General features: G+C 68.6%; 49 protein-coding genes and 1 pseudogene (1 of these 50 running past the window's edge). 24 read left to right on the top strand and 26 right to left on the bottom strand.

Features of this window, described 5'->3' with window-relative positions:
- Positions 1-28: 28 nt before the first annotated feature.
- Complete coding sequence (locus ACRAQ3_RS18555; protein WP_432256933.1) at positions 29-910, top strand: MurR/RpiR family transcriptional regulator; 882 nt, start codon at positions 29-31, stop codon at positions 908-910.
- Positions 911-1,403: 493 nt separating this feature from the next.
- On the opposite strand, the gene ACRAQ3_RS18550 is transcribed toward ACRAQ3_RS18555, so the two are convergent.
- From ACRAQ3_RS18550 to ACRAQ3_RS18530, 5 genes are all read right to left on the bottom strand, one after another.
- On the bottom strand, positions 1,404-1,877 hold the full coding sequence (locus tag ACRAQ3_RS18550; protein ID WP_432256932.1) for a MarR family winged helix-turn-helix transcriptional regulator: 474 nt from the start codon (positions 1,875-1,877) through the stop codon (positions 1,404-1,406).
- A gap of 156 nt (positions 1,878-2,033) precedes the next feature.
- A complete protein-coding gene (locus tag ACRAQ3_RS18545) occupies positions 2,034-2,327 on the bottom strand; it encodes a CcdB family protein (RefSeq protein WP_432256931.1) in 294 nt (97 codons plus the stop codon).
- Between the two features lie 12 nt (positions 2,328-2,339).
- A complete protein-coding gene (locus ACRAQ3_RS18540) occupies positions 2,340-2,561 on the bottom strand; it encodes a type II toxin-antitoxin system CcdA family antitoxin (RefSeq protein WP_432256930.1) in 222 nt (73 codons plus the stop codon).
- A 125-nt stretch (positions 2,562-2,686) separates the two neighbouring features.
- A complete protein-coding gene (locus ACRAQ3_RS18535; RefSeq protein ID WP_432256929.1) occupies positions 2,687-3,982 on the bottom strand; it encodes an O-acetylhomoserine aminocarboxypropyltransferase/cysteine synthase family protein in 1,296 nt (431 codons plus the stop codon).
- 114 nt (positions 3,983-4,096) lie between these two features.
- On the bottom strand, positions 4,097-4,702 hold the full coding sequence (locus ACRAQ3_RS18530) for a TetR/AcrR family transcriptional regulator (protein WP_432256928.1): 606 nt from the start codon (positions 4,700-4,702) through the stop codon (positions 4,097-4,099).
- 160 nt (positions 4,703-4,862) lie between these two features.
- Here ACRAQ3_RS18530 and ACRAQ3_RS18525 point away from each other — a divergent pair, with 160 nt between their 5' ends.
- Positions 4,863-5,426: a carboxymuconolactone decarboxylase family protein gene (locus ACRAQ3_RS18525; RefSeq protein WP_432256927.1), complete on the top strand. Its 564-nt coding sequence runs from the start codon at positions 4,863-4,865 to the stop codon at positions 5,424-5,426.
- A gap of 85 nt (positions 5,427-5,511) precedes the next feature.
- Here the strand turns inward: ACRAQ3_RS18525 and ACRAQ3_RS18520 are convergent, their stop codons facing one another.
- From ACRAQ3_RS18520 to uxuA, 15 genes are all read right to left on the bottom strand, one after another.
- Positions 5,512-6,246: a sporulation protein gene (locus ACRAQ3_RS18520; RefSeq protein WP_432256926.1), complete on the bottom strand. Its 735-nt coding sequence runs from the start codon at positions 6,244-6,246 to the stop codon at positions 5,512-5,514.
- 149 nt (positions 6,247-6,395) lie between these two features.
- Positions 6,396-8,909 (bottom strand): DNA ligase D, encoded by a 2,514-nt coding sequence (ligD, locus tag ACRAQ3_RS18515; protein WP_432256925.1) that lies wholly within the window; start codon positions 8,907-8,909, stop codon positions 6,396-6,398.
- Positions 8,906-9,751, bottom strand: a complete 846-nt coding sequence (locus tag ACRAQ3_RS18510) for a Ku protein (protein ID WP_085896448.1) — start codon at positions 9,749-9,751, stop codon at positions 8,906-8,908. Before ACRAQ3_RS18510 ends, ligD begins: the two co-directional genes overlap by 4 nt.
- 138 nt (positions 9,752-9,889) lie before the next feature.
- A complete protein-coding gene (locus tag ACRAQ3_RS18505; RefSeq protein ID WP_432256924.1) occupies positions 9,890-12,967 on the bottom strand; it encodes an efflux RND transporter permease subunit in 3,078 nt (1,025 codons plus the stop codon).
- Positions 12,957-14,141: an efflux RND transporter periplasmic adaptor subunit gene (locus tag ACRAQ3_RS18500; protein ID WP_432256923.1), complete on the bottom strand. Its 1,185-nt coding sequence runs from the start codon at positions 14,139-14,141 to the stop codon at positions 12,957-12,959. Before ACRAQ3_RS18500 ends, ACRAQ3_RS18505 begins: the two co-directional genes overlap by 11 nt.
- Before the next feature lie 376 nt (positions 14,142-14,517).
- The gene (kduD, locus tag ACRAQ3_RS18495) at positions 14,518-15,261 is read right to left on the bottom strand and encodes a 2-dehydro-3-deoxy-D-gluconate 5-dehydrogenase KduD (RefSeq protein ID WP_432256922.1); all 744 of its coding nucleotides are present in this window, start codon (positions 15,259-15,261) and stop codon (positions 14,518-14,520) included.
- On the bottom strand, positions 15,261-16,085 hold the full coding sequence (kduI, locus tag ACRAQ3_RS18490; RefSeq protein WP_432256921.1) for a 5-dehydro-4-deoxy-D-glucuronate isomerase: 825 nt from the start codon (positions 16,083-16,085) through the stop codon (positions 15,261-15,263). Before kduI ends, kduD begins: the two co-directional genes overlap by 1 nt.
- A 44-nt stretch (positions 16,086-16,129) precedes the next feature.
- Entirely contained in the window at positions 16,130-17,524 is a 1,395-nt protein-coding gene (uxaC, locus tag ACRAQ3_RS18485; RefSeq protein ID WP_432256920.1) for a glucuronate isomerase, read from the bottom strand.
- A 4-nt stretch (positions 17,525-17,528) separates the two neighbouring features.
- On the bottom strand, positions 17,529-18,815 hold the full coding sequence (locus ACRAQ3_RS18480; protein ID WP_432256919.1) for a TRAP transporter large permease: 1,287 nt from the start codon (positions 18,813-18,815) through the stop codon (positions 17,529-17,531).
- The gene (locus ACRAQ3_RS18475; protein ID WP_432256918.1) at positions 18,812-19,372 is read right to left on the bottom strand and encodes a TRAP transporter small permease; all 561 of its coding nucleotides are present in this window, start codon (positions 19,370-19,372) and stop codon (positions 18,812-18,814) included. Before ACRAQ3_RS18475 ends, ACRAQ3_RS18480 begins: the two co-directional genes overlap by 4 nt.
- 63 nt (positions 19,373-19,435) lie before the next feature.
- A complete protein-coding gene (locus ACRAQ3_RS18470) occupies positions 19,436-20,413 on the bottom strand; it encodes a C4-dicarboxylate TRAP transporter substrate-binding protein (protein ID WP_432256917.1) in 978 nt (325 codons plus the stop codon).
- Entirely contained in the window at positions 20,410-21,678 is a 1,269-nt protein-coding gene (locus ACRAQ3_RS18465) for an AGE family epimerase/isomerase (protein ID WP_432256916.1), read from the bottom strand. Before ACRAQ3_RS18465 ends, ACRAQ3_RS18470 begins: the two co-directional genes overlap by 4 nt.
- Positions 21,668-22,615: a sugar kinase gene (locus tag ACRAQ3_RS18460; protein WP_432256974.1), complete on the bottom strand. Its 948-nt coding sequence runs from the start codon at positions 22,613-22,615 to the stop codon at positions 21,668-21,670. The genes ACRAQ3_RS18465 and ACRAQ3_RS18460 overlap by 11 nt, the downstream gene beginning before the upstream one ends.
- The gene (locus ACRAQ3_RS18455; protein WP_432256915.1) at positions 22,615-24,081 is read right to left on the bottom strand and encodes a mannitol dehydrogenase family protein; all 1,467 of its coding nucleotides are present in this window, start codon (positions 24,079-24,081) and stop codon (positions 22,615-22,617) included. The genes ACRAQ3_RS18460 and ACRAQ3_RS18455 overlap by 1 nt, the downstream gene beginning before the upstream one ends.
- A complete protein-coding gene (gene uxuA, locus ACRAQ3_RS18450) occupies positions 24,078-25,295 on the bottom strand; it encodes a mannonate dehydratase (RefSeq protein ID WP_432256914.1) in 1,218 nt (405 codons plus the stop codon). Before uxuA ends, ACRAQ3_RS18455 begins: the two co-directional genes overlap by 4 nt.
- A gap of 102 nt (positions 25,296-25,397) precedes the next feature.
- Between uxuA and ACRAQ3_RS18445 the strand changes: the two genes are divergently transcribed.
- On the top strand, positions 25,398-26,099 hold the full coding sequence (locus ACRAQ3_RS18445; protein ID WP_432256913.1) for a GntR family transcriptional regulator: 702 nt from the start codon (positions 25,398-25,400) through the stop codon (positions 26,097-26,099).
- A 69-nt stretch (positions 26,100-26,168) separates the two neighbouring features.
- On the opposite strand, the gene ACRAQ3_RS18440 is transcribed toward ACRAQ3_RS18445, so the two are convergent.
- From ACRAQ3_RS18440 to ACRAQ3_RS18430, 3 genes are read right to left on the bottom strand one after another with little or no spacing between them, the layout of a single operon-like run.
- Positions 26,169-27,551, bottom strand: coding sequence for an aspartate aminotransferase family protein (locus ACRAQ3_RS18440; protein ID WP_432256912.1), 1,383 nt, complete (start codon positions 27,549-27,551; stop codon positions 26,169-26,171).
- Positions 27,551-28,606 (bottom strand): histone deacetylase family protein, encoded by a 1,056-nt coding sequence (locus ACRAQ3_RS18435; protein WP_432256911.1) that lies wholly within the window; start codon positions 28,604-28,606, stop codon positions 27,551-27,553. Before ACRAQ3_RS18435 ends, ACRAQ3_RS18440 begins: the two co-directional genes overlap by 1 nt.
- Positions 28,603-29,304 (bottom strand): GntR family transcriptional regulator, encoded by a 702-nt coding sequence (locus tag ACRAQ3_RS18430; protein WP_432256910.1) that lies wholly within the window; start codon positions 29,302-29,304, stop codon positions 28,603-28,605. Before ACRAQ3_RS18430 ends, ACRAQ3_RS18435 begins: the two co-directional genes overlap by 4 nt.
- Before the next feature lie 106 nt (positions 29,305-29,410).
- Here ACRAQ3_RS18430 and ACRAQ3_RS18425 point away from each other — a divergent pair, with 106 nt between their 5' ends.
- The 7 genes from ACRAQ3_RS18425 (at position 29,411) to ACRAQ3_RS18395 (ending at position 37,333) form a co-directional block, all read left to right on the top strand.
- Positions 29,411-30,190, top strand: a complete 780-nt coding sequence (locus ACRAQ3_RS18425) for a class II aldolase/adducin family protein (protein WP_432256909.1) — start codon at positions 29,411-29,413, stop codon at positions 30,188-30,190.
- Positions 30,191-30,261: 71 nt separating this feature from the next.
- Positions 30,262-31,803, top strand: a complete 1,542-nt coding sequence (locus tag ACRAQ3_RS18420) for an ABC transporter substrate-binding protein (RefSeq protein ID WP_432256908.1) — start codon at positions 30,262-30,264, stop codon at positions 31,801-31,803.
- Positions 31,804-31,874: 71 nt separating this feature from the next.
- Positions 31,875-32,852, top strand: coding sequence for an ABC transporter permease (locus ACRAQ3_RS18415; RefSeq protein WP_432256907.1), 978 nt, complete (start codon positions 31,875-31,877; stop codon positions 32,850-32,852).
- The gene (locus tag ACRAQ3_RS18410) at positions 32,849-33,691 is read left to right on the top strand and encodes an ABC transporter permease (protein ID WP_432256906.1); all 843 of its coding nucleotides are present in this window, start codon (positions 32,849-32,851) and stop codon (positions 33,689-33,691) included. The genes ACRAQ3_RS18415 and ACRAQ3_RS18410 overlap by 4 nt, the downstream gene beginning before the upstream one ends.
- Positions 33,688-35,322 (top strand): ABC transporter ATP-binding protein, encoded by a 1,635-nt coding sequence (locus ACRAQ3_RS18405; RefSeq protein WP_432256905.1) that lies wholly within the window; start codon positions 33,688-33,690, stop codon positions 35,320-35,322. Before ACRAQ3_RS18410 ends, ACRAQ3_RS18405 begins: the two co-directional genes overlap by 4 nt.
- Entirely contained in the window at positions 35,322-36,224 is a 903-nt protein-coding gene (locus ACRAQ3_RS18400; RefSeq protein WP_432256904.1) for a 2-hydroxyacid dehydrogenase, read from the top strand. The genes ACRAQ3_RS18405 and ACRAQ3_RS18400 overlap by 1 nt, the downstream gene beginning before the upstream one ends.
- Positions 36,221-37,333 carry an NAD(P)/FAD-dependent oxidoreductase gene (locus ACRAQ3_RS18395; RefSeq protein WP_432256903.1) on the top strand — a complete coding sequence of 371 codons (1,113 nt, stop codon included), beginning with the start codon at positions 36,221-36,223 and terminating at the stop codon, positions 37,331-37,333. The genes ACRAQ3_RS18400 and ACRAQ3_RS18395 overlap by 4 nt, the downstream gene beginning before the upstream one ends.
- Positions 37,334-37,337: 4 nt before the next feature.
- Here ACRAQ3_RS18395 and ACRAQ3_RS18390 read toward each other — a convergent pair whose 3' ends face one another.
- Entirely contained in the window at positions 37,338-38,015 is a 678-nt protein-coding gene (locus ACRAQ3_RS18390; protein WP_085896423.1) for a GntR family transcriptional regulator, read from the bottom strand.
- Positions 38,016-38,147: 132 nt separating this feature from the next.
- On the opposite strand from ACRAQ3_RS18390, the gene ACRAQ3_RS18385 reads away from it, so the two are divergent.
- From ACRAQ3_RS18385 to ACRAQ3_RS18350, 8 genes and pseudogenes are all read left to right on the top strand, one after another.
- The gene (locus ACRAQ3_RS18385; protein WP_432256902.1) at positions 38,148-39,494 is read left to right on the top strand and encodes a glutamine synthetase family protein; all 1,347 of its coding nucleotides are present in this window, start codon (positions 38,148-38,150) and stop codon (positions 39,492-39,494) included.
- A complete protein-coding gene (locus ACRAQ3_RS18380; protein ID WP_432256901.1) occupies positions 39,494-40,795 on the top strand; it encodes an NAD(P)/FAD-dependent oxidoreductase in 1,302 nt (433 codons plus the stop codon). The genes ACRAQ3_RS18385 and ACRAQ3_RS18380 overlap by 1 nt, the downstream gene beginning before the upstream one ends.
- Before the next feature lie 14 nt (positions 40,796-40,809).
- Positions 40,810-41,772, top strand: a pseudogene (gene speB, locus ACRAQ3_RS18375) (agmatinase); the annotation flags it as partial.
- Positions 41,773-42,087: 315 nt separating this feature from the next.
- A complete protein-coding gene (locus ACRAQ3_RS18370) occupies positions 42,088-42,933 on the top strand; it encodes a cytochrome c oxidase subunit II (protein WP_432256900.1) in 846 nt (281 codons plus the stop codon).
- Positions 42,930-44,702: a cbb3-type cytochrome c oxidase subunit I gene (locus ACRAQ3_RS18365; protein ID WP_432256899.1), complete on the top strand. Its 1,773-nt coding sequence runs from the start codon at positions 42,930-42,932 to the stop codon at positions 44,700-44,702. Before ACRAQ3_RS18370 ends, ACRAQ3_RS18365 begins: the two co-directional genes overlap by 4 nt.
- On the top strand, positions 44,699-45,391 hold the full coding sequence (locus ACRAQ3_RS18360; RefSeq protein WP_432256898.1) for a hypothetical protein: 693 nt from the start codon (positions 44,699-44,701) through the stop codon (positions 45,389-45,391). Before ACRAQ3_RS18365 ends, ACRAQ3_RS18360 begins: the two co-directional genes overlap by 4 nt.
- A gap of 11 nt (positions 45,392-45,402) precedes the next feature.
- Positions 45,403-46,116 (top strand): heme-copper oxidase subunit III family protein, encoded by a 714-nt coding sequence (locus tag ACRAQ3_RS18355; protein ID WP_432256897.1) that lies wholly within the window; start codon positions 45,403-45,405, stop codon positions 46,114-46,116.
- A gap of 7 nt (positions 46,117-46,123) precedes the next feature.
- A complete protein-coding gene (locus ACRAQ3_RS18350) occupies positions 46,124-46,507 on the top strand; it encodes a cytochrome C oxidase subunit IV family protein (RefSeq protein ID WP_432256896.1) in 384 nt (127 codons plus the stop codon).
- Positions 46,508-46,605: 98 nt separating this feature from the next.
- Here ACRAQ3_RS18350 and ACRAQ3_RS18345 read toward each other — a convergent pair whose 3' ends face one another.
- Positions 46,606-47,172 (bottom strand): EF-hand domain-containing protein, encoded by a 567-nt coding sequence (locus ACRAQ3_RS18345; RefSeq protein WP_432256895.1) that lies wholly within the window; start codon positions 47,170-47,172, stop codon positions 46,606-46,608.
- Between the two features lie 405 nt (positions 47,173-47,577).
- Between ACRAQ3_RS18345 and ACRAQ3_RS18340 the strand changes: the two genes are divergently transcribed.
- Positions 47,578-49,242 (top strand): BCCT family transporter, encoded by a 1,665-nt coding sequence (locus ACRAQ3_RS18340; protein ID WP_432256894.1) that lies wholly within the window; start codon positions 47,578-47,580, stop codon positions 49,240-49,242.
- Positions 49,243-49,276: 34 nt separating this feature from the next.
- On the opposite strand, the gene ACRAQ3_RS18335 is transcribed toward ACRAQ3_RS18340, so the two are convergent.
- Positions 49,277-50,788 carry a PLP-dependent aminotransferase family protein gene (locus ACRAQ3_RS18335; protein WP_432256893.1) on the bottom strand — a complete coding sequence of 504 codons (1,512 nt, stop codon included), beginning with the start codon at positions 50,786-50,788 and terminating at the stop codon, positions 49,277-49,279.
- Positions 50,789-51,070: 282 nt separating this feature from the next.
- Between ACRAQ3_RS18335 and ACRAQ3_RS18330 the strand changes: the two genes are divergently transcribed.
- The 5 genes from ACRAQ3_RS18330 to pta form a co-directional block, all read left to right on the top strand.
- The gene (locus ACRAQ3_RS18330) at positions 51,071-51,472 is read left to right on the top strand and encodes a nuclear transport factor 2 family protein (RefSeq protein ID WP_432256892.1); all 402 of its coding nucleotides are present in this window, start codon (positions 51,071-51,073) and stop codon (positions 51,470-51,472) included.
- A 50-nt stretch (positions 51,473-51,522) separates the two neighbouring features.
- Complete coding sequence (locus tag ACRAQ3_RS18325) at positions 51,523-52,917, top strand: NAD(P)/FAD-dependent oxidoreductase (RefSeq protein ID WP_432256891.1); 1,395 nt, start codon at positions 51,523-51,525, stop codon at positions 52,915-52,917.
- 27 nt (positions 52,918-52,944) lie between these two features.
- Positions 52,945-54,726 carry a sulfoacetaldehyde acetyltransferase gene (xsc, locus tag ACRAQ3_RS18320; protein ID WP_432256890.1) on the top strand — a complete coding sequence of 594 codons (1,782 nt, stop codon included), beginning with the start codon at positions 52,945-52,947 and terminating at the stop codon, positions 54,724-54,726.
- Between the two features lie 145 nt (positions 54,727-54,871).
- Positions 54,872-55,252 (top strand): cupin domain-containing protein, encoded by a 381-nt coding sequence (locus tag ACRAQ3_RS18315; RefSeq protein WP_432256889.1) that lies wholly within the window; start codon positions 54,872-54,874, stop codon positions 55,250-55,252.
- Positions 55,249-55,938, top strand: partial view of a phosphate acetyltransferase gene (gene pta / locus ACRAQ3_RS18310; protein ID WP_432256888.1) — the 5' portion only. Its footprint extends 351 nt past the window's final position; only the first 690 of its 1,041 coding nucleotides appear in the window; it begins with the start codon at positions 55,249-55,251; its stop codon lies beyond the right edge, outside the window. Before ACRAQ3_RS18315 ends, pta begins: the two co-directional genes overlap by 4 nt.

Below are 55,938 nucleotides of genomic sequence, written 5' to 3'. Positions count from 1 at the left end.
TCTGTTCCGGCCCAGCATCGAAGACCTCATGGATCCGACATTGAAGAACAAGGTCACCGCGGCCCTCAAGGCGGAGATCCCCACCCTGCCCCGCGGCCTGCGCGTCGGGGCCAAATACGTCCTCGATCACCCGTCCGATTTCGGCCTCGACCCGATCCGCGAAACCGCGCGCAAGGCCGGAGTCAGCCCATATACGCTGGTGAGGCTCGCGGAACGGCTCGGTTTCGAGGGCTATGACGACCTGCGGGCGCCGTTTCGGCAAGCGCTGGTTTCGGCCGCGGTCGAAAAGCCGGCCTGGGTGGAGCGGCTTCGCGAGGAGGGCGAACCGGGTCGCATTCAGGCCGAGGCCGCGCTCAACGAGATGGCAATCGTGCAGCGCACGCTCGAAGGGGTGAAGGCCGGGCAGATCGAGCGCGTCGTCGCGATGCTGCTGGCCGCACCCAACGTCTATCTGACCGCGGCGCGGGCCAGCTACGCGCTGGCCTATTACCTGCATTACGTCGGTCGGATGGCGCTGCCATCGTTGCAGCTCATCCCGCGACACATGAACAGCCCGATCGACGACCTCGATACGGCCGGCAGGGATGACGTATTGATCGCCATCACCTTCACGCCCTATTCCCGCGACACCATCGAAGCCTGCCGATTTGCCGCTCGCAAGGGCATGAAGCTCGTCATGATCTCCGACAGCGAGATCGTTTCGCCGGAATTCGCCGCCGACGAGACGCTGGTCGCCTCGATGCTCTCGACCCATCATTTCGGCTGCTATGCCGGGGCGATGGCGCTGATCGAGACGCTGATCGCACAGCTCGTGACCCGGGGCGGTGAGGCCTCCCGCCTCAGAATCGCCTCCTATGAGAAGTTGCGGCGGGAGAGTCAGGCCTACTGGGCGGGGCAGAAAAAACGTTAGTTTTAGTTACTCCTGTCCCTATGGACCTTTGGCCCGAAGTCCGGCCGGGTCCAATCTGATCTGAACGGTTGCCTACGGTTTGGCGCGGCGGCGCGGTCGACCGGCGCATCGCTTCCTCCGGATCCGCTTCGGCTACGGGCCGGGCGGCCTCTGGCTTGCGTTGCAATCGGCATGCGACCGGGCTGATCTGCGCGCTACAATCGCCGAAGACTGCGATGGCATAGTCACCCAGAACCCTCTCAACCGGCACCGATCCTTCCAGCCTCAACCCCGTCGAGCGTGAGACCCGCGTCGCCGCGGCGGGTGTCGGGCCGGCGATCCGGGACCACAGGCTTGAGCGTGATGGTGTGGATCGGCACAAAGCCCTCTTCGATGTGATCGGGCAGGCATTGACCGCAGATCTACTGCAACCCCGGAACGACATCGCGCCGCCCCTTCGCATTCCGCCCGCGGCCGCGACAGGAAGCGACCTCGGCAAAAGGGAGAAGGCGGTTCATCTCGGGGTCCCATTGGGCAGCGGGCTTTCCTCATCCGCGCCCGGCGCGCGTCCCCCGAGGGAATCCCGCAATTGACGGGTCAGCTCGGCCAGATTGGCGGCCTTGTCGGCGCCCAGCTCGGTCTCGATCAGCCGGTCCATATCGGTCCAGGCGGCGTGGATCTCGGCCAGAAGATCGCGCCCCCGCGCCGTAAGCCGGAGCAGGTTGCTGCGCGCCGCCTCGGGATGGGTCTCGCGCGTGATCAGCTTTCGGTCGAGCAGCCGCGCGGTCATCGTGCTCATGCTGGCGGGGGTGACGTCGAAGGCGCGGGCCAAGGCGATCTGTGACGCGGGCTCCATCCGGTCGAGCGCGTCGAGCACCCGTGCCTGGCGCGGCTGGATATCGGCCTCTGCCAGCCGTCGGCGCAGACGGTCCTCCAGCAGATCGGCTGCATGCAGCAGGTAATGCATGGAATAGGCCTTCAGGCTCATTTCTTAGGTTAGAATGCTAATATTTCAGAATGTCAAGCTTGGCGAAGGAAAATGCGCGCCTCCGTCACGGAGGAGCGATGGTACCGCCGCTGATCACCCCGATCAAAGGCCAGCTTTTCCTGTTGGGCGCCATGCACTTACTGCCTCACAGCAGATTCAGATGCCGTCGATCAGGATATCCAGCGCCCGTTTCAGCGCGTCGCGTTCATCGGCCAGTGACCCGACATGGTTCTTCAATTCGTAGGCCGGGACCGCCGCGAGTTCCTGCACGCGCACGATCCAGAATTGGTCATCATGTTCGACCCGAGGCGTCAGGCCGGGCAGAGCGGCGTATTGCGCGGCCTCGCGCAGGGGTGCCACGACGCGGGTCGCGTCGAGGCCGATCAGGTCGGTCTGGAGATCGACGACGAGCGCTCCGGACACCAAGCGATACAAGTCGAACTGCGCCATCCCGGTCGGCGTTCAAAAGCTGCGATAGGAGGCGAGCGGCAGGCCCTCGCGGGCGACCTCTTCGGTATAGGCCGCCAGCGCCGCGCGGTTCTCCTCGCGCCAGCGGCGGTTGCGCTCGGCCTTCGCGGCCTCCGCGATCGCCGCCTCGGCCAGACGCGACATGTTGAGCCCGAGCGACCGAGCCGTTTCGGCCAGCTCGGCCTCCAGCGTCAAATTGACCTTGATCCGTCCCACAGCACCCTCCCGAGGCAGGCGTATAATCCAGGAGTATATGGTGCGCACCGGCTCCATTCAAGCGCGACGCATTCCGTGCGAGCTGTCCCGTCATGCGCGAAGCCGCATGACGGGGCGCATGCGGCTCAGCCCGCTGTCGCCATCGTCAGGGCCTGATCGAGATCGGCGATGAGATCCTCGGGATCCTCGATACCGATCGACAGCCGCACCAGATCCGCCTCGGCCCCCGCCGCCATCTGCTGATCTGCCGTGAGCTGGCGATGCGTGGTCGAGGCCGGATGGATGATCAGCGAGCGGGTATCACCTAGATTGGCGACATGGCTGAACAGCTTGAGGCTGTCGACCAGCTTCACGCAGGCGTCGTAGCCCCCCTTCACGCCGACGGTGAACAGCGCCCCCGCCCCTTTCGGCGTGACCTTCGCGACCCGGTGATGCCATGGCGAGGAGGGCAGGCCCGCCCAGGTGACCCGGTCGATGCGCGGATCGGCTTCGAGCCAGGTCGCGACCCTTTCGGCATTCGAGACATGCCGCGCCATGCGCAGGCTCAGCGTCTCGACCCCCATCAGGGTATAATGCGCGGCTTGCGGGTTCATCGTCATGCCGAGATCACGCAGCCCCACCGCGATCGAATGGAACGTGAAGGCCATCGGCCCAAGCGCATCGTAAAAGTTCAGCCCGTGATAGGCAGGCTCGGGGGCTGCGAGCGAGGGGAACTTGCCCGAGGCGGACCAGTCGAACGTCCCGCTGTCGATCACCGCGCCGCCGGTGACGGTGCCATTGCCGGTCAGGTACTTGGTCGTCGAATGCACCACCAGCGTCGCACCCTGCGCGATCGGGTTGCACAGATAGGGGGTGGCCAGCGTGTTGTCGACGATCAAGGGCAGGCCGACCCGCCCGGCCAGCTGGGCGACCTCCGGCAGGTCGGTGATATAGCCGCCGGGGTTCGAGATCGACTCGCAGAAGATGGCACGGGTGTCGTCGTCCACCGCCGCTTCGATGGCCTCCAGATCGTCGAAATCGACGAAGCGCGCCGACCAGCCGAAGCGCTTGATCGTCTGGCTGAACTGCGTGACCGAGCCGCCATAGAGCCGGGTCGAGACCACGACGTTGCAGCCCGGCCCCATCAGCGGGAACAGCGCCATGATCTGCGCCGCGTGCCCGGAGGAGCAGCAAACCGCCCCGGCACCGCCCTCGAGCGCGCAGAGCCGGTCGGCGAGGGCCGAGACGGTCGGGTTGGTCAGGCGCGAATAGATGTACCCCACCTCTTCGAGCCCGAAGAGCCGGGCGGCGTGATCGGCATCCTTGAAGACGTAGGAGGTCGATTGGTAGATCGGCACCTGCCGCGCACCGGTCGCCGGATCGGGCGCCGCGCCGGCATGGATCTGCAGCGTGTCGAAGCGAAGCTTGGGTTGATCGGACATGTGGCGGCCTCCCGGGAAGAATTCACCGCGAGGCTAGACGCAGCCCTACCCCACGGCAAGCATACGGTCGTCATGCCCTGCGGGCGCGCCAGTCCGATATGAATTTCTCGAGGCCTAGCCGCTCTCGGCCAGTCGCAACCGCTCCACGTCGCGCGCCATGTCATCGGCCAAGGCCGCGAGCGCGACCGGATCGCCGCCGCGATGTGCCTCGATCCGAAGCGCCGTCATGTCGGCCTGGTATCTGCGGGCCAGCCGTGCCGGATCGGCCCCTTCGGGAAGTTCGCCCGCATCCCGCGCCGCCTCGAAGATGGCGGTGATCTCGGCCGTCATCTCGTCGAGATAGTTGCGCGCGCGGAGACCGATCGCCCCGTCCTGCTCGGTCACGTCGAGCAGCGTCTTGACCAGCATGCAGGCCTGCCCGCCCGCCGCACCGGCTTCGGAGCGCCCGAAACCTCGCAGGAAATCGGCGAGCGCGGCGAGCGGCGAGCCGGTCGCCCCGCGCAGACGTGCGAGCTGGGCCCGGTTGCGTTGGAAGTACCTCTCGAGCGTGGAGAGGTAGAGTTCCTCCTTGCTCTTGAAGGCCGCGTAGATGCTGCCGGGCTTCATCGCCAAGGCGGCTTCGAGATCCTTCAGCGACGTGGCGTGATAGCCCTTCCGCCAGAAAAGGGTGAGCGCCGCGTCCAGCGCGGTCTCGCGATCATAGGGGCGTGCTCGTGTCATGTCCGAAAGATAGGGGCTCCTGCGGCGATTGTCCCGCCCCAGCGTCGAGACCCGCGCCTCAAGATTGAGTGATTGCTCAATTCAGTACTTGAGCGATCACTCAATAGCCTTATGTTCGCCCTCGTGACGGGCCCTCCCGGCCCGACCCAAGGAGACACGCATGACCGATTTCACGCTGCACGACGAAACCACCGCCCCCGACGCATCGAAGCCCCTGCTCGCCAAGTCGCAGGCCGCCTTCGGCATGGTGCCCGGGCTGCACGCCGTCATGGCCGAGGCCCCCGGCCTGCTCGACGCCTATCAGCGTGTTCACGAGCTCTTTCTGAATTCCAGCTTCGACAAGGACGAGCTGACCGTCGTCTGGCAGACCGTGAACGTCGAGAACGCCTGCCACTACTGCGTGCCCGCCCATACCGGCATCGCCAAGAGCATGGGCGTCGACGACGCGATCACGGATGCGCTTCGCGACGGCACGCCGCTGCCCGACACCCGGCTCGAAACGCTGCGCGATTTCACCCTGAAGCTGGTGCGCCAGCACGGCAACGTCGCCGAAGCCGACGTGCAGGCCTTCCTCGACGCCGGTTTCACCAAGCGCAACATCCTCGAGGTGATCCTCGGCTACAGCCAGAAGGTCATGTCGAACTACACCAACCACATCGCCGAAACGCCGGTCGACAAGCCGTTCCAGAAATTCGCCTGGAGCCCGGCCGACAAGGCGGCCTGAGCCGCACGAACCGATTGCCGCGCCCTCGGGGGCGCAAAAAGATAGCATGGCCGCCCCCCGAATCCGCCCGGGGGGCGGCAGGCTCTCAGCGCAGCCGCTCGATCGCCCGGCGCAACTCGCGCCCCATGTCGACCCGGGCGGCCTCGGCATGATCGACCCGGATACGCGCTGTCTTCTCGCGCCCGGCCAGAAAGAACCCGCCGCGATTATCGACCGTCAGCAGCACCTCGACGCCGCCCGAGACCGGCACGAAGGAAATCTCGACCTCCTCGATCCCGAAATCGCCCAAGCCCGTGGGCCTGAAATCGAACTCCTGCACGAAGGGCGGCACACGGCGGCGGTCATATTCGACCTCGGTCTCCACCAGCCGGAACCCGGCCTCCTGCACCCCTTGCAGCACCGCCGTCATGGTCGGGCTGGGCAGGATGTTGACGAGATCCTCGTCCTTGGGGTCGACCGCGCCGGGCACGTCGAGCCGGGTCCGCAGGAAGCTCCGGGTCGAGCCGATGCTGATCGGCGCCGAATCCGGAACGTGCATCTCGATCGGAAAGCTCAGCTCCTCTCCGGCATCCACCGCGCCGATCTCCACCCTGCCTGCGGCAAGGATGATGTCGCTGTGGATCTTGCGATCTCCGGGCCCCTCGACGAGGCAGCGGGTCGCAAGCTCCAGATCGACGCTGCGGATCTCCTGCCGCGCGGTGCCGCCCTCGATGCGGATTTCCGCCCTGAGGATGCGCCCCACTTCGACGTCGCTGCTCTCCAGCACCGCATCCACCGTCGCGCCGCCAATACCGAGGCTCGATAGAACCTTGCCGAACATACCGTTTCTCCTTCGTCCGCCGGGCGATCCGGGCCCGGCCATCCGCTCCGAACTGGGAATGACGGCGCCGAAGGACAAGCGGTCCGACCTCGGCAATCCGGAGGGGATCGCCGCCTGGATTCTCGAGCGATCTTGCGCAGTCGGAGCACTCAAGCGCTTTCTTCCAGCCAATCCTCCAGCGCGTCCAGCGTCGCCTCCGACAGCCCCGGCGCGCCTTTCGCCGCCGCCAGCAGCGGACACGGCTCCTGTGCGCGCGCGACCGCGGTCTCCACCGAGAAACCGTTGGCGCGGTCCAGATCGACGAGTTCGTCCCATGTCACCGGCACGGCCACCGGCGCGCCGGGTCGCGCGCACAGCGAATAGGGCGAGATCGCCGTGGCGGCGGTATCGTTGCGCAACCAGTCGATGAAGATGCGGCCCCTGCGGCGGGTCTTGGACATGGTGGCGGTGTAGCGATCCGGGGCGCGGCGTTCGAACCCCTGCGCCACGGCCTGCGCAAAGCCGCGCAGCGTCTCCCAGCCGGCGACGCGGCGCAGCGGAACGACGACATGGACGCCCTTGCCCCCGGTCACCATCGGCGCGCAAGCGAGGCCGAGCTTTCGCATCAGATCGCCGACCTCGCGAGCCGCGCGCCGGACCTCGCCGAAGCCCAGCCCCTCGTCGGGGTCGAGATCGAAGACCAGCCGGTCGGGCCGGTCGAGCCGATCGTTGCGCGCGCCGTGGATGTGGAACTCGAGGGTCCCCATCTGCACCGCGCCCAAGAGCGCCTGTGCGTTCGGCAAGGTGATGTAATCGGCTTCCTTGCCGCTGGCCTCGGTCAGGCGGACCGTGCCGATGGCGTCCGGGAATCCCTTGCCGACGTGGCGCTGGAAGAAGCGCTGCCCGTCCAGCCCGGAGGGCATCCGCACCAGCGCGACGGGACGATCCGCGGCATGTGCGAGCATCCGGTCCGCCACAGCGTCGTAGTAGCGCGCGACACCACCCTTGGTCAGGGCGGGGCCGGGATAGACGACGCGGTCGGCGCTGGAGATGTCGATGCCCCTCAGAGACAGCTCGGCCGACGACGCGTCGCCGCGTTCGACCGCCATCTCCTGCGCGGCGGAGACCTCATCCGGGGCCTTGTCCTCGCGCAGGCCCTGAAATACGCCGTGCCGGACCCGGCCTTCGCCGGTCAGCTCGGCATAGCGGATCTGGGCCACCAGCTCCGGCGTGATCCAACGCGCGCCGCGCGCCAGATCCTTGGGCACCTCGTCGAACGGCGAGGTCTTGCGCGCGAGCGGTTTCATCCGGGCGGCGAGGTCCCGCATCGTTTCGGCGTCGAAGCCGGTGCCGACCCGGCCGCGATAGACCAGATGCCCACCCTCGAAACTGCCCAGCAGCAGCGAGGCGAAGGGGCGTCCCGGCTTGTCGGAGGGGGACCAGCCGCCGATCACGAACTCGGCGCTCTTGACGCATTTGACCTTGATCCAGTCGGCACTGCGCCCCGAGCGATACGGCGCATCGGCCCGCTTGCAGATGATGCCCTCGGCCCCCGCGCCGCACAGATGCGTCAGCACCTCCTCGGCACTGCCCCTGATATAGGGCGAAAGCCGGATCGCGCCGTCGCCGGGCAGTTCGCCCAAGAGCGCGTCGAGCGCCTCGCGTCGCTGCTCCAAGGGCTGCGCCCGCAGATCCTCGCCATCCAGATGCAGAAGATCGAAGGCATAGAAGGACAGCGCTCCGCCTTCGCCAAGCGCCTTTTGCAGCGTCGAGAAATCGCCATTGCCGTCGCCCGCCGTCACCTCGCCATCGATCAACGCGGTGTCACAGGGAATGGCCCGCGCCGGACCGATCAACGGTGCGAAGCGGTCGGACCAGTCGTGACCGTTACGGCTGAAGGCACGCGGCCCGTCGGCGCCCAGCGACAGCAGACAGCGATAACCGTCGAACTTGGGCTCCTGCCACCAGTCGTCGCCCTCGGGCGCCTCCTCGCGCAGCGTCGCGAGCTGTGGCGCGACGAAGCCGGGCGCCGCCCCCTTTCGTTCCGGCGAGGCGCCGCCATCCCCATGCGGCGCGCTCCGCGCGTCATCTTCGGGGCACGTGGCCGCCTCTGCCCCTGCCGCGATCTCGTCGAGGTCGCGGCCGCTCTCGATGGAGGTGAGATGACGCCTGGTCAAACCCTCGGGATCGTCGCCCGCCTGATCGTCGCGCTCCTTGATCAGGAGCCAGTTCTCGCGCCCCCGGTCCCGAGCCCGGCCCTTCATGCGCACCAGCGTCCAGCCGCCCTGCATCCGCTCTCCCGAGAGCCGGAACTTGAGCTTGCCCGCCGCCAGCGCCGCGCCCGGATCCTCGTCCAGCGGCTCCCAACTACCGCGGTCCCACAGCATCACCGTGCCTGCGCCGTAATTGCCTTTCGGGATCACCCCTTCGAAACCGGCATAATCCAGCGGGTGATCCTCGGTCCTGACCGCGAGGCGCTTTTCGCGCGGATCGTCCGAGGGCCCACGCGTCACGGCCCAGGACCAGAGCGCGCCCTCATGCTCGAGCCGGAAGTCGTAATGCAGGCGCGTGGCATCGTGCTTCTGCACCACGAAGCTGCGCCCGTTACCGCCGCCCTCGCCCGCCTGCGGTTCCGGCGTGACGTCGAAGTCGCGCTTGTCGCGGTAGCGGTCGAGCCGACTCATGAGGCCTTCTTGCGGGAGGAGGACGATTTCCGCCCGCCCTTCTTGTCCTTCTCGAGGCTCTTCTTGAGCGCGGCCATGAGATCGACCACGTTGCCCTTGTCGTCGGTCTCGACCTCGGGCGCGTCCTCGCCGGGCCGGGCACGCGGTGCCTTCTTGGACCGGGATTTGCGCGCTACCAGCTCCTTGAGCGCCTGCGCGTAGTGGTCCTCATAGGCCGAGGCATCGAAAGGCGCGGTCTTGGCCTCGATGAGCTGCGTCGCGACCTCCAACAGCTCCTTGTCGGCGGGATCGTCCTCGATCTGGCTGAACAGCGGCTCCGCCTTTCGGATCTCGTCCTCGTAGCGCAGCGTCTCGAGCAGCAGCCCGTCGCCGCAGGGGCGGATCGCGCAGAGATATTCGCGCCCCCGCATCGCCAGCTGACCGAGGCCGACCTTGCCGCTCTGACGCAACGCGTCGCGCACCACGCGGTAGGCATCCTGCGCCAGCTCGTCGGCGGGCACCACGTAATAGGGGGCGTCGTAGTAGAGCGGCGCGATCTCCGCCGCTTCGACGAACTGCACCATCTCGAGCGTCTTGCGGGTTTCGAGCCGGATCTCCTCGATCTCCTCCGGCTCGATCAGGACGTATTCGTTCTTGGCGGTCTGGAACCCCTTCACGATCTCGGCGGTGTCGATCGGTCCAAGCCCCGCCACCACCTTCTGGTAACTCACCGGCTTGCCCGAGGGCTTGTGGATCTGTCGGAAACTCGTTTTCGAGCCGCTCTCGCGGGCCGAATGCAGCTCGATGGGAATGGCCACCAGCGACAGGCGCAGCTGGCCCTTCCAGACGGGGCGCGAGGCCATGGCATCCTCCCGTTGAACGGTGCGTCTCACCGCCAGAACCCGGCCCCCGGCATCGCGGTTCCGCGACGGCAGGAACACTCCCGGCATCCGGGGGTAGAGCGACGCGCGCCGGCCTCCCGGCGCGCCCTCGCACCGTCGTTACGAGAGCATCTCCTGCCGCGCGCGCGCTGCGGCGGCGCCGGGCTGGCCGCCCCAAGGCGCGATCAGCCTGTAGAAGACCGGCGTCAGCAGAAGGGTAAAGACCGAGGCAAAGCCCAGCCCACCGACCACGACCCAGCCCACCGCGATGCGCGCCTCGGCCCCTGCACCGGAGGACAGCACCAGCGGCAGCCCGCCCAGCACGGTCGAGGCCATGGTCATCAACACCGGCTGAAGCCGCAGTTCCGCCGCCTCGCGGATCGCCCGGTCGATCTCATGCCCGGCCTCGCGCAGCTGGTTGGCGAATTCGACGATCAGGATGCCGTTCTTGGCCATGATCCCGATCAGCATCACGAGACCGATCTGGCTGTAGTAGTTGAGCGAGCCGCCGGTAAGCGCGATCGCCATCACGGCGGCGCAAAGCCCGAACGGCACGGTCAGCATGATCACCAGCGCCGAGACGAAGCTTTCGAACTGCGCGGCGAGCACCAGCAGCACCACGAGGAAGGCCACGGCGAAGACCGCGATGGTGCCGGAACGGCTATCCTCCAGCGCGGCCGCCTCGCCCAGGAGCACCAGTTTGGCGCCGTCGGGGAGCAGCTCGGCCGCCAGCGCCTCGGCCCGCGCCGCCGCGACGCCGAGTTCGACGCCATTGGCGAGACCCGCGGTCGCGGGCACCGCCCGGTCGCCCCCCTCGCGCGACAATTGCGACGCGCCCGCCACCTGCTCGAAGCTGGCGATGGCCGAAAGCGGCACGTAGCCGCCGCCATCCGTGCGCAGGAAGGCGCGCTCGAGATCGCCCGGCCCCTCGATCGGCTTGCCGCCGGACTGCACCGTCACGTCGGTTTCGATGCCGTCGACGAAGACGCTCACCGGGGTGGTGCCGCCGGTCAGCATCTCGATCATCGCGCTCGCCTCGGCCGGCGTGACGCCCAGCTCCGCCGCCATGGCGGTGTCGATCTCGACCTCGATCATCGGCTGCGTCGTGTCGTAGTCGACCTGCGGCGAGGCGAAGATCTCGGGCTCCTGCCGCATCGCCGCCACGAGCGTCTCGGCCTCGGCCGCGAGCGTGTCGTAATCGTCGCCGGTGACTGCGAATTGCAGGCCCCGACCCGCGCCCCGGATGCCGAGGGAATTGCTCGACCGCGCCATCACCGTGAGCCCGGGCACCGATTGCAGCTGCCGGTTCAGATCGGCCACGAGATCCTGCTGCGCCACGTCGCGCGCCTCCCAATCGGCCAGCCGCACGATGACGAAGCCGCTGCCGGAGCCGCCGAAGCCTGAGATCGACAACACGGATTCGACCGCGCCGCTCTCGCGGTAGCTTTCGGCGATCGCCTCGACCTCGCGGATCTGCGTGTCGACATAGGTCGCGCTGGCCCCGGCGGGTCCGCGTCCCATGATCATGAAGAAGCCGCGATCCTCGTTCGGGGTCAGCGTCGAGTCGAGCGAGGCGAAGCTCGCCGCGGCGAAGATCGCGAAGGCCATGGCCGCCCCGAGAACGACGATCGGCGCGCGCAGGCAGCGATCGATCAGCCATGCATAGGCGCGGGTGACGAGGCCCGGAGCGGGCCTCGCGGCAACCCTCCCCGTGCGACCGGGATCGAGCGCCGCCGCCAGCATCGGCACCAGCGTCAGCGCCACGAAGGAGGACAGCATCACCGCAAAGGCAATCACATAGCCGAATTCCGAGAAGATGCCGCCCGCCTGCCCCGGCAGGAACGAGATCGGGATGAAGACCGCAGCCAGCGTCGCGGTGGTCGAGATCACCGCGAAGAACACCTCGCCGGTGCCCCGGATCGCGGCGGCGCGCGCGCCGGCCCCCATGCGGCGATGCCTGACGATGTTCTCGACCACGACGATCGCGTCGTCGACCACCATGCCGCTGGCCAGCACCAGCGCCAGAAGCGTGATCGTATTGACCGAAAAACCCGCAAGCCAGATCGCGGCAATGGTGCCGATGAGCGCGCCGGGGATCGCCAGCGCCGGGATCAGGGTCGCGCGCCAGGCCCGCAGGAACACGAAGATCACGGCGATCACGATCAGCACCGCCAGCCCGATCGAGCGCGCCACCTCGGTGATCGAACCCTCGATGAACACCCCGTCATCCGAGGTCACGACGAGATTGATGCCCTCGGGCAAAGTCTCGGACAGATCGGCCACCGCGGCGCGCACCTCGCGCGAGATGGTCAGCGTGTTGCCGTCGGATTGCCGCAGCACGTTCAGCCCGACCGCGCTCTGCCCGTTGAGCCGGGTGAAGACGTCGCGCTCCTGCGCGGTGAGTTGCACGAAGGCGACGTCGCCCAGGCGGGCCGTCGCGCCGACCCGCAGCTGCGAGATCGCCTCGGCCGTGGTCCCGGGGTTGGCGGTGCGCAGCGTGACGCTCTGACTGCCGCTCTCGATCTCGCCCAGCGGCGCGTCGTTGCGCAGCGTCGCCAGCGCGGTTTCGACGTCGCCGATCTCCAGCCCGCGCGCGACGAGGGCGGTCATGTTCACCCGTACCAGGAACTCGTTCTCCTGGGTGCCCGCGACCTCGACCTCGGAAATGCCGGGGATCATCTCCAGCCTCTCGGCCACATCCTCCTCGGCGATGCGCGACAGCTCGGCCAGCGTCGCGTCCCCGGCGATGGCGAGGCGGATGATCGGATCGGCATCGGCGTCGCTCTTGGTCACGCTCGGCGTGTCGATGCTGTCGGGAAGCTGGCGCTCCTGCTGCGCGACGATCTCGCGGGCGGATGTGGCGGCGGCATCGATATCGATGCCCGAGGCCAGTTCCACGGTGATCCGCGACGAGCCGAAGCCGGAACTCGACGAGATCGCGTTGATCCCGTCCAGCGCGCTCAGCGCCTCCTCGAGTACCGAGGTCACCTCGGTATCGACGGTCTGAGGGTCGGCGCCGTCATAGGAGGCGCGGATCGAGATCACCGGCTGATCGACATCGGGCATTTCGCGCACCTCGACATCCATGAAGGCCGCGATCCCCGCGACGGCGAGAAGCAGGTTGAGAACCAGCGCCAGCACCGGGCGCGACACGAACAGCGCGGCGAGGCTGCCGCCGGCGGAGGCTTCAGCCTTCATGGCCCTGCCCTCCTTCGTCCTGATCCGCCGCGCGCGCCGCGCCCATGCGCCGCCCGCCAGTCTCGCCCTCCTCCGGCGACGCCTGCCGCGTCGCCGTGGCGATCGCGCCCCCTTCGCGGATCTTCTGGGTGCCTTCGACCACCACCCGCGCGCCCGGTTCGAGCGGCGCGTCGAGCCAGACCGCGTCGCCCGCGCGATGCAGGATCTCGACCGGAACGCGGCGCGCGGTGCCATCCTCGTCGAGCCAGACCCCCGCCCCCTCGCGCGACCAGGTCACCGCGAGCGCCGCTACGCTCGCTGCCGGGTCGCTCGGTTGGGCCAGCACCACGTTGACCACCGATCCCGGCAGCACCGGCACCTGCGCGGCGTCGAGCCTGGCCTCGACCGCGATCTGCCGCGTCGAGGGGTCGATCTCGGTATCGACGGCGCTGATCACCGCCTCGTAGACCGTGCCGGGGCGGGTCGGCAGCGACATCGCCACCTCGACCCCGGGGGCAAGGCTGCCAAGCGCCCGGTCCGGCAGGCTGAATGAGACCCGCATCTCGTCGAGATCGCTGATCGTGACGATGTCGGTGCCGACCGAGATCGCGGTGCCGCGTTCGATTTCCGACATCCCCAGATGCCCGCCGATCGGCGCCACGATCACCCGCTCCGACAGGTCGTGCTCCGCGCCTTCCACCGCCGCGGCCGCGATTTCGACGGCCGTGCGCGCCTCCGCGATCTGCACCTCCGTCACGGCGACGTTGCCGCCACCGGCAAGCGCCTCGTAGCGCGACAGCGTGCTCTGCGCCTCGGCGAGTTCGGCCTTCGCGGTGCGCAGGGCGAGCTGCTGCACCCGGTCGTCGAGCCGCAGGAGCGGCGTGCCCGCCTCGACCTCGGCGCCGGTCTCGATCAGGCTCTCTGTCACCTGCCCCGATACTTGCGACTGGACCTGCACGCGGTGCCCGGCCCGCACCGTGCCGATGGCCTGATAGACGTCCTCGTAAGGAATGAACTCGACCGGCTGCGTGGTGACGAGGGCGGCGCGGCCGCCAACCCCCGCCCCGCCGGGGCCGCGCATCGGCGCCGCGCTTTCCGCGGGCGCCTGCCCCGCACCGGTTTCCGGCCCGAAGCCGATCCACCACGCCCCGCTCACCAGCAGGGCCGCCACGAGCAGGGATCCGAGCGTCTTCATCATGGGGCACCCTTTCCGGCGAGGGCCTGTCACATCGAGGGAGTCGCGCCCCGAGAGCCCGAGGCGACCGGGTTTGTCGTGCTACGACACGGATCCTCGCGCCAGTGGGCGGCACCTCCGGAATTGTCGCAGGTTGTAACGGGCACCGGACATGTGACACGGCGCGACAATTCCCCCTCGCTCCCCGCCGAAAGACCCCTGGTGGAGCGGTGCTCCGGGCCGGGTCCCAACGCTTCGGGGCATTCCGGTTCCATGATGATGGGCGCGCCGGTCATGAAGCGGCCGCCGGCCGGGAGGGTCCAGTTTGACCGCGATCCGGTCATGCATACCGCTCCCCGACGCCGCATTCGGGGCAGGATGTGGTACTGGCCAAGCCTCAGCGCGCCATCCAGCCGCCATCGACGTTGATCACCGCGCCGGTCAGATAGGTCGCCGCGGGCGAGCAGAGAAAGGCCACGGTGCCGCCGATATCCTCGGGCGCGCCCCAGCGTCCGGCGGGGATGCGGTCGAGGATGGCGCCCGCGCGTTCGGGGTCCTCGCGCAGCGCCTGCGTGTTCGCCGTGGCGATGTAGCCCGGCGCCACCGCGTTGACGGTGATCGCGTGCTTCGCCCATTCGTTGGCGAGAATCTTGGTCAACCCGGCCACCCCGTGCTTGGAGGCGGTATAGGACGGCACCCGGATCCCGCCCTGAAAAGACAGGAGCGAGGCGATCGAGACCACCGCGCCGGGGCGGCCCCGCGCGATCAGCTCCCGCCCGAAGGCCTGCGTGGTGAAAAACACCGCCTTCATGTTGATGTCGACGACATCATCCCAATCGGCCTCGGTGAAATCGACGCTGTCGGCGCGGCGGATGATGCCCGCATTGTTGACGAGGATGTCGAAGCCCGCCCCCTCGAACACGTCCCGCGCCGCCATCGGATCGGCGAAGTCGAGCTTGAGGCTTTCGGCCGCGCCGCCCGCCGCCGCGATCTCCGCCACCGACTCGTCGCAGCTGCGTCGTCCGGCGCAGACAACATGCGCGCCCTGCCCCGCGAGCGCCGTTGCGATGGCACGGCCGATCCCGGCATTGGCGCCGGTGACGAGCGCCTTGCGGCCATCGAGCGAAAACAGGCCGGCCATCAGCGCATCTCCCCCGGCTTGACGAAATCCATGTCGGTGAAGTCGATGTTGTCGCCCGCCATCGCCCAGATGAAGCTGTATCTGCCGATGCCGGCGCCGGAATGGATCGACCAGGGCGGCGAGATCGCGCCCTCCTCGTTCGCGACGAACAGGTGCCGCGTTTCCTGCGGCTCGCCCATCAGATGCAGCACGCGGGCCTCTTCCTCCATGTCCCAATAGAGATAGGCCTCCATGCGGCGGTCATGGAGATGGCTCGGCATAGTGTTCCAGACCGAACCCTCCGCGAGGCTGGTATAGCCGAGGATCAGCTGGCAGCTCTTCATCACCTGCGGGTGGACGAACTGCTTGATGACGCGCTGGTTGGAACTCGCCGGTTCGCCCAGTCGCACCTCCTTGCAATCGGCCGGCGTGATCAGGCGCGAGGGAAAGGCGGCATGGGCCGGGGCCGAGGTGATGTAGAAACGGCCCTCGCCCTCGAAGCTGACCGCGCCGCTGCCCTTGCCGAGATAGAGCACGTCGCCGCGCCCCATCTCGTAGCCTTCGCCGTCGCAGCGCACCGTGCCGGTGCCGCCGATATTGACGATGCCCATCTCGCGCCGGTCCAGAAACCGCTCGGTGCCGGTCTCGGCCACCGTCTCGAGGGTCAGGCTGCCACCGTCTGGCACCGCGCCACCCATCACGAAGCGGTCGTAGTGGGTATAGATCAGGCGGATCTCGCCGTCGCGGAACAAGTCCCGGGCCAGGAAGTGGGCGCGCAGTTCGGCGGTGCCCATCACCTTCGCCTGCGCCGGGTGCACGGCGTGGCGGGTCTCGACGCTCAACATAGGGTCTCCTTCACTCGGTATCGTCGGGGGTCGCGGACACGCGCTCAGCCGAGGCGGTAGGCCTGTCGGGCGAGATCGCCGGCCAGTAGCGGCGCGATCTCGAAGGCCTCCTCCTCGTCGAGGCGATGCGTCACCACCAACTCGGCCAGAAAGCCGCTATCGACCCGCCGCGCCACGTCGTGCCGCGCCGGGATCGAACACAGCGCGCGGGTGTCGTCGTTGAAGCCTGCGGTGTTGTGGAACCCGGCGGTCTCGGTGACCGCTTCGCGGTAGCGGCGCATTCCCTCGTAGCTGTCGTGGAACCACCAGGGCGGGCCAAGCCGCAGGCAGGGCCAGACCCCCGCCAGCGGCGCCAGTTCGCGCGCATAGGTGGTCTCGTCGAGGGTGAACAGGATCAAGCTCAGACGCGGATCGAGACCGACCGCGTTCAAGAGCGGCCGCAGCGCCTCGGTGTAGCTCGACGGCAGCGGGATGTCGAAGCCGCGGTCGGGGCCATAGGCGGCGCGGACCGCGTCGGAATGGCCGCGCGAGGAGCCGGCATGGAGCTGCATCACCAAGCCATCCTCGAGCGACATCCGCGCCATCTCGGTCAGCATCTGCGCCCGGAACAGCTCGGCATCGGCCACGCTCGCCCCGCCCCGGCGCACCCGATCGAAGAGGGCGCGCGCCTCGGCCTCGGGCAGGTCGGCGGTGCGCGGCGTCGGGTGGCCGTGATCGCTCGCCGTGGCGCCCATCGAGATGAAGAAGGCCCGCCGCGCGCGATGCGCGGCGAGATAGCCGTCCCAGCTGCCGGTGTCGCAGCCGGTCAACTCGCCCAGCCGGTCGAGCGCCGCCGCGAAGCCCGGTGCCTCTGGGTCGACCACCGCGTCGGGACGGTAGGTCGGCACCACCCGGCCGGACCAGTCCGAACCGCGCAGCGCCGCGTGCTGCGCAAGGTCGTCGAGCGCCCCGTCGGTGGTCGCGATCACCTCTATATTGAAGCGGTCATATAATTCACGCGGGCGGAATTCCGGCCGCGTGAGCCGCTCGGCGATGGCGTCATAGGCGCGATCCGCCGTGGCCTCGGACAGCCGCTCGGTCACGCCGAACAGGCTTTCCAGCGCGTGCTCGATCCACAGCCGCGAGGGCGTGCCCCGAAACAGGTGGAAGTTCTGCGCAAAGAGCCGCCAGATCGCCCGCGGATCGGTCTCTGCGCCTACGCCGATGCCCATCGCCTCGAAGGGCACGCCCTGGCTGGTGAGCATCCGGGTCACGTAATGATCCGGCGTCACGAAAAGCTGCGCGGGATCGGAAAAGCGCGGGTTTTCGCCCCACCAGCGCGGATCGGTATGGCCATGCGGCGAGACGATCGGCAGGTCGGCGACCGCATGGTACAGCTCGCGCGCCAGCTTGCGGGTCGCGGGATCGGGCGGCAGCAGCCGGTCGGGGTGCAGGGTCATCGGATCACATCAGCCAGTTGGGAAGGAACATCACGAGGCCGGGGAACAGGATCATCAGCGTCACCAGCCCCAGCACCGCCGCCACCAGCGGCAGCATCTGGATCGAATAGTCGCGGTAGCTGCAGCGCAGGATGCCGCAGACGGTGAACATCGATACGCCCACCGGCGGGGTCATGCCGCCGAAGGTCACCAGCGTCATCATCACCAGCCCGAAATGCACCGGATCGATGCCCGCCGCCGTCACCACCGGCACGAGGATCGGCGTCAGCAGCATCACCAGCACCGTGGCCTCGACCAGCATGCCCAGCACCATCAGGAAGCCCGCGATCACGAAGAGCAGCACGGTCGGGTCCGACAGCGCCGTCAGCGCCACCTCGGCGATGCTTTGGGGCACCCGCTCGAAGGTGATGACATAGCCGAAGGTGCCGGAGAACAGGATGATGAGCATGATCATCCCGATGTCGCGCAGGCTCTGGAGCATCGCATCGAGGATCTTGGCGGGCGTCAGTTCGCGGTAGATCAGCGTGCCGATGATCAGCGCATAGGCCACCGCGAAGGCGCCTGCCTCGGACGGGGTGAAAAAGCCGAAACGAATGCCGATCAGCAACCAGACCGGGAACAGCACCGCCCAGAAGCTGCGCCACAGCTCGTGGCCGACCTCGCGCAGCGTCGGCAGGCGCTCGGTCTCGGGCTTGTAGTCGCGCTGCCGCGCCACGCCCCAAGTGGCGATCATCAGCACCGTCAGCAACAGCATGCCCGGCACGATGCCGGCGATGAACAGCCGGCCGATCGAGACCTCGCCGAGATAGCCGTAAAGGATGAGCCCGAGGCTCGGCGGCAGCGTCGCGGTGATCAGACCGCCGATGGCGAGCAGCGCGGCGGTAAAGCCGCGATCATAGCCCTTCTCGACCATCGGCTCGCCGAGGATGCGCGCCTGCATCGCGGCATCCGCCACGGCCGAGCCCGAGACGCCGCCCATCAGCGCGCTGAGGATCAGCGTCGACTGCGCGAGACCGCCGCGCATCCAGCCCGCGATCACCGTAGCGAGCCCCACGAGGCGCGGCGTGATGCCCGAGCTGTTCATTAGGTTGCCGAGCAGGATGAACAGCGGCACCGCGAGGAGCGGGAAGGACTGGCTTGCCGCGACGATGCGCTGCACGGCGGTGCTGTCGGGCAGGAAGGTGCCGGGCAGCAGGAAATAGGCGGTGCCGGCGATGCCGATCGCGAAGGCCACGGGCATGCCGATCACGATCAGCGTCAGCGCGAGGGTCAGGATCAGGGCGGAAATCACAGCAGGTCCTCCGAGCTGTGCCCGGCGGCGAGGCCGGGCGCGTGACCGGGGGCCCGGTCGGTGCCGAGCGCGCCGAGATCGGGCAGCACCGGCTCGAACGCCGCGTTCAGCCCCAGCGAGAGCACGCGCCGCGTCAGCGTCAGTGCCAGCAGCACCGCCCCCACCGGCAGGGCCAGCGTGACCAGCCCGTAGGAGAGCCCCGAGCCGCCGAGCTCGCGCTGCCAGTTGCCGATCGCGAGGTCCCACCCGAGATAGGCGAGAAAGCCGAGGAACGGCATGATCAGAACGAGGCTCACCAATGACAGCAACCGGCGGCCGCCCGGCGGCAGCAGATCCGGCAGCGCCGAGACGCAGATCGCTTCGCCGCGCTTCATGGCAAGATCGGCGCCCAGCATGCAGGTCCAGATCAGGAAAAGCTGCGCGAATTGCGGCGCCGAGGTCACCGGCGCGCCGATGCTGCGGCCGATCCCGGCGGTCAGGACGGCGGCCACCGTGCCGATCAACGCGATCAGCGCCAGGGCCTGCTCGATACCGTCATAGAGTTTCCAGAAGATCATCCTCGCCCTCCCCGGCGCGGCTGGTATTCGACCCCCGGCACCGTGGCGCCGGGGGCCTCGGACTTAATCCGCCGAGGGCAGATAGGGGGCCAGCGCCTCGCGCGCCTCGACCAGGCCGACCTTCTCGTAGACCACGTCGACGCGGTCGCGGAACGGCGCGATATCGACCTCGTTGAACGCGACGCCGGCCGCCTCCATCTCGCCTTGCACCTCGGCCAGCTTCGCCACCGTTTCGCGCGTCGCTTCCTCGCCGGCAGCCTTCAGCTCCTCGGTGACGATCGCCTGCAGATCCTCGGGCAGCGCCGCGAACCAGCTCTCGGAGGTGGCGAGCCCGGTGAAGAGCTGGATGTGGTTGGTGAAGGCGACGTTGTTCGACACCTCGTGCAGCTTGATGCCATAGGCCCCGGTGAGCTGCGCCTCCGCCCCGTCCACCGCGCCGAGCTGCAGCGCCGAATAGACCTCGGACCATGCCATCGGCGCGGGCGTGGCACCCATCGCCTCGACCGTCGCGACCCAGCCCGGCGCGTCGATGGTGCGCACCCGGACGCCGTTCAGATCCTCGGGCGTCTCGACCTTGTCTTGGGTGAACATCTGCCGGGTGCCCTGGAACCAGTTGTAGTTCAGGAGCCGGATGCCGGATTGCTCGGCCAGCTCCTCGACCCATTCCTCGTAGACCGGGCTCTCGGTGATCGCGGCATATTCGGTGTAGTCATTGACCAGGTAGGGCGCGGCGAGAATGCCCAGCTCGGGCAGGAACGGCGCGAGCCGGCCGGCATCGACCAGCGCCGCGATCGGCGCGCCGGCACGGATCTGCTCGAGCACGTCATTGTCCTCGCCAAGCTGCGACGAAGGGTAGATCGTCACCTCCATCCGGCCCTCGGAGCGTTCCTCGATCCGCTCCTCAGCGCCCTGCATCGCGATGACCAGCGGGTCCTGCAGCGTCTGCGAGGTCGACAGGTTCAACGAGTAATCCTGCGCCGTGGCGGCGCCCGCCGACAGGGCGGCGATGGTGGCAAGCGCGGTGGTGATGCGGTGGTTCATGTAAGGTCCTCCTCCTTGTGAACATCTTGATCTCGCGGCGCGGCATCCCGCCCGAGCGGCCAGAGCCCGGCGCGACCGCCCTCGGTCAAGAACAGCGCGAGATGGTAAAGCAGCCGGCTCAGCGCCTCGGGCCAGAGCACCCGGCCCTTCCCGTCGAGGCGGTTGACCCAGAACGGGTCGGGCCCGGCCGCGACGTAGCGCACGAAGATCAGGTCGAGCAGCGCCAGCGCCCGCTCCGCATGGTCGGCACCGCCGGTTTCGGCATGCAGGTCGGCATAGAGCTTGCCCGCCTCGGTCAACGGCCAGAGCAGGTGATCGGGCTCGGTCACGGTGCCATCGGCCGAGACCGCGTCAAAAGGCGCCCCGGCCAGCAACCCATCCCGGCGCAGCCCGTGCGCCTCGACGAAGCGCTGCATCAACGCGGCCGTCTCGACCGCCGCCGGATCGCCGCCCATCGCCGCGAAGCGGCGCAGCAACCAGGCCCATTCATACTGGTGCCCCGGCTCGCGGCGCCGGCCATCGGCCGTGTCGATCGGGGCGAGATCGTGGCCGGTGAACTCGCGGATCGCGCCGGTGTCGGGATCGAGAAAATATCGCAGCCCGACCTCGACCAGACCGGCCGCGCGGTCGCGCCATACCGCCTCGCCGGTCATCTCGTGGGCCTGAAGCAGCGCCTCGATCATGTGCATATGCGGGTTCTGCGCCCGCAGATCGCCGGGCCGGGGCCCGCGCGCCGCCATCGCGTCATCTTCCCACAGCGCGCCGGTCGCGGGATCGGTGAGGCGCGTCGAAATGAAATCCCAGCACGCCTCGATCCGCCCCTCGGGCACCGCCCCGGGGGCCGCGCGGCGCAAGGTCACCAGCGCCAGCAGGGCAAAGGACTGGTCGTAGCTCCGGCGCAGCGCGTGTTCGGGGACGGCGCTCGGCGCGCCCGAGGCCAGCGCCGCTACGCGGTAACCGCCATCCTCGTCGCGCAGCGCCGTGTCGAGATAGCGATGAACCGCGATGGCGGCCTCGCGCATCCATGGCGCGCCGGTCGCCAGATGCAGATGCGCGAAAGTGAAGACGAGCCGCGCCTGGGTCAGCGTCGTGCGCTCGGCCGAGGGCAAGGGTTTGCCCGGCGCCTTGAGCCGTTCGGCCACCGCGCCGCTGTCGCCTTGCGCCAGTTCCAGCCACCTCGGCAGGGTATCGAAGAGGAAATTGCCGACACGCCGGGCTGCGACCGTGTCGTGGCGACCGGTATCGATGGTCCGATCAGCGGTCATCGCGGCCTCCCTCGGGTGCATCCCGGTGCCAGATCCGGGTTTCGGGCAGGTCGATGATCGCCCCATGCGCCGCGATCACCCGCGCGGCCATGGCGGTTCCGGCCCGCGCCGCCTCCACCGGCGCGACGCCGTTCAGCCGGGCCGCGAGATAGCCGCCGTTGAAGCTGTCGCCCGCGCCGGTGGCATCGACCACCTTGGGCGCCGGCGGCACCGGCATGATCGTCGTCCCGCCCTCCGAGAGAAGGGTGACCGGCCCCGCCCCGTCCTTGACCGCCACCTCGCCCGCCCCGGCGGCGGCATAGCGTCGGGCGCAGGCGGCGGGATCGGCATCGCCGAACCAGCGCGCCTCGTCATCGAAGCTCGGCAGCGCGATGTCCGAGATCGCCGCGGCGGAAGTGATCGCGTCGCGCATTACGGTCTCGTCGGACCACAGGGCAGGGCGAATGTTGGGGTCGAAAGCAATGCGGGCCCCGCGCTCCCGCGCGGTGCGCAGCGCATCGAGCAGCCGCACCCGGCCCTCGGCCGGCAGGATCGCCAGCGTGATCCCCGACAGGTAGATCATCCGCGCATTCCGCATCGCGGTCCGCAGCGCCGCTTCGTCATCGGCGAGGGCACGCGCCGCCGAGGTATCACGCCAGTAGGTGAAGGCCCGGTCCCCGTCCCGCTGCTCGATCATGTAGAGACCGGGACGCCGGTCGGGTATCCGCCGGATCGCGTCCGTGGCGATGCCCGCGCCGTCGAGGAAGGCCACGATCCGGTCCGAGAAGCCGTCGGTCCCGAGCGCGGTAAAATAGCCCACCGGCCCGTCGGCGGGGTCCAGCCCGGCGCGCGCGTACCACAGCGTGTTGAGCGTGTCCCCGGCGAACCCCATGCGCCAGCAACCATCCTGCCCGCCCGACATCTCGATCATGCATTCGCCGATCGCGAGAAGCTGCATCATGCCACCTCGCTCGCGATGGCGGCGGCCATGCCCTGCGCCAGCATATCGCTCAGGATCTCCGCCGCCTGCGCCTCGAACGCCCCGTCGAGGAGCTCGGCGGGGGTCAGACCCGGCAGCCGCAGCAGCCCGGCGATCAGCGCCCGCGCATCATCGCCCGCCGCCTCGACGACCGCCGCGATCTCGGCCTCGCGCGGGTCGCGCAGGGCGTAGCGTTTCCCTGTCTCGTCCCGGCCCAAGCAGTAGCGCGCCCAGGCCGCGGTGGCGAAGGCGAAGGGGCGCAGATCCTGTTCCGCGAGTTGCGCGTCGCAGGCCGGACCGAAGATGCGCTGCGGCAGCTTCTGGCTGCCATCCATCGCGATCTGGTAGGTCTCGTGCGCGATCGCCGGATTGGCGAAACGCGCGGCAAGCTCGTCGCCATAGGCCGCGAGATCGACGCCGGGCAGCGGATCGAGCGTCGCGGCCGCCGCCGTGATGTGGCGCCGTGCCAATGCCGCGAGGCCCCGGTCGGCCATCGCGTCGCGCACCAGCGCATGGCCCGAGACGAACCCGGCATAGGCGATCAGCGAATGCGCCCCGTTCAGCATCCTGAGCTTCATCCGCTCGTAGGGCGCGACGTCGCGGGCGAAGATCGCGCCGCCCGCCGCCCAGTCGGGGCGGCCCTGCGGAAAGCGATCCTCGATCACCCATTGGCAGAAGGGCTCGGTCTCGATCGCCGCGGCATCCTGGAAACCGGTCAGGCGGGCCGCGAGCGCGAGTGTCGCCCCGGTCGCCGCCGGGGTGATCCGGTCGACCATCGAGGACGGAAATGCCACCTCGCGCGCGATCCAGTCGGCGAGGTCGGGGTCGACCCGACGGGCAAAACCCACCACGCCGCCACGCAGCAGCGCACCGTTCTCCGGCAGGTTGTCGCAGCACAGCACGGTGAAGGGCGCGTGCCCCGCCGCGCGCCGCCGCCGCAGCCCCTCGACCAGCAACCCCAGCACGCCACGCGGCGCGGCCGGGCTTTCGAGATCGGCGGCGACATCCGGATGCGCCGGATCGGCGTCGGGACCGCCCCGGTCGATGCCATAGGCCTTTTCGGTGACGGTCAGCGTGACGATGCGGATCGCCGGATCCGACATCGGCCCGAGCACCGCCTCGGGCGCCCCGCGCGCCGCGATCACCCGGTCGATCGCACCGATCACCCGCGCCCGGTCACCCTGCGCGCCGCGCTCGATCAGCGTGAACAGCCCGTCCTGCGATGCCAGCGCCTCGGCCAGATCGGCCGAGCGCAGGCTGACACCCGCGATGCGCCAGTCGCCGCCGGAGGCCGCCAGCGCCGCGTCGGTGATCGCCGCCTGATGCGCGCGATGGAAGGCGCCCACCCCGAGATGCAGGATACCCACACCATGCGCCGCCGGGTCGTAATCGGGGGCCGCGCCTTCGGGCAGCTGTGCCAATACGCTACGCGACAGCCGGGTCATGGCCGCAGCCCGTGCTCTGCATGGCCGAGCGCGGTCATGATGCCGCGCAACTCCGCCAGCCCCTTGAGCCTCCCGATCGCCGGGTAGCCCGGCTGGGCCCGGCGCTTCAGGTCGTCGAGGATGTCCTGCCCGTGATCGGGGCGGAACGGGATCGAGACGTCGGCGCGGCCCTCTTCCCGGCGTCGCGCCTCCTCGCGCAGAACGGCGGCGATGAAATCCACCATGTCGGTGTCGCCGCCCAGATGCTCGGCCTCGTGGAACGAGCAGGGCGTGCCGTCGCCTTCGCGCGCGACGTTGCGCATGTGCAGGAAATGCACCCGGTCACCCAGCCGCGCCATCATGCCGGGGATGTCGTTGTCGGCCCGTGCCCCGAGCGAGCCGGAGCAGAGCGTGATGCCGTTCGCGCGCAGGTCCACCGCCTCCATCACGGCGCGGTAATCCGCCCCGGTCGACATGACGCGCGGCAGGCCCAGCAGCGAGAATGGCGGATCGTCGGGGTGACAGCAGAGCCGCAGCCCCAGCCTTTCGGCCTCGGGCGCCACCTCCGAGAGGAAATCGATCAAGTGGCCGCGCAGCGTCTCGGCGCGCATCCCCGCATATTCGGCCAGATGCGCGCGCACGTCCTCGAGGGTGAAATGCTCGGCGGCCCCCGGCAGGCCGAAGACGACATTGGTGGCCAGACGGCGGCGCGTGTCATCATCCATCCGCGCGAAACGCTCGGCCGCGATCTCGGCCACGCCTTCTGGAAAGCTCTCGGCCGCGCCCGGACGCTTGAGGATATGGATATCGAAGGCCGCGAAGTCGTGCAGGTCGAAGCGCATCGCCGTGCCGCCATGCGCGACGCGGTAGGCGAGATCGGTGCGGGTCCAGTCCAGAACCGGCATGAAGTTGTAGCAGATCACCTCGATGCCGGCTTTGGCGAGATTGGCCATGCTTTGCTTGTAGGCCGCAATATGGGCACGCCAGTCGCCGGACTGCTTCTTGATGTCCTCGGAAACGGGCAGGCTCTCGACCACCTCCCAGGCAAGACCGGAAGCGGTGCCGTCGGCTCGCGTGGCGATCTCGCGCTGCCGCTGCTCGATCTCTTCCAGAGGCCAGACCACGCCGGTGGGCATGTGGTGCAACGCCGAGACCACGCCCTCGACCCCGGCCTGCATCATGTCGTCGATGCCGACCCCGTCCTTCGGCCCGAACCAGCGCCATGTCTGCCGCATAACGGATCTCCCTCCCAATCACCGGCAAGACTAGACCGCGATTCGAAAGTTTACAAGTATGGTAGTATGGATTAGAGTGAGTACAGATCCATAGAGAGCGCCATGTCAGCTACGAACCCCGCATCTATTGCCCTCGACGCCTCCGCCCCGGTCGGCCTCCAGCTCATCGCCAGCCTGCGCGCGCGCATCGTCACCGGCGAACTGACGCCGGGCACCCGCCTGTCGGAGCAGGACATCGCCACCGGTTACGGCCTCTCGCGCCAGCCGGTGCGCGAGGCGTTCATCCGGCTCGCCGGAGAAAAGCTGCTGGAGGTGCGTCCGCAGCGCGGCACCTATGTGCGCAAGATCGACGTCGCCGAGGTCGAGGTCTCGCGCTTCGTGCGCGAGGCGGTCGAGGCCGATATCGCCCGGCTGGCGGCGCGCAGCGCCGATGCCGCCGCGCTGGCCGAGTTGCGTCGCCAGATGGCGGGTCAGGCCAAGGCCGCGCGGGATGGGGGGCGCAGCTTCGTAGAGCTGGACGAGCTGTTCCACCGCACGCTGGCCGAGATGGCCGGGCGCGCCGGCGCATGGACGCATCTGCAACCGATCAAGATGCACATGGACCGGGTGCGGCACCTCACGGCCGTGGAATTTCCGGTCGACCGGCTGGTCGGTCAGCACCAGGCCATCGTCGACGCGATCGCGGCAAAAGACCCGGATGCCGCCGAAGCGGCGGTCCGAACCCATCTGCGTGGCGTGCTCGACGACCTGCCCAAGGTCGCCGAGGCGCATCCGGATTTCTTCATCGCAGAGCCCGTGCCCTAGGGCAGGATAGACCGGCTGCGCGGCACCCTGCCCGATGCCCAAGACAGGGAGCGCCCGGCCCTCTTCGCCTCAGGCGAGGCCCTCCCTCGAGACGTGATCCTGCGTGCGGTCGAGGATGCGTCCCATCCGGGCGACGATCTCGTCGATGTCGCCCTCGGTCACGATCAGCGGCGGGCAGAGGGCCAGCGTGTCGCCGACATTGCGGATGATCATCCCTTCCTCATGGCCGATCTCGAAGGCGGCCAGACCGACCTTGCCGACCGGATCGAAGGCGCGCTTCGAGGCCTTGTCCACCACCAGTTCGAGGCCAGCGATCAGCCCGGCGCCGCGTACCTCTCCGACCAGCGGGTGATCGGCGTATTGCCGAAGCCCCTCTTGCAGCCTCGCCCCCATCCGGGTCGCGTTGCCCATCAGGTCGCGCTCCTCGATGATCTTCAGGTTCTCGAGCCCCACCGCCGTGGCGACCGGGTGACCTGAAGCGGTGAAGCCGTGACCAAAGGTGCCGATCCTGCCGGTGTTGTCGGCGATCGCATCGTAGACCTTCTCCGAGAACACCACCGCCGCGAGCGGCATGTAGGAGGAGGTGAGCTGCTTCGAGAGCACCATGATGTCCGGGGTGAAGCCGTAATGCACCGCGCCGAAGCTCGACCCCAGCCGCCCGAAGCCGTTGATCACCTCGTCGGCGATCAGCAGTATGTCGTGCTTGCGGCACAGCGCCTCGATGCCCTTCCAGTAGCCCTCCGGCGGTGGCATCACGCCCCCCGCCGCCATCAGCGGCTCGCCGATGAAGCCGGCGATGGTTTCGGGCCCCTCCCGCAGGATCACCTCCTCGGCCTCGGCCAGGAGCCGCTGCGTGAACTCGGCCTCGCTCTCGCCCTCATGCCCGAAGCGGTAGTGATGCGGGCAGGTCAGGTGATGCACCGGGATCGCCGGCAGGTCGAAATCCACGTGATTGTAGGGCAGCCCGGTGAGCGAGCCCGAGGCCACCGTGATCCCGTGATACCCCTTGGTGCGGGCCAGAAACTTTTTCTTTTCAGGACGTCCCAGCGCGTTGTTCATGTACCATGCCATCTTGACGACGGTGTCGTTGGCTTCCGACCCCGACGAGGTGAAGAACACCCGGTCAAGCCCTTGAGGAGTCATCTCGGCCAGCTTCTCCGCCAGCCGGATCGACGGCTCGTGCGCCTTGTGCGCGAAGCTGTGGTAATAGGGCAGCGCCTGCATCTGCTTGTGGGCCGCCTCGACGAGACGCGGCTCGTCGAAGCCCACTGCGACGGACCAGAGCCCGGCCAGCGCCTCGATGTATTCCTTGCCATGCTCGTCATAGACGTGGATGCCCTTGCCCCGCGAGATCACCAGCGGGCCCTTTTCCTCGTGCCGGCGGGCATTGGTATAGGGATGCAGGGACGTGGCGATATCGGCCTGCGCCAGCGAATTCGACAGCTTGTTCATCACCGCGCTCCATCGGTTGCGAATGTTTCAGGCGCCTTGCCCGTTGCGCCGCCCAGGAAGGCGGCAAGATTGTCGGTCAGATCCGCCGAGAGGTAACCACCCTCCTGCACCATCACGCAAGGCAGAGCTGCGGCGGCGATCATCTCACCGGCACCCCGGAAACCGTCGGTCGTCACCGCGAGGCCGCGCAGCGGATCGTTTTCATGCGCGTCGAGGCCGAGCGAGAGCACCAGCGCGCCGGGGGCGAACGCGGCGATCCGCGCGAGGGCCTGCCGGATCGCGTCGTGCCAGGCGCCGTCGCCGCTGTCGCGCGGCAGGGCGAGGTTGAGATTGCAGCCTTCGCCAGCGCCTTGGCCCGTTTCGTGCGCATGCCCGTTGAAGAACGGGTAGTAATCCATTGGATCGGCATGGATCGAGACGGTGAGCACGTCGGCGCGGTCGTAGAAGATCGCTTGCGTGCCGTTGCCGTGATGCACGTCGATGTCGAGGATCGCCACCCGCTCGTGGTGCCGGCGCAGATGCGCCGCGGCGATGGCGGCATTGTTCAGCAGGCAATGTCCCGAGGCGCTGTCCGCGTCCGAATGGTGGCCCGGCGGGCGGCACAGCGCATAGGCCAGGGCATCGCCGTCCAGCACCGCCCGCGCGGCGGCGACGGCGCAATCGGCGGCGCGACGGGTGGCGGTCCAGCTGTGCTCGCCGATCGGCGCCGACGGATCGGCGAGATGCCAGCCGGCCCGGCCGAGGATATGCCGGGGATAGGTCGAGCGGGCTTTTTGCGGATGCGTGTTCGGCACCACCTCGGCCCCGGCATTCGGCAGCTTCTGCCACTCGGTCCACGCGGTCTCCAGAAAGGCCACGAATTCTGGCGTGTGCACCGCCAGAAGATCGGCGTCGTCGCAGCGCGGCGGCGCCTCGGGAACCAGCCCCAGCCGATCGAGCCCGGCAAGCAGAAGCCGACCGCGCTCGGCGCGCTCGGCATTGCGCGTGACGCGACCGTTGGTGATGCGGAAATCCGGGTCGTGGGCCATGGATTCGGGGGCGTGGAAGCACCTCATGCGGAGCCGTCCTCCTTCAGCTTGCGAAAGATGTCGGTCACGACGCGCCGCGCCGTGCCGATGTGATATTCGAGCGCCGCGCGGGCGGCCTTCGCGTCCCGGGCGGCGATGGCGTCGAAGACCGGCTCGTGGGTCTCGGCCATGCGCATCGGATCGTCGTAGAGCCGCCCGATCAGCATCAGGCTGAGCTGGGTCTCGTCGGCGATCTGGTCGAACACGGTGACGAAGCGCTCATTGCCGCTATGCAGGCAGATCAGCCGGTGGAACGCCATGTCGGCCTCGATCTGGCTCAGCGGATCGTCGGCTTCGGCCAGATCACGCATCTCGTCGATCCGCTCGCGCAACCCCATGAGCGCCGGGGCCGGATCGCCCGCGACCAGCCGCTCCACCGCCGCGCATTCGATGCAGATCCGAAGCTCGTAGAGGCTGTCGATCGCCTCGACCGTGACCTCGCGCACGAAGAAGCCGCGATTGGGCTGCGACACGACGAGGCCGCGATTCTCCAGAAGCCGCGCCGCTTCGCGCACCGGCGCGCGGCTCAGACCCAACTCGCGGGCAATGCCGGATTCGGTCAGCCGGTCGCCCGGCTTCAGGCGCCCCTGCAAAATGGCGTCGGTGATCAGCCGGACCACGTGCTGCACCAGCCCGGCGCGATCGAGGCGGGCAAAGATCGGATCGGGGGCGGGGTCCATGCTCATGGATCGAAGCTAGACCCGGTTCTGTCGATTGTCGACAATCTTCTTGACTGAACGGCAAACGCCCGACAGGCTCGACCCCGACGGATCGTTGCAGAGGGGACGAAGCATGGCCGACGGACAGGGAGGCAGCACCACCGAAGACGTCGGCGCGCTCAAGCGCGACCTTGCCGCCGCCTACCGGCTGATCGCGCTCGAAGGCATGGATGACGGGATCTACACCCATATCTCGGCGCGGCTTCCCGACGGGCCGGGCGGCGAGAAGCGGTTCCTGCTCAACCCCTTCGGCCTGCGTTTCGACGAGGTGACGGCGTCGAGCCTCGTGACCGTCGACGAAAGCGGCGCCGTGATCGACGACCCTTACGGCGCGGGCGTCAACGCGGCGGGCTTCACCATCCATTCGGCGGTGCACATGGCGCGCCACGACGCGGTCTGCGTGCTGCACACCCACACGGTGGCGGGCGTCGCGGTCTCCTCGGTCGAGGAGGGCCTGCTGTCGCTGAACCAGTGGTCGGCGCAGTTCCACGGGCAGGTCGCCTATCATGATTACGAGGGCATCGCGCTCGACCTCGCGGAACGCGAACGGCTGATCGCCGATCTCGGCCCGAAGAACGTGATGGTGCTGCGCAACCACGGCATGCTCACCTGCGGCCGCTCGGTGGCCGAGGCGGTGAAACTGACGTTGAACCTCGAACGCTCCTGCAAGGCGCAGATCGCGGCGCTCGGCATGGGGCTGAGGCCGCGCCCGCTCTCCGACGAGATCGCCGCGCACACGGCGCGGCAGTACCAGCGCGGCTACGACCGCTACGAGATCGACGGCAAGCCCGACCCGGAATGGGCCGCCGAGCTGCGCCGTCTCGAACGGGCGGCGCCGGGCTTCGACGCCTGAACCGGGCGCAAGAGAATAAAAAGAAGGTCACTCAAAGCAGGACCACACCAACAGACCGACAGGGAAGACAGATGAAGCATTTGCTGACGACGAGTTTCCTCGTGGCCGCGGCCACCGGCGCCTTCGCGCAGGAGCAGGGCGGACGCCTCGACATCGTGGTGCAGCCCGAGCCGCCGAGCCTGATGCTCGGCCTCGTGCAGAACGGCCCCACGCAGATGGTCGCGGGCCATATCTACGAAAGCCTGCTGCGCTACGACACCGATCTCCAGCCGCAACCATCGCTCGCCAAGAGCTGGGAAATCTCCGAGGACGGCCTCACCTACACCTTCCACCTGCACGAAGACGTGGTCTGGCATGACGGCGAGCCCTTCTCGGCCGAGGACGTGGTCTTCTCCGCCGACGAGTTCCTGCGCGAGACCCATTCGCGGCTGCGCGTCAGCCTGAACTACGTCGAGAGCATCACCGCGCCGGACGAGAACACGGTGGTGTTCCAGCTCTCCGAGCCCTTCGGCCCCTTCATCAACAGCTTCGAGGCCGGCACCATGCCGATCGTGCCGAAGCATATCTACGAAGGCACGGATTACGCCAACAACGAGATGAACGCGACGCCGATCGGTACCGGCCCGTTCAAGTTCGAGGCCTGGGAAAAGGGAAGCCATATCCACCTCGTGAAGAACGAGAACTACTATCTCGACGGCAAGCCCTATCTCGACGAGGTGTTCTTCCGCGTCATCCCCGACGCCGCCTCGCGCGCCGTGGCCTTCGAGACCGGCGAGGTCGACGTGCTGCCCGGCGGCTCGATCGAGAACTGGGACGTGGCGCGGCTGATGGAGGACGAGGACACCTGCTCGACCGGCGAGGGCTGGGAGTTCCTCGCGCCGCACAGCTTCATGTGGATGAACAACCGCGAGGGGCCGACCTCGGACGAGCGCTTCCGGCAGGCGGTGATGTACGCGATGGACCGCGAATTCGTGCGCGACGTGGTCTGGAACGGCTTCGGCAAGGTCGCGACCGGCCCGGTCAGCTCGCGCACCAATTTCTACACCGACGACGTCACCGATTACAGCCACGACCCCGACAAGGCGCGCGCGCTCCTCGACGAGATGGGCTATGACGGCGAACCGGTACGGATCCTGCCCCTGCCCTATGGCGAGACCTGGCAGCGTTGGGCCGAGGCCGTGAAGCAGAACCTGCAGGAGGTCGGCATCGAGGTCGAGATCGACAGCGCCGACGTCGCGGGCTGGAACCAGAAGACCAGCGAATGGGACTACGATCTCGCCTTCACCTATCTCTACCAGTACGGCGACCCGGCACTCGGCACCGCGCGCAACTATCTCGAGGACCAGATCGAGAAGGGCAGCCCGTGGAACAATGTCGAGGGCTATCGCAACCCCGAACTCGACGCGAAATGGGCCGAGGCGGCGGTGACGCTGGGCAAGGAGGAGCGCCAGAAGCTCTATACCGAGATCCAGCAGGAAATCGTCGAGGACGCGCCCGTGGCCTGGCTGCTCGAGCTGGAATTCCCGACGCTTTACGACTGCAAGGTGCAGGATCTGGTCACCACCGCCATCGGCGTGAACGACGGCCTGCGCGACACCTGGATCAAGCAGTGATCCCGGCCTGATCCCGCCGGGGCGGCCCCGTCCGCCCCGGCACCTCGCCATCGCAACGGAGAGCCCCCGGCATGGCCATCGCCACCACCGTCCTCGGACGGCTCATCAAGGCCGCGATCACGCTTCTGGCGATCGTGGTGCTGAACTTCCTGCTGATCCACGCCGCGCCCGGCGATCCCGCCGCCGTCATGGCGGGCGAGGCCGGTGCCGCCGACGAGATCTTCATCGCCCAGCTGCGCGAGCGTTTCGGCCTCGACCAGCCGCTCTACGTGCAGCTGTGGAACTATGTCGGCAACATCATCCAGTTCGACCTCGGCTATTCCTACCGGCAGGGCGCGCCGGTCTTCGACCTGATCATGGAGCGGCTGCCCGCGACGTTGCTGCTGACCCTCACCGCCTTCGGCATCTCGCTCCTGTTCGGCGTCGCCATGGGCGTCGCCGCCTCGGCCCGGGTCGGGCGCGCCGGAGACAGCATCATCACCGGCATCGCGCTGCTGTTCTACGCCACCCCGCTCTACTGGGCGGCGCTGATGGCGGTGCTGGTCTTTTCGGTCTGGCTCGGCTGGCTGCCCGGCTTCGGCTACGAGACGGTGGGCGGCGGTTTCACCGGGCTTTCCCGTGCCCTCGACATTCTCAAGCACCTGATCCTGCCCGCCACCACGCTGGGGCTGTTCTTCATGGCGGTCTACACCCGCATGACCCGGGCCTCGATGCTGGAGGTGGTGCAGATGGACTTCGTGAAGACCGCGCGCGCCAAGGGCCTCCCCGACCGGGTGATCCGCCGCCGCCACATCCTGCGCAACGCGCTTCTGCCGGTCGTCACCCTCGCCGGTCTTCAGGCTGGCCAGCTGGTGGGCGGCGCGGTGCTGACCGAGACGGTCTTCGCTTGGCCCGGGATCGGGCGGCTGATGTTCGAAAGCCTGCAGGCGCGGGACTACAACACGCTTCTTGGCGTGTTCCTGATCTCGGCCGCGATGGTCATCCTGTTCAACATCGTCACCGATCTCGTCTATCGGCTGATCGATCCCCGCATCGGAGCCACGCGATGAGCGATTTCTGGTCCCGCTTCTCCCGCAATCGCGGCGCGATCCTCGGCCTCGTGCTGCTCGCCGCCGTGATCATCGTGGCGCTGATCGCGCCGCTGCTGTTCCCCAAGGGGCCGTGGCAGATGGTGCAGCGCCCCTTCCTCACCCCCTTCGCGACCGAAGGCCTGCCCCTGGGCACCGACACGCTGGGCCGCGACGTGGCGGCGGGCCTCGCCTATGGCGCGCGGGTCTCGCTGCTCGTGGGTCTCGTCTCGACGCTGGTGGCGCTGGCCATCGGCGTGCCGCTGGGGGCGGTCGCGGGCTATTACGGCGGCTGGGTCGACGAGGCGGCGATGCGCTTCACCGAGTTCTTCCAGACCATCCCCAACTTCGCGCTGGCCATCGTGCTGGTGGCGATCCTCGAGCCGACGCTGACCTCGATCACTCTGGCCATCGCCATCGTCTCGTGGCCGCCTGTCGCCCGCCTCGTGCGGGCCGAGGTGCTGTCGCTGTCGAAACGCGAATTCGTCGATGCGGCGCAGCTTGCGGGCCTGTCGAATCGGCGCATCCTGCTGGGCCAGATCCTGCCTAACGCGATGTCGCCGATCATCGTCATGGCCTCGTTGATGGTTGCCACCGCGATCCTCCTCGAAAGCTCGCTCGCCTTTCTCGGCCTCGGCGATCCCAACATCATGTCATGGGGCTACATGATCGGCGCCGCGCGCACCGTGATCCGCTCGGCCTGGTGGCTGAGCTTCTTTCCCGGGCTGGCCATCGTCATCACCGTGCTGGCGCTGAACCTGATCGGCGAGGGGCTGAACGACGCGATGAACCCGCATCTCAACCGGAAGGGCCGGGCATGAGCGACACCGTGCTGCGCATCGAGAAGCTGACCCTCGACCTGCCATCCGGCGCCGACCGCGCCCATGCCGTCCATGATCTGAGCTTCACGCTGGCGCGCGGCGAGGTGCTCTGCGTGGTGGGCGAGAGCGGCTCCGGCAAGTCGATGACCGCCAGCGCCCTGATGGGGCTGCTGCCGGGCGCGGTGAAGATCGGCGGCGGCCGCGCGATCTTCGGCGGTCGCGACGTGCTGACCCTGCCCGAGGCCGAGCGCCGCGCGCTCAGGGGCGCGAAGATCGGCATGATCTTTCAGGAGCCGATGACCGCGCTCAACCCGCTGATGCGGATCGGCGACCAGATTTCGGAGGTGTTCGAGGCGCATGGGCTGCTGACCCCGGCCGAACGGCGCGCCCGCGCGCTGGCGCTGATCGAGGAGGTGGGCCTGCCCGATCCCGAGAAGATCATCCGCGCCTACCCGTTCCAGCTCTCGGGCGGCCAGCGTCAGCGGGCGATGATCGCCATGGCGCTCGCGCTCGAACCCGAGATCCTGATCGCCGACGAGCCGACCACCGCGCTCGACGTCACCACGCAGGCGCAGATCCTCGACCTGATCGCGGAGATCCGGCAAAGGCACGGCATGGCGGTGATGTTCATCACCCATGATTTCGGCGTCGTCGCCGAGATCGCCGACCGGGTCATCGTCATGCGCCATGGCGAGATGGTCGAGACCGGCCCGGCCTCCGAGGTGCTCGCCGCGCCCCAGCACGACTACACCCGCCGCCTGCTCGACGCGATCCCCTCGAACGCGGTGCCGCGCCCCGAGCGCGTCACCGCCGCCCCCGCGCTGGAGATCCGCAACCTGTGCAAGACCTACCGCACCGGCGGCGGCTGGGGCCGGGCCGCGCGCGAGGTGCGCGCCATCGACGACGTCTCGCTCACCATCGCGCGCGGCGAGGTGCTGGGCCTCGTGGGCGAAAGCGGCTCGGGCAAGTCGACGCTCGGCCGCGCCGTGGTGCGTCTCGTCGATCCCGACGGCGGCCAGATCCTCGTCGGCGGCGACGACATGGCCGCGCTGAATGCGGACGCGCTGCGCCGCGCCCGGCGGCGGGTGCAGATGGTGTTCCAGGACCCCTACGCCTCGCTCAACCCGCGTGCGCGCATCCTGCGCTCGATCTCCGAGGGGCCGGTGGCGCAGGGCGTGCCGAAGCGCGACGCCGAGGCCCGCGCCCGCGAGCTTCTGGAGGTGGTCGGGCTGGGCGCGGACGCCGCCGACCGCTACCCGCACGAGTTTTCGGGCGGCCAGCGGCAGCGCATCGGCATCGCCCGTGCGCTGGCCATGGACCCCGACCTGATCATCGCCGACGAAGCGGTCTCGGCGCTCGACGTGTCGATCCAGGCGCAGGTGCTCGACCTGTTGCGCGATCTGCGCGCGCGGCTCGGCCTGTCGCTTCTCTTCATCACCCACGACCTGCGGGTCGCGGCGCAGCTCTGCGACAGGATCGCCGTGATGCAGAAGGGACGGCTGGTCGAGATCGGCCCGGTCGACGAAGTGTTCCTGCACCCGCGCGATCCCTATACCCGCAGCCTGCTCGACGCCGTGCCCGGCGCGAGCTGGGCCGATGGCGGATCGCCCGCGCGCGCCGAGGCGATCTGATGGGCCGCGTGCACAAGGGTGTCGCGCTCTGCGAGCGGCTCGACCTGATGCGCCTGTTCGGCCCGTATTTCGATGCCGAACCGACCCTCGACCTGCGCCCACCCGAGCGGATCGCGGATCCATCGGAGATCGAGTTCGCCCTCGCATGGCGGCCGGGCCAGGAGGCCTTCACCCCCTATCCCAACCTGCGCGCGGTGTTCTCCATCGCCGCGGGCACGGACGGCATCACGGCCAGCCGCTCCTTGCCCCGGGACATTCCGCTGATCCGGCTGCGTGATCCCGACCAGGCGCTGCAGATGGCGGGCTTCGCGGTGTTCCAGGTGCTCTGGCACCATCGCGGCATGGCCGATCTCATCGCGGCGCAGGCCCGGCACGAATGGGCCCGCCGCGCCGGCGGCGCCAGCCCGGCACGACGGCGCATCGGCATTCTCGGCCTCGGCTTCATGGGGCGGCAGATCGCCCGCAGCCTCGCGGTGCTCGGCTATCCCGTCACCAGCCTGACGCGCCACCCGCCCGACCCCGAACCGGGCGTCACGCATCTGACCCAAGACCGGCGCGCGGCGTTCCTCGCCGGGACCGACATCCTGATCAACGTGCTGCCGATGACGCCGGAGACGCGCGGCCTGCTCGACCGGGCGCTGTTCGACGCGCTGCCGCGCGGGGCGGCGCTGATCCAGATGGGCCGCGGCGGCCAGCTGGTCGAGGAGGACCTGCTTGCGGCGCTCGACAGCGGCCAGCTCTCGGGCGCGTCGCTTGACGTCTTCGCGACCGAGCCGCTGCCGCGCGGCCACCCGTTCTGGGACCATCCGAAGATCCTCGTGACTCCGCATATCGCGGGCGAGGCGGAGGCCGGGGCGGTGGTCGAGAACGTGCGACGCGGAATGGAGGCGCTTGGAGCATGAAGCAGAACGACGTCATCGTGCTGGGCGGCGGCATCGCCGGGGTCAGCGCCGCTGCCGAGATCGCCGCCGAGGCGCGCGTCACCGTGATCGAGGCCGAGCCCTCGATCGGCTACCACGCGACGGGGCGGTCCGCCGCGCTGTTCATCCGCAACTACGGCAACGCCACGCTGCGCGCGCTCAACGCCGCCTCGGCCCCGTTTCTCGACGCGCCCGACGGCGTGTCGGATCGCAGCCTGCTGTCACCGCGCGGCGAGCTGCTGGTCGCGAACGAGAGCGAGATGGATGCCCTCGAGGCCTATGCCGACGGCGCCTCCGGGCTCGAGCGGCTGAGCCCCGCAGAGGCCGTGGAGATCGTGCCGATCCTCAGGCAAGAGAGCATCGTGGCAGCCCTGCTCGAACGCGACGCGCAGGACATCGATGTCGACCGGATGCTTCAGGGCTACGCGCGGCTACTGCGCCACCGGGGCGGACGGATCGTGACCGGGCTGCGCGTCGGGGCGCTGCGGCACGAGGCCGGCCTGTGGCGGATCGAGACGGAGGGGGGCGAGATCACCGCGCCGGTGCTGATCAACGCGGCCGGGGCCTGGGCCGACATGGTGGCCCGCGCCGCCGGGGCCGCGCCGCTCGGCATCACGCCGTTGCGCCGCTCCGCCGCGATCCTGCCGATGCCCGAGGAGGTTGCGCTCGACGACTGGCCGATGTTCGCCTCGGCCGCAGAGAGCTGGTACGCCAAGCCCGAGGCCGGGAAACTGATGGTGTCGCCCGCAGACGAGGATCCCGTCGATCCGCATGACGCATGGCCCGATGACATGGTCCTGGCCGAGGGGCTGCACCGCTACGAGCAGGCGGTGACGGTCCCGGTCAGCCGGGTCGAACGCAGCTGGGCCGGCCTGCGCAGCTTCGCGCCCGACCGCAGCCCCGTCGTGGGCTTCGATCCGGCGCGGACCGGGCTGTTCTGGCTTGCCGGACAGGGCGGCTACGGCGTGCAGACCGCCCCGGCCCTGTCGCGACTCGCCGCGGATCTCTGCCTCGGCCGGGCTGCCGCCCTGCCGCCGCACGTCGTCTCGGCCCTCTCGCCGGGCCGGTTCGCCACGGCGGGATCGGCCTGACAAATCAGCCTCGATCCTCCGCAAGGACCAGCTGGCCCGCCTGCTGGATGCCGTCGCGGATGTCGTCCTCGATCGCGCGGACCAGCGCCCCGCAATCGCGCTCCCGCAGGGCGCGCAGGATCTCCTTGTGGCGGTCGACGAGATAGAACTGCCGCACGTCGCGGATCACCCGCCGCTGGAACGGGCCGAGCTGGAGCCAGACGCTTTCGATCGCGGGCATCGCCTGCTGATGCGGGTTGGCGGTGTAGAGCAGCCGGTGGAAGGCGTGGTTCGAGGTGGTCAGCGCATCGAAGTCGCCGGCGCGCACATGGCCGTCCATCCGGTCGTCGATGAGGGCCAACTCGTCGATCAGCACCTGAGACACATAGGGCAGCGCGCGCCGCGCCGCGTGCCCCTCGAGCGCGCGGCGCAGGCTCACGATCTCCTCGAACCGCTCCGGCGTCATCCCGGGAATGCTGATGCGGCGATTGCCCAGAAGCTCGATCGCCCGCTCCGAGCCGAGCCGCCGCAGCGCCTCGCGGATCGGGGTCGGGCTGATCCCCATGCAATCGGCGAGGCCGCGGATCGTCAGCGTGCTTTCGGGCTGTACCGCCCCTACCATGATGGCGTTGCGCAGCCTCGCATAGACATAGTCCTGCGCGGTCACGAAGCCCTCGCGCGGGAGGTCGGGCAGATCCAGCATGACATCCCCTGTTCCGGTCGGGTCAACGCGGCAGGCGCGATGGCGGACGCGATCGCGATTGACACAGCCATATCGGACTGTCATGCAAAAAGGTATCACAAATCTGAAAATTGTATCTCGATTGGCCCCGGCATGAACGAAGACGAACCGATCTCGGCCCCCGCGCCGCAGGAGCTCGAAAACATCTTCGGCTGCGTCTGCGACCTGAACGGCGTGCTGCGCGGCAAGCGGATGCCGGCGGACCAGCTCGACAAGGTGATGGCCGGCACGGTGCGGATGCCGCTGTCGATCTGCGGCCTCGACATCTGGGGCGAGGATATCGAAGGCGGCGCCATGGTGTTCGAGACCGGCGACGCCGACGGGGTCTGCGTTCCCACCGGCCGCGGCGCCATGCCGATGAGCTGGACCCGCAAGCCGACCGCGCTGATCCCCCTGTGGATGAACGAGGAGAGCGGCGCGCCCTTCCTTGGCGATCCGCGCCGCGCCCTCGCCAACGTGGTCGAACGCTTCAAGACACACGGGCTGACGCCGGTGGTGGCGACCGAGTTGGAGTTCTACCTGATCGACCCCTCGGGCGATCACCCCGCCCCGCCCTGTTCGCCGATCACCGGCAAGCGGCTGACCTCGGACGGCGCGCTCTGCCTCGACGAGCTGGAGCATTTCGACGCCTTCCTCAACGACGTCTACGCCGCCTGCCACAGCCAGGGCATCCCCGCCGACAGCGCCATCTCAGAGAACGGCGCCGGGCAGTTCGAGATCAACATGCGCCACGTCGCCGACCCGCTGCGGGCCGCCGATGACGCGCTGCTGTTCAAGCGGGTGGTGCGCGGCATCGCCCGGCAGCACGGCTTCGCCGCGACCTTCATGGCCAAGCCCTATGGCGACCGCGCCGGCTCGGGCTTCCACGTGCACATGTCGATCACCGACGACGAGGGCCGCAACCTCTTCGACGATGGCGGCGAGGACGGCACGCCGATGATGCTGAACGCGGTGGCGGGGCTTCTGGAGACGATCCAGCAGAACGCGCTCATCTTCGCGCCGCACGAGAACAGCTTCCGCCGGCTGCTGCCCGGCGCGCACGCGCCCTCGAACGTCGCATGGGGCTACGAGAACCGCACCGTGGCGATCCGCATTCCCGGCGGCGATCACAAGGCGCGAAGGATCGAGCACCGGGTCGCGGGCGCCGACGCCAACCCCTATCTGGTGCTGGCGAGCGTTCTGGGCGGCGCGCTCCTGGGGATCGAGCGCGAGTTGACGCCACCGCCGGCGATCACCGGCGACGCCTACAGCCTCGACCTGCCACACCTGCCGCTGGACTGGGCCACCGCGATCCGCGCCTTCCAGAACGGCACCCTGGTGACCGAGATCTATTCGCGGCGGCTGCAGAAGATGTTCGTCGAATGCAAGAAGCAGGAGCAGGCCCGCTTCAATCGGCACGTCACCGAACTGGAATTCCACAGCTATCTGGAGATCGTCTGATGGCCGCATCCTACGCGGGCGACGGAAGCCACACCGGCTCCTACTACGCCGCCTCGGCCAACCCCTCGCCCGAGCGTCCGGCGCTGACGGGCGAACACGACACCGAGATCTGCGTCGTCGGCGCGGGCTATAGCGGGCTGTCCACGGCGCTGCATCTCGCCGAGAAGGGCCACAAGGTCACGATGCTCGAAGGCGCGCGCGTCGGCTGGGGCGCTTCGGGCCGCAATGGCGGGCAGATCGTCAACGGGCTGAACGCCTCTCTTTCGACCATCGAAAAGCGCTACGGCCGAGACACCGCGACATTCGTGGCGTCTCTGGTGCAGGAGGGCGGCGAGATCATCCGCGAGCGGGTCGCGCGCTACGACATCAAGTGCGACCTGAAGCAGGGCAACATCTTCACCGCCATCACCGGCGCGCATATGCGCGAGCTCGAGGCGCGCCAGAAGCTCTGGCAGGGCTACGGCATCGACAACCAGGTGATGCTCGACAAGTCTCGGCTGCGCGAGCATATCGGCTCGGACTTCTACGCGGGCGGGCTGCTCGACACCACCGGCGGTCATATCCACCCGCTCAACCTCGCGCTCGGCGAGGCCGAGGCGGTGGAACGCAATGGCGGCGTGATCCACGAGATGTCGCCCGTCATCTCGGTCGATACCCAGGCCGCGCGACCCGTCGTGAAAACCGAGAAGGGCACGATCCGCTGCGACCGGCTGGTGCTGTGCGGCAATGCCTATCTCGGCCACGTGGTGCCGGAACTCGCGCCGCGCGTGATGCCGGTCTCGACCCAGATCATGGCGACGGAGCCGCTCTCCGAGGAGCTGGCCGCCGAGCTTCTCCCCAAGGATGAATGCGTCGAGGACGTACGCTACATCCTCGACTACTACCGGCTCTCGGCCGACAAGCGGATGCTGTTCGGCGGTGGCACCGTCTATGGCGGCACCGACCCCAAGGACATCAAGGCCAAGCTCAAGCGCAACATGGACAAGGTGTTCCCGCAGCTGAAATCGGCGCGGATCGACTATGCGTGGTCGGGCAATTTCGCGCTGTCCTTCAGCCGGGTGCCGCAGATGGGCCGGATCGGCGCCAACACCTATTTCGCGCATGGCTATTCCGGCCACGGCGTCACCGGATCGCACACCTTCGGACGCATCCTGGCCGAGGCGATCCACGGCGACGCCTCGCGCTTCGACGTCTTCGCGGCGCTGCCCTGGATACCCTTCCCCGGCGGCCGGGCGCTGCGCGTGCCCTATTCGGTGATGGGCAGCTGGTATTACGGCCTGCGCGACAGGCTCGGAATCTGAAGGTGACGCAGGACATGCAGCAGGGCGATCAGGCGTTCCGGCGCGGCGAGACGCGGGGCCGCTGGCCCGAGATGACCTATGGCGGCGCGCTGAGCTTCCTGCGCCGCAGCTATACCCGCGATCTCGCGGGCGTCGACGTGGTGGTGTCCGGCGTGCCCTTCGACGCCAGCGTCACCAACCGCCCCGGCTGCCGCTTCGGCCCGGCGGCGATCCGCGCCGCCTCGACCCAGCTCGCCGAGCTCAAGGCCTTTCCATTCGGTTTCGACCCGTTCGAGACGCTCTCGGTGATCGACTGGGGCGACTGCATGATCGATCCGCATCACCCGATGAGCGTGGCGCCCGCCATCGAGGCCCATGCCGACGCGATCCTCGCCTCCGGCGCACGGATGCTGACGCTGGGCGGCGACCATTCGATCTCCTACCCGCTCCTGAAGGCGCATGCGAAGAAGCACGGGCCCATCGCGCTGCTGCAGTTCGACGCGCATTGCGACACCTGGGAGGACGACGGCAAACGGCTCGACCACGGCACCATGTTCGCCCGGGCCGCGGCCGAGGGCGTGATCGACGTGTCCCGCTCGACGCAGCTGGGGCTGCGGACCTTTAACGACCATGACCACGGCTTCGAGATCCTCACCGCGCCCTGGCTGCACCGCAATGGCATCGACGCCGCGCTCGATCTGCTGCGCGACCGGGCCGGCGACGCGCCGGTCTATCTGAGCTTCGACATCGACGGGCTCGACCCGGCCTTCGCGCCGGGCACCGGCACGCCGGTCGCGGGCGGGCTGGCCTCGTGGCAGGCGCTGGAGCTGGTGCGCGGCTTGGGCGGGCTGAACCTCGTCGGCATGGATGTGGTCGAGGTCTCGCCCCCCTACGACCATGCCGAGATCACCGCCATCGCCGCCGCCACCGTGGCGCATGACTGGCTCTGCCTGCTGGCGCGCGACGCGGGCGCCGTGCCGCGCGAGGTGGGTCGCCTCGGACCGGCGCGGGGCCCTGGAACCGGGCCCTGCCACGTCACCCACCCGCTCTCTGGAAGAGCACCGGACCCAGCGCCCGGGTCCGCCCCCCGGCCTGCGAAGGGTCGGGCGGGCCCGTGCAGCGCGTTTCGGACCACCCGGGCCGCGCCCTCATGACGCTGGGGCAGTCATCCGCCCGGGCGCAGGGTGCCCTTTCGGGGTGCCATCGCATGCCGCTGGAAAATTTCCCGAAATTCGGCTATGGTCGCTTCACTTCGCAAGATTGCCACGCGCCTGCACCCGAGACCTGCGCCCCCGCGTGGAAGGGACATCGCCATGATCGTTGCGGCTAGTCTGGTTCTGATTGTTCTGTTTTCCGTGGCGTTCCATCTGGTCAGCCCATGGTGGTGGACGCCCATCGCCTCGAACTGGGGCTATATCGACACCACGCTGGTCATCACCTTCTGGATCACCGGCGCCGTCTTCACGGCGGTGGTGCTGTTCATGGCGTGGTGCGTGTTCCGCTACCGCCACAAGCCCGGCCGCGTCGCCCATTACGAGCCCGAGAGCAAGCGGCTGGAGATCTGGCTCACGGCGCTGACCGCGCTCGGCGTCGCGGCGATGCTGGCGCCGGGGCTGGTGGTCTGGAACCGGTTCATCACCGTGCCCGATGACGCCACCGAGATCGAGGTGGTGGCCCAGCAGTGGTTCTGGAGCTACCGGCTGCCCGGCGCGGATGGACAGCTCGGAAGCTCGGACGTGACCTGGATCTCGGCCGACAACCCGCTCGGGCTCAACCCGCATGACCGGTTCGGCGCCGACGACGTGGTGATCGACGGCGGCGATCTGCACCTGCCGATCGGCAAGCCGGTGAAGGTGCTGCTGCGCTCGGTCGATGTGCTGCATGATTTCTACGTGCCCGAATTCCGCGCCAAGATGGACATGGTGCCCGGCATGGTCACCTATTTCTGGTTCACCCCGACCCGCACGGGCGAGTTCGAGGTGCTCTGCGCCGAGCTGTGCGGCACCGGGCACGGCTACATGCGCGGCTACGTGCTGATCGACGAGGAGGCCGAGTACGAGGCCTGGCTCGGCGAGCAGCTCACCTTCGCGGGATTGCCAGCTGGCAAGGAAGTGCAGGTCGCGAATACCGCGGAGCCGATCGGAGGGAGCGATCCATGAGCAGCGTCAGCGAAGACCCCGACACGGGCATTCCGCCCGCCGAAGTGCCCGACCTGCCGCCGCCGCATGCCCACGGCTTCTGGTCGCGCTGGGTCTTCTCGCAGGACGCCAAGTACATCGCGCTGCAATATTCCGGCACCGCCATCGCGATCGGCCTCGTCGCCCTCGTCCTGTCATGGCTGATCCGGATGCAGCTCGGCTTTCCGGGCGTGTTCGATTTCATCTCGGCCGAGGCATATTACCAGTTCATCACCATGCACGGCATGATCATGGTGGTCTACCTGCTCACCGCGATCTTCCTGGGCGGCTTCGGCAACTACCTGATCCCGCTGATGGTCGGCGCGCGGGACATGGTGTTTCCCTTCGTCAACATGCTGAGCTTCTGGGTATATTTCCTCGCCGTGGTGGTGCTCGCGGCGAGCTTCTTCGCACCGGGCGGGCCGACGGGCGCGGGCTGGACGCTCTACCCGCCGCAGGCGATCCTGTCGGGCACGCCGGGCGGCACGCAATGGGGCATCGTGCTGATGCTGGTGTCGCTGATCCTGTTCATCATCGGCTTCACCATGGGCGGGTTGAACTACGCCGTCACGGTGCTGCAGGCGCGCACGCGGGGCATGACATTGATGCGGATGCCGCTCACCATCTGGGGCATCTTCACCGCCACGGTGATGGCGCTGCTGGCCTTTCCGGCGCTGTTCGTGGCGAGCGTGATGATGCTGTTCGACCGGCTTCTGGGCACGTCGTTCTTCATGCCGGCGCTGGTGGAGATGGGCGAGCAGCTGAGCTATGGCGGCGGCTCGCCGATCGTGTTCCAGCACCTGTTCTGGTTCTTCGGCCACCCGGAGGTGTACATCGTGGCGCTGCCGGCCTTCGGCATCGTGTCGGACCTGATCGCGGTGCATGCGCGCAAGAACATCTTCGGCTACCGGATGATGGTCTGGGCCATCGTCATCATCGGCGCGCTGTCCTTCATCGTCTGGGCGCACCACATGTACGTCTCGGGCATGCACCCCTATTTCGGCTTCTTCTTCGCCACCACGACGCTGATCATCGCGGTGCCCACCGCGCTCAAGGTCTACAACTGGATCCTGACGCTCTGGCGCGGCGACATCCACCTGACCCTGCCGATGCTCTTCGCGTTGGGCTTCATCGTCACCTTCCTCAATGGCGGGCTCACCGGCCTCTTCCTCGGCAACGTGGTGGTCGACGTGCCGCTGTCGGACACGATGTTCGTCGTGGCGCATTTCCACATGGTGATGGGGGTCGCGCCGATCATGGTGATCTATGGCGCGATCTATCACTGGTTCCCGCTGATCTCGGGACGGATGCTGTCGCACAGGATGGGGCTGATCCACTTCTGGGTCACCTTCATCGGCGCCTACGCGATCTTCTTCCCGATGCATTACGTGGGTCTCGTCGGGGTGCCGCGCCGCTATCCCGACATCTCGGCGAGCTTCGTGCCCGACAGCGTCGCCACGCTCAACGCCTTCATCACCGTCGCGGCGCTGACCGTGGGCGCGGCGCAGATGCTGTTCCTGTTCAACGTCGCATGGAGCCTCGCGCGGGGCCGCAAGGCGGGCCACAACCCGTGGCGCGCCGCCTCGCTCGAATGGCAGACGCCCGAGGTACCGCCGCGCCACGGCAACTGGGGCGAGGAGCTGCCGGTGGTCCATCGCTGGGCCTATGACTACTCGGTGCCCGGCGCGCCGCGCGACTACATCGCGCAGGACGATCCCGGCCACCGCGCCAGCTGGAGCCACGTGCCATGAGCATCGTGCTGGGCTTCGTGGCGCTGGTCGCCGGGATCGCGCTGACATGGCTCTGGCGGCAGGGCGTGGCCGAGAGGCCGTGGCTCGAGACCGGCGCCGTCACCCGCAGCCCCTCCCCCGGCGGCCAGCCCACGGGCCGGGCCGGGCTCGGCGTGTTCCTGATTGTCGCGGGCGGGCTGTTCGCGCTGGCGGGCAGCGCGGTCACCATGCGGATGGGCTATGCCGACTGGTTCGAGATGCGGCTGCCGCGCGTGGTCTGGGCCGGCACGGCGCTCTTGGCGCTGAGCAGCCTCGCGCTGCAGGCCGCCGTCTTCGCCGCCCGGCGCGGCGACGGGCCGGGCCTCGCGCGCTGGATCGGCGCGGGCGCGGCGAGCATGGCGGCCTTTCTGCTGGCGCAGGGCCTCGCATGGGCGCGGATGGTGGAAACCGGGCAGGGGCTCGCGGCGACGCCGGGGGCGAGCTTCTTCTACCTGATCTCCGGGCTGCACGGGCTGCATATCCTCGGCGGACTTGTGGCGCTGGCGCGGGTGGCCACGCGGCTGCGCGCGGGGCCCGGCGCCGCCGCGCCCGCCGTCGCGCTCTGCGCGATCTACTGGCATTTCCTGCTGATCGTCTGGATCGCCATGATGGCGATCCTCACCGGCTGGGCCAGCGACGCCGCCGCGCTGTGCCGGGCGATCCTGAGCTGAGGGAGACGAGCATGACCGACGCCACCGCCCACAGGTCACCGCCCCGCCCGAGCGGGCTCGAAGGGGTCGCCGCGGATTGGGCCTCGGACCAGAGGGCGTTCAAGACCGCCTCCTGGGGCAAGGCGATGATGTGGATCTTCCTGCTGAGCGACACCTTCGTCTTCGCGATCTTCCTCATCTCCTACATGTCGGCGCGCAGTTCGACCGAGGTCGAATGGCCCAATGCCAGCGAGGTCTTCGCGCTGCATGTCGGCCAGACCGAGCTGCCGCTGCTGCTGATCGCGATCATGACCTTCGTGCTGATCTCGTCCTCGGGGACGATGGCGATGGCGGTGAACTTCGCCTATGCGCGCAACCGCCGTCGCACCGCACAGCTGATGTTCGCCACCGCCGCGCTCGGCGCGCTCTTCGTCGGCATGCAGGCCTTCGAGTGGACGAAGCTCATTTCCGAGGGCGTGCGGCCATGGGGCAACCCGTGGGGCGCCGAGCAGTTCGGCGCGACCTTCTTCATGATCACCGGCTTTCACGGGACCCATGTCAGTTTCGGGGTGCTGTTCCTGCTGATCGTCGCCAACAAGGTCCGCAAGGGCGAATTCGACAGCGGCCGCAGGACATGGCTCTGCCGCGAGAAGGGCGATTACGAGGCGGTGGAGATCATGGGCCTCTACTGGCACTTCGTCGACCTCGTCTGGGTCTTCATCTTCGCGTTCTTCTACCTATGGTGAGGGAAACATGACGCATGCCGCCGCCTCCGACACCCATGCCGCCCACGAAGGGCAGGCCCATCCGATCCGGCTCTACCTCACCTGCTGGGGCTTCCTGTTCGTGCTCAGCGCCGCCTCCTACATGGTGGATTACGCGCAGCTTCAGGGCGCGCTACGCTGGAGTCTGATCCTGATATTCATGGTGCTGAAGGCCGGGCTGATCGTCGCGGTGTTCATGCACATGGCATGGGAACGGCTGGCGCTCGTCTATGCAATCCTGCTGCCGCCGCTCGCCGCGCTGGTCTTCATGGGGATCATGCTGGCCGAGTCCGACTACACGTTGCAATCGCGGACGACCTATCTCTCCGGCGATCCGGACCTCGCCGTCGCGCGGGAAGGCGGGCATGAATAGGCCGCGACCCGGGGGAGGACGGATCGCGGCGCGGATCGCCGGTAGCAGGACGATCCGGCTCGGCGGGGCCCGGTGAGACCCCGCCAAGAGAAGAACGTTCAGCGGCGGCGGTCGGCCGGGCTGATCGCGCCGTCGCCGTCACGATCCATCCGTTCGAGCATGGGGTCGAGGCGGGCATCGATCTCGCCCTCGACGATCTCGCCGTCGCCATCGGCGTCGAACGCTTGGAAGGCATCGACCATGCGCTCGCGCATGAAGGCGTTGTAGAGCGTCTCGAACTCCTCGATCGTCAGAGCGCCGTCACCAGACGCATCGGCGCTCTCGACCTGCGCGGTGCGGAAAGCCTCGATTTCCTCCAGCGTCAGGCTGCCATCGCCGTCGGCATCGGCTTGGGTCATGATCCGCTGCATCATCATGCCGCCACGCGGTCCGCCATGCCCGGCGCCGCGGCCATGGTGCCGGCCGCCCCGGCGGTCCTCGTCGCCGCCGCGATGCATGCGGGGGCCGCGCTCATCGGCCGCTTGCGCCTCGGCCGGCGCGGCCTGGGCGGTCGCGGCGGCCGGCTCCTGAACCGGCGGCTGGCTCTGCGCGGTGGCGACCGCGGCGCCGGCACCCAGCAGCGCGGTCACGAGGAAGGCGGTGGGAAGAAGAGTGTTCGGTTTCATGTCTTGGCCCTTTTCTGGGTTGTCTGTCCGGCGTCGTCATCGGCGCCGTGTCGTTCACTTGGGCCTTCCTGCCTGCTGGATAAGAGCCGCGCCACGCGGGCTTTGTCGCCGTCTGTCGCAGCGCCGCGACGCGATACAGCTCGCGACAAATCCCTCCGGCTTTCGCCCGGAAACAGCCCGCGAAACCACGGTCGCCGGGGCCTGATCCGCCCCGCGCGGCCTTTCGTTTACGCCTCGAACACGCCGCTGTGGCACCCGTGGACGCCCGCTCCGGTGGCATCGGCAGATCGCTGCCACCTGCTCCGTGCTCCGGCTTTCGTGACGGAACCTGCCGAAAGGTAATGTGAACGACATCGGGCCAAGCGCGTTGAGCCCCAATCGATTGGCAGGAGCGAGGACGAGATCATGTCAGGCATGCGACCGCAGGAGCGGTTCTGGATATTTCCAAAGGTCAACCGACCGGTCTTCATCGTCTCGGCGGCGCTGATCATCGGGTTCATCCTGTTCGGCGCGGTCTTCAACGAACTCGCCAACACGGTCTTCACCGGGATCCAAGGCTGGCTCGCCGGCTATTTCGGCTGGGCGATGATCATCCTTATCAACCTGCTGCTGGTCTTCGTGATCTTCATGGGGGTCGGGCCCTTCGGCGATGTCCGGCTGGGCCGGATGGACGAGAATCCGGAATATTCTCTGTTCTCCTGGACCGCGATGCTGTTCTCGGCGGGTATCGGCATCGGCCTGATCTACTGGGGCGTGGCCGAGCCGATGTATCACTACTTCGCGCCCCCCATGGCCGACCCCGAAACCGTGCAGGCGGCGCAGGAGGCGATGGCGATCAGCTTCATGCATTGGGGATTCCACGCCTGGGGCATCTACGCGGTGGTGGCGCTGGCGCTGGCCTATTTCCACTTCCGCAAGGGGCTGCCGCTGGCGATCCGCTCGGCGCTCTACCCGCTGATCGGCGACCGGATCTACGGGTTCTGGGGCGATCTCGTCGACATCGTCGCGGTGTTCGGCACCATGTTCGGCATCGTCACCTCGCTGGGCCTCGGCGCCACGCAGGTCAATGCCGGCCTGAACGAGCTGTTCGGCGTGCCCAACAACGTTGTGGTCCAGATCCTCATCATCGCCGCGATCACCGGCATGGCGACGCTTTCGGTCGTCGCCGGTCTCGACGGCGGCATCAAGCGCCTCTCCAACATCAACATCATCCTGACGCTCGTCTTCCTCGCCTTCATGGTGATCGTCGGCCCGACGCTGTTCATCCTCGACAGCTTCGTCGACAATTACGGCTACTACCTGAGCCGCTTCATCCAGCTCGGCACCTGGAACGAGGGCTGGCAGGGCGGCAATGACGGCGGCAACTGGCAGGAGAGCTGGACCATCTTCTACTGGGCCTGGTGGGTCAGCTGGGCGCCCTTCGTCGGCGTCTTCGTGGCCCGGATCAGCCGTGGCCGCACCGTGCGCGAGTTCATGTTCGGGGTGATGCTGCTGCCCTGCTCGATCATGTTCTTCTGGTTCACCGCCTTCGGCGGCACCGCGATCTCGATCTCGCTCACCGGCGACCCGACCCTGGTCGACGCCACGCGCGAGAACTACGCCAACACCATGTTCGCCCTGCTCGACTACTTCCCCTTCTCGGGCGTGACATCGCTGTTCGCGACGATCCTGATCGTGATGTGGTTCGTGACCTCCTCGGATTCGGGCAGCTTCGTGATCGACATGCTGACCGCCGGCGGCGATCCGAACCCGCCCAAGGTGCAGCGCATCTTCTGGGCGGTGTCCGAAGGCGCGGTGGCCTCGGTGCTGTTGCTTGCGGGGGGCTTGGGTGCGTTGCAGGCTGCGGCGGTGATCGCGGGCTTCCCCTTCGCGGTGGTGCTGTGCCTGATCGCATGGGGCCTCGTGCGGGCGCTCCGCTGGGACAACCTGATGGTCCATCGTCACCGCCAGCGGTTCCGCAGCGATGCCGAGGCCGAGCACAACATGGGCACGGACGTGCATGACGCCTATGCCCAGCTCGGCACCGCCTCCGCCAGGACCGACACGGCCGAAGGCGCCCCGGCGGAGTGACGAGCCGGCGACATCCCGCGCCGGGCCGAGGGGGCTACGACCCCGTTCGGCCCGGCGCGAATGCCATCGGCCGAAGCCGCCGGACCATCTGCGCGATCCGCGCCACGCCTTCGGCGATCCTCTCGGAGGCGATGGAGGAGTAGCCGAGCCGGAAGAACGGGCAAGGCCCCTCGAACCGGTCGAAGAACGACGCCCCCGGTTCGATCACCACGCCCTCTCCCAGCAGTGCCTCGGCGAGTGCGTTCGAGCACAGTCCCGGCGGCCCCTCGACCCAGACGCTGGAGCCGCCGAACCGCGCCGCGCCGGCGATGCTGAGCCCGGTCCCCCTCAGCGCCGCCTGCATCTCCGAGCGCCGCTGCGCGAAGGCTCGGCGCAGCTCGCGCATCAGCCGATCGTAATGCCCCTGCGCGAGAAAATAGGCGGCGGTGCGTTGCAGATGGCCCGGCGGGTGACGCAGGATCAGCGCCCTGAGCTCGCGCGCCTCGGCGACGAAGCGGGCCGGTCCCACCAGATAACCGAGCCGCAGGCCGGGAAACAGCGCCTTTGAAAAGCTGCCGACATAGATCACCCGACCGTCGCGATCGAGCGACTTCAGGGCCGGGCTCGGCGCCTCGAGAAAGCTCATCTCGAAATCGTAGTCGTCCTCGATCACCACGAAATCGCGCTCCGCGGCGGCGCGCAGCAGCTGGCGGCGGCGCTTGACCGGCATGGTCGCGCCGGTGGGCGCATGATGGCTGGGGCTGACGAAGACCGCCCCCGTGCCCTCCGGGATGCGCTCGGGGGGCAGCCCGTGCTCGTCGACCTCGACCGTGCCGACATCCGCTCCGCACCAGCGCAGCGCCTGCAGCGTGTCGGGATAGCCCGGGTTTTCGCCCATCGCCTTGAGCGGTCTTCGGGTCAGCAACTCGGCCGCGAGCCACAGCGCGTTCTGCGCGCCGACGGTGATCAGGATCTCGTCCGCCTCGGCGCGGATCCCGCGCCGAGGCAGCATGGTGGAGCGGATATAGTTCACCAGCACCGGGTCGTCGGCGGCGGCCTGGTCGCCGGCGAGGTCGAAGAAGTCGCGCCCACCGCTGGCCTGACGGGCGCAGTCGCGCCAGGCGGCGTGGTCGAACAGGCTCGCATCCATCTGGCCATAGACGAAGGGGTAAGGCATGTGCCGCCAATCCGGCGGCTTGATCACCCGGCGTCGCTTCGACAGCCCCAGGTCGAGGAAACCGTCCCAGTCCGGGGCGCCCGGTCGCCGAGGTTCGGCCCGGATCGGGCGCGGCAGCTCGGGCATGGCAGTCTTGGCCAGCACGTAGCCACGGCGGTCGCGCGCCTCGACCAGCCCCTGCGCCACCAGCTCCTGATAGGCCAGCGTCACCGTCATCCGGGCGATGCCCAGATGCGCGGCGAGCTTGCGCGACGAGGGCAGCGTCGCGCCGGGCGCGGCCTGCCCGGTGCGCAGCAGCGCCACGACCGTCTCGCGCAGCTGCGCCTGCAGGGCGCGCCCGGAACCGCGGTCGAGAAAGAACACGTCCGAGGGAATTCTGCTGACCGGCATGGGCGCGAGGATCACCTCGAAACTGGACCAAGTCAAATCCGAAACTGGCCCTAATGAATGGCGGCCATCCGGGGCTTTCTCATCCGGGCGGGACGCATTCGGTGAAACGCGGTCAGGCTCAGGCAAGCAGCGGGGGACCAAGATGGCGACGACGGGTCAGGCACGAGATGACGCCCTCTCCCGTAAGCGCCGCCCGGCGCATCCCCGGGGGCCTACGAGCGCGCCGCAGCCCCGCCTCGCGTCCTGCGGCATCCCCATTCCCATGATCGAGGAAGAGACTTCATGTCCGCCACACTGACCGAAACCCGCCTGACCGCCGCCGATCTCGCCGCGACCTTCGACGCGTTCAACCGGCACGACATCGATGCCGTGATGACGCATTTCGCCGATGACTGCGTGTTCTACACCGTCGCCGGTACCGAGGCGCATGGCACCCGGATCGAGGGACGGGCGGCCATCGCGCGCGCCTTCGAGGCGGTCTGGCAGGCGATGCCCGACGCGCGATGGGACCACCATTCGCACTTCGTCTCGGGCGACCGCGCCGTGTCGGAATGGACCTTTTCGGGCACCGATGCCGACGGCATGCGCGTCGAGGCCGAAGGCGCCGACCTCTTCACCATCCGGGACGGCAGGCTCGTGGTGAAACAGGCGCTGCGCAAGAACCGCCCGCCCTTCAAGGCCTGACCCCGCCTCATCACGGCCCCGCCCCTATCCCCGATCCACAGGAGACGGACATGCTCGACCAGCCCCCAGCCACGCTCCTCCGCACGGCCTACGACCCGCGCTACGATCCGCTGACCGATGCCGGGCCGGGGCGGAGCCGCGACTATGCCCCGACCTACTGGATCGGCACCGCCGGGCCGGCGCCCGAGGATGACGGCCCCGTCACCGCCGACATGAGCGTCGAGGTGGCGGTGATCGGCTCGGGCTACACGGGGATGTCGACCGCCATCCACCTCGCGCGCGATCACGGCATCGAGGTCGCGGTGCTCGAGGCCAACGCCGTCGCCTGGGGCTGCTCGACCCGCAATGGCGGGCAGGCGCAGATCTCGGCCGGACGGCTCAAGCGCTCGGAATGGATCGTGCGCTACGGGCTCGACGCCGCCAAGCGGCTGCATGGCGAGGTGGTCGAGGCCTTCGAGGTGTTCAACGATCTGATCGGCTCGGACGAGATCGACTGCGACCCGCAGCCCGGCGGGCATTTCTACATCGCCCACCGCGCCAAGGTAATGCCGAAGCTCGCGGCCGAAGCGCGGCTTCTCAACGAGGTCTTCGGCTACGGCGCGCGCCTCATGGGCCGCGAGGAATTGCACGCGCGCCACGTGAAGGATCAGGAGGCGCATGGCGCGATGTGGGAGCCCGACGGCACCTCGATCCACGCCGCCAAACTCGCCTTCTCCTATCTCCGCCTCGCCCGCCGGCTCGGCGCGAAGGTGCACCCATCGAGCCCGGTCGAGGGCTGGACCAGCAAGGGTGGCTACCACTATTTGCGCACGCCCGGGGGCACGGTGCGCGCCCGCCGCGTCGCCATCGCCACGGCGGGCTATACGCCGCCCGGGCTCGACCGACGCACGAGGCACCGGCTGATGCCGGTGCTGTCGAACTCGATCGTGACGCGGGTGCTGACCGATGAGGAGCGCGCGGCCTGCGGCTTCCGGACCGGCTCGCCGCTGACCGACACGCGCACGCTGCGGCATTACTACCGCTACCTGCCCGACGGCCGGGTGCAGATCGGCTCGCGCAGCGCCATCACCGGCCGTGATGCCGAGAACCCCAAGCACCTGGCGCTGCTGCAGAAAGGGCTCTTCGCCAAGTTCCCGGCTTTGACCGGCATCGCGCTCGACTACTCGTGGTGGGGCTGGGTCGATGTCAGCCACGACATGATGCCGCGCATCACCGAGGCCGAGCCGGGCTCGGGCGTCTTCTACGCCATGGGCTATGGCGGCAACGGCGTGATGTATTCCGCGCAGGCCGGGCGCCGCATGGCGCAACTCGTCGCCGGAGAGCGGCTTCCGGAACTGCCGATCTTCGGCACCGCCCTGCCGCATCACGGCCCCCTCACCCCGTTCCGCAGGCTCGGCCAGCGCATGCTCTACCCCTGGTACCAGCTGCGCGACGAGACCCTCTGACCCGCTGATCTCAAAGGAGAACTTCCCATGAAAATGACCACCGAAGAGGCCTTCATCAAGGTTCTGCAGATGCACGGGATCGAGCATGCCTTCGGCATCATCGGCTCGGCAATGATGCCGATCTCGGACCTGTTTCCGGAAGCCGGCATCACCTTCTGGGACTGCGCGCACGAGACCTCGGGCGGGATGATCGCCGACGGCTACACCCGCGCCACCGGCAGGATGAGCATGGCGATCGCCCAGAACGGCCCGGGCATCACCAACTTCGTCACGCCGATCAAGACCGCCTACTGGAACCACACGCCGCTGCTGCTGGTGACGCCGCAGGCCGCCAACAAGACCATCGGTCAGGGCGGCTTCCAGGAGATCGAGCAGATGAAGCTGTTCGAGGACATGGTCTGCTATCAGGAGGAGGTGCGCGATCCGTCGCGCATCGCCGAGGTGCTGAACCGGGTCATCGCCAAGGCGTGGCGCGGCTCGGCGCCGGCGCAGATCAACGTGCCGCGCGATTTCTGGACCCAGGTGATCGACATCGAGCTGCCGCAGATCATCCGGCTCGAGCGCCCGGCGGGCGGCGAGGAGGCGGTGGCGCAGGCCGCGCGTCTTCTGAGCGAGGCCGCCTTCCCGGTGATCCTGAACGGCGCGGGCGTGGTGCTGTCGGGCGCGATCGACGCCTCGCGCAAGCTGGCCGAGCGGCTCGACGCGCCGGTGGCCTGCGGCTACCAGCACAACGACGCCTTCCCGGGCAATCACCCGCTCTCGGTCGGCCCCTTGGGCTACAACGGCTCCAAGGCGGCGATGCAGCTCATTGCCAAGGCCGACGTGGTGCTGGCGCTCGGCAACCGCCTGAACCCGTTCTCCACCCTGCCGGGCTACGGCATCGACTACTGGCCGAAGGACGCCAAGATCATTCAGGTCGACATCAACGCCGACCGGATCGGCCTCACCAAGAAGGTCGATGTCGCGATCCAGGGCGACGCGAAGAAGGTGGCCGAGCAGATCCTGTCGAAGCTCTCGGTCGAGGCCGGCGAGCGCGACCGCCAGGAGCGGCGCGACACCATCGCGCATCTGAAATCCCGCTGGGCGCAGGAGCTCTCCTCGATGGATCACGAGGAGGACAATGACGAGGGCATCACCTGGAACGAGCGCGCCCGCGCCCGCCAGCCCGACCGGATGAGCCCGCGCCAGGCCTGGCGCGCGATCATGGTGGCGATGCCGCGCGAGGCGATCATCTCCTCGGACATCGGCAACAACTGCGCCATCGGCAACGCCTATCCGAGCTTCGAGGCGGGGCGGAAATACCTCGCGCCCGGCCTGTTCGGCCCCTGCGGCTACGGCCTGCCGGCGATCCTCGGCGCCAAGATCGGCTGCCCCGACACGCCGGTGATCGGCTTTGCGGGTGACGGGGCCTTCGGCATCTCGATGAACGAGATGACCGCCTGCGGGCGCGGCGACTGGCCCCCGATCACCATGGTGATCTTCCGCAACTACCAGTGGGGCGCGGAAAAGCGGAACACCACGCTGTGGTTCGACGACAACTTCGTCGGCACCGAGCTCAGCCTCGACGTGAACTACGCCAAGATCGCCGAGGGCTGCGGGCTCAAGGGCGTGCAGGTCACCTCGACCGAAGCGCTCACCGAGGCGCTGCGCACCGCCGTGAAGGAGCAGATGGAGGACGGGGTCACCACCTTCATCGAGGTGGTGTTGAACCAGGAGCTGGGCGAGCCGTTCCGCCGCGACGCGATGAAGAAGCCGGTGCGCGTGGCAGGTATATCCCGCGCCGACATGCGACCGCAGACCGTGGGCTAAGCCACCCCCGGGCGGGAGGCGGACGGTTCCGCCTCCCCATCCGGGCGGGATGGGCACCGCGAGCTGAGGCCCCTCCCCAATGATCGCGACGATGAACCCGCCGCTGCCATCCCACGCCGCCACCGAGAGGCCCCGAATGAAGCGCATGAACTCTCCCACCGTCACCGGTTTCGCAGATCCGGGTCCCGCCACCACGCATCGCCGCCTCGCCGACCTGCCCGACCGGGTGATGGAGGGCGACCCGCGCCACGAAACCCGGATCGTGCATCAAAGCCCGGATGGTCGTTTCCTCGCCGGAAGCTGGACCTCCACCCCGGGCCGCTGGCGCGCCTTCACCGGGCGCGACGAGGTCTGCGTGCTGACCGCCGGCCATGTCCGGCTGATCGCCGCCGACGGCACCGCGCGCGAGTTCCGCGCGGGCGACGCCTTCGTCATCCCCGACGGCTTCGAGGGCGAATGGGAGGTGATCGAGGCCGCCACCAAGCACTTCGTGATCCGCGACACCGCGCCGGGGAAGACGCCATGAAGCCGCTGGAGACCTTGCTCGCCGACGCCGCCCGCTCCGAGCGTCGCATCGTGCTGAGCGAGGGCACCGATCCGCGGGTGATCGAGGCGGCGCTCATGGCCCGCCATGCGCGGGTCGCCCGGATCGTGCTGGTCGGACCCGAAAGCGATATCGCCGCCGCGCTGGCCGCCCATGGCCCCGTCCCCGACGGCATCGAGATCGCCGATCCCGAGACCAGCCCGCATCTGCCGCGCATGGCCCGGACCTATCACGAGCTGCGCCGCCACAAGGGGGTCGACGAGGCCGCCGCGCTCGCGGCCGCGCGCCAGCCACATGTCTTCGCCGCGCTGATGGTCAGGCTCGGCCTTGCCGACGGCACGCTGGGGGGCGCGCGGTTGACCACCGCCGAGATCGTGCGGACCGCGATCCAGGTGATCGGCAAGGCGCCCGAGGCCAAGCTCGTCTCCTCCTTCTTCCTGATGCTGTTCTGCGCGCGCCACCACGCCACCAAGGGGGCGCATGTCTTCTCCGATGCGGGCCTCGTGGTGGATCCGACGGCAGAGGAGATGGCCGAGATCGCCCGTGCCTCGGCTGCCTCGCTGGAAACGCTGGTCGGCGAGACGCCGCGCGTGGCGATGCTGTCCTTCTCGACCCGCGGCTCGGCCGCGCATGAGCGGGTCTCCAAGGTGACCGAGGCCACCGCGCTC

It is taken from the genome of Limimaricola sp. AA108-03, assembly GCF_050847355.1.
GTDB lineage: Bacteria > Pseudomonadota > Alphaproteobacteria > Rhodobacterales > Rhodobacteraceae > Limimaricola.
This window is presented reverse-complemented; position numbering and strand designations above follow the sequence as displayed.

Excerpts from the sequence above, each read along its gene's own strand:
- ACRAQ3_RS18500 (WP_432256923.1), bottom strand. The coding sequence starts at position 14,141 with ATGAAGACGCTCGGATCCCTGCTCGTGGCGGCCCTGCTGGTGAGCGGG.
- xsc (WP_432256890.1), top strand. The coding sequence starts at position 52,945 with ATGAAAATGACCACCGAAGAGGCCTTCATCAAGGTTCTGCAGATGCAC.
- ACRAQ3_RS18350 (WP_432256896.1), top strand. The coding sequence starts at position 46,124 with ATGACGCATGCCGCCGCCTCCGACACCCATGCCGCCCACGAAGGGCAG.
- ACRAQ3_RS18395 (WP_432256903.1), top strand. The coding sequence starts at position 36,221 with ATGAAGCAGAACGACGTCATCGTGCTGGGCGGCGGCATCGCCGGGGTC.
- ACRAQ3_RS18345 (WP_432256895.1), bottom strand. The coding sequence starts at position 47,172 with ATGAAACCGAACACTCTTCTTCCCACCGCCTTCCTCGTGACCGCGCTG.
- ACRAQ3_RS18405 (WP_432256905.1), top strand. The coding sequence starts at position 33,688 with ATGAGCGACACCGTGCTGCGCATCGAGAAGCTGACCCTCGACCTGCCA.
- ACRAQ3_RS18455 (WP_432256915.1), bottom strand. The coding sequence starts at position 24,081 with ATGACCCGGCTGTCGCGTAGCGTATTGGCACAGCTGCCCGAAGGCGCG.
- kduI (WP_432256921.1), bottom strand. The coding sequence starts at position 16,085 with ATGTTGAGCGTCGAGACCCGCCACGCCGTGCACCCGGCGCAGGCGAAG.
- ACRAQ3_RS18440 (WP_432256912.1), bottom strand. The coding sequence starts at position 27,551 with ATGAACAAGCTGTCGAATTCGCTGGCGCAGGCCGATATCGCCACGTCC.
- ACRAQ3_RS18325 (WP_432256891.1), top strand. The coding sequence starts at position 51,523 with ATGCTCGACCAGCCCCCAGCCACGCTCCTCCGCACGGCCTACGACCCG.
- ACRAQ3_RS18545 (WP_432256931.1), bottom strand. The coding sequence starts at position 2,327 with ATGGCGCAGTTCGACTTGTATCGCTTGGTGTCCGGAGCGCTCGTCGTC.
- ACRAQ3_RS18425 (WP_432256909.1), top strand. The coding sequence starts at position 29,411 with ATGGCCGACGGACAGGGAGGCAGCACCACCGAAGACGTCGGCGCGCTC.
- ACRAQ3_RS18415 (WP_432256907.1), top strand. The coding sequence starts at position 31,875 with ATGGCCATCGCCACCACCGTCCTCGGACGGCTCATCAAGGCCGCGATC.
- ACRAQ3_RS18475 (WP_432256918.1), bottom strand. The coding sequence starts at position 19,372 with ATGATCTTCTGGAAACTCTATGACGGTATCGAGCAGGCCCTGGCGCTG.
- ACRAQ3_RS18315 (WP_432256889.1), top strand. The coding sequence starts at position 54,872 with ATGAACTCTCCCACCGTCACCGGTTTCGCAGATCCGGGTCCCGCCACC.
- ACRAQ3_RS18555 (WP_432256933.1), top strand. The coding sequence starts at position 29 with ATGGATCCGACATTGAAGAACAAGGTCACCGCGGCCCTCAAGGCGGAG.
- ACRAQ3_RS18505 (WP_432256924.1), bottom strand. The coding sequence starts at position 12,967 with ATGAAGGCTGAAGCCTCCGCCGGCGGCAGCCTCGCCGCGCTGTTCGTG.
- ACRAQ3_RS18385 (WP_432256902.1), top strand. The coding sequence starts at position 38,148 with ATGAACGAAGACGAACCGATCTCGGCCCCCGCGCCGCAGGAGCTCGAA.
- ACRAQ3_RS18525 (WP_432256927.1), top strand. The coding sequence starts at position 4,863 with ATGACCGATTTCACGCTGCACGACGAAACCACCGCCCCCGACGCATCG.
- ACRAQ3_RS18465 (WP_432256916.1), bottom strand. The coding sequence starts at position 21,678 with ATGACCGCTGATCGGACCATCGATACCGGTCGCCACGACACGGTCGCA.
- ACRAQ3_RS18400 (WP_432256904.1), top strand. The coding sequence starts at position 35,322 with ATGGGCCGCGTGCACAAGGGTGTCGCGCTCTGCGAGCGGCTCGACCTG.
- ACRAQ3_RS18520 (WP_432256926.1), bottom strand. The coding sequence starts at position 6,246 with ATGTTCGGCAAGGTTCTATCGAGCCTCGGTATTGGCGGCGCGACGGTG.
- ACRAQ3_RS18330 (WP_432256892.1), top strand. The coding sequence starts at position 51,071 with ATGTCCGCCACACTGACCGAAACCCGCCTGACCGCCGCCGATCTCGCC.
- ACRAQ3_RS18445 (WP_432256913.1), top strand. The coding sequence starts at position 25,398 with ATGTCAGCTACGAACCCCGCATCTATTGCCCTCGACGCCTCCGCCCCG.
- ACRAQ3_RS18550 (WP_432256932.1), bottom strand. The coding sequence starts at position 1,877 with ATGAGCCTGAAGGCCTATTCCATGCATTACCTGCTGCATGCAGCCGAT.
- ACRAQ3_RS18335 (WP_432256893.1), bottom strand. The coding sequence starts at position 50,788 with ATGCCGGTCAGCAGAATTCCCTCGGACGTGTTCTTTCTCGACCGCGGT.
- kduD (WP_432256922.1), bottom strand. The coding sequence starts at position 15,261 with ATGGCCGGCCTGTTTTCGCTCGATGGCCGCAAGGCGCTCGTCACCGGC.
- ACRAQ3_RS18360 (WP_432256898.1), top strand. The coding sequence starts at position 44,699 with ATGAGCATCGTGCTGGGCTTCGTGGCGCTGGTCGCCGGGATCGCGCTG.
- ligD (WP_432256925.1), bottom strand. The coding sequence starts at position 8,909 with ATGAGTCGGCTCGACCGCTACCGCGACAAGCGCGACTTCGACGTCACG.
- ACRAQ3_RS18420 (WP_432256908.1), top strand. The coding sequence starts at position 30,262 with ATGAAGCATTTGCTGACGACGAGTTTCCTCGTGGCCGCGGCCACCGGC.
- uxaC (WP_432256920.1), bottom strand. The coding sequence starts at position 17,524 with ATGACCCTGCACCCCGACCGGCTGCTGCCGCCCGATCCCGCGACCCGC.
- ACRAQ3_RS18340 (WP_432256894.1), top strand. The coding sequence starts at position 47,578 with ATGTCAGGCATGCGACCGCAGGAGCGGTTCTGGATATTTCCAAAGGTC.
- ACRAQ3_RS18355 (WP_432256897.1), top strand. The coding sequence starts at position 45,403 with ATGACCGACGCCACCGCCCACAGGTCACCGCCCCGCCCGAGCGGGCTC.
- uxuA (WP_432256914.1), bottom strand. The coding sequence starts at position 25,295 with ATGCGGCAGACATGGCGCTGGTTCGGGCCGAAGGACGGGGTCGGCATC.
- ACRAQ3_RS18370 (WP_432256900.1), top strand. The coding sequence starts at position 42,088 with ATGATCGTTGCGGCTAGTCTGGTTCTGATTGTTCTGTTTTCCGTGGCG.
- ACRAQ3_RS18380 (WP_432256901.1), top strand. The coding sequence starts at position 39,494 with ATGGCCGCATCCTACGCGGGCGACGGAAGCCACACCGGCTCCTACTAC.
- ACRAQ3_RS18535 (WP_432256929.1), bottom strand. The coding sequence starts at position 3,982 with ATGTCCGATCAACCCAAGCTTCGCTTCGACACGCTGCAGATCCATGCC.
- ACRAQ3_RS18460 (WP_432256974.1), bottom strand. The coding sequence starts at position 22,615 with ATGCAGCTTCTCGCGATCGGCGAATGCATGATCGAGATGTCGGGCGGG.
- ACRAQ3_RS18470 (WP_432256917.1), bottom strand. The coding sequence starts at position 20,413 with ATGAACCACCGCATCACCACCGCGCTTGCCACCATCGCCGCCCTGTCG.
- ACRAQ3_RS18530 (WP_432256928.1), bottom strand. The coding sequence starts at position 4,702 with ATGACACGAGCACGCCCCTATGATCGCGAGACCGCGCTGGACGCGGCG.
- ACRAQ3_RS18410 (WP_432256906.1), top strand. The coding sequence starts at position 32,849 with ATGAGCGATTTCTGGTCCCGCTTCTCCCGCAATCGCGGCGCGATCCTC.
- ACRAQ3_RS18365 (WP_432256899.1), top strand. The coding sequence starts at position 42,930 with ATGAGCAGCGTCAGCGAAGACCCCGACACGGGCATTCCGCCCGCCGAA.
- ACRAQ3_RS18390 (WP_085896423.1), bottom strand. The coding sequence starts at position 38,015 with ATGCTGGATCTGCCCGACCTCCCGCGCGAGGGCTTCGTGACCGCGCAG.
- ACRAQ3_RS18435 (WP_432256911.1), bottom strand. The coding sequence starts at position 28,606 with ATGAGGTGCTTCCACGCCCCCGAATCCATGGCCCACGACCCGGATTTC.
- ACRAQ3_RS18430 (WP_432256910.1), bottom strand. The coding sequence starts at position 29,304 with ATGAGCATGGACCCCGCCCCCGATCCGATCTTTGCCCGCCTCGATCGC.
- ACRAQ3_RS18510 (WP_085896448.1), bottom strand. The coding sequence starts at position 9,751 with ATGGCCTCGCGCCCCGTCTGGAAGGGCCAGCTGCGCCTGTCGCTGGTG.